Here is a 57,671-nt window from a genome sequence, read left to right on the forward strand (position 1 = left end):
AATAGCCGCCATTACCGCAGCAACGGATATGTCCCCCAACCCAACCCAACAACCTGAACCCTCCCTGAAGAATCTTCCTATTCCCCCTGCAGAAACTTTCCTACGGTTTACTCTCCCCGCATCGGGGCGTAAGCTTCCCGCGTTTTCATCAATAGCGGAGACCCTCAGTGGGTACTTGTTCGAGTGACAGTCGTCGGCCGGTCTCGGTAACCGGCACATACTTGGCAAGATAACGCGCATTTTCCTGTGCCGTTGTCTCGCCGAAAAAGCGAGAAGCGGCATCCCGTCACGGCCAGTCCTGGCCCGTGTCCCGAAGTCCTCTCATCGACGCTGAACAGTACGTGATGCCTCACATCGCGGTACTACGGACGCGCCTGTCGTTTGCGACAGGCGGGCCTATCCTGTCGTGCCCGTGACCCGGCCACGGCCCCAGGACGGTCGTACCTGCCCGAAGGTTTCCTCGCGCAGGAGTTACACCATGAAACTTACTCTGTTGAAAGAGTTCTTCGCCGGCTTCCTGCGGACCCGGCATATCGCCCGGCACTTCCGGCGCCTGGCCCTGTTTGAATCGCTGACCGACGCGAGTGTCAGCCGTGACGTGCCGCCGACCCTGGCACAAACCCTGGTGACGGCCGCCAATAGCGAGGCCGCGCCGCTGCTGGTTCGCCTGGGCAGCCATGTCGATGGCTTGCGCGTCCAGGAAGCCGATGCACTGCGGGTCCAGTACGGTCTCAACGAAGTCGAGCACGAGCAGCCGCTACCGTGGTGGGTGCACCTGTGGCACTGCTACAAAAACCCGTTCAACTTGCTGCTGACCTTGCTGGCGTTGATCTCCTGGCTGACCGACGACATGAAGGCCGCCACGGTGATTTTTTCCATGGTGGTGTTGTCGACCTTGCTGCGGTTCTGGCAGGAGGCCAAGTCGAACAAGGCCGCTGATGCCCTCAAGGCCATGGTCAGCAACACCGCCACCGTATTGCGGCGGGACATGGGCAATGAGCCGGCGCATGGCTTGGGCCGTTTCCTCGGTGCTGCGGCGCTGGCGGCCGAAGGGGTGCAGCGTATCGAGTTGCCGATCAAGCAGTTGGTACCGGGTGACCTGATCGTGCTGTCGGCCGGGGACATGATCCCGGCCGATTGCCGCGTACTCAGCGCCAAGGATTTGTTCGTCAGTCAGGCGGCGATGACCGGTGAATCCATGCCGGTGGAGAAGTTCGCCCAGCAGCAGGACGCCAAAACCCTCAACCCCCTGGACCTGGACAACATCCTGTTCATGGGCACCAATGTGGTGTCCGGCGCGGCCACGGCAGTGGTTCTGGCCACCGGTAACAGCACCTATTTCGGCGCCCTGGCGCAGCGGGTCACTGCGACGGACCGGGCAACAACCTCGTTCCAGCACGGCGTCAACAAGGTCAGCTGGTTGTTGATCCGCTTCATGTTCGTGATGGCGCCGCTGGTGTTGTTCATCAACGGTTTCACCAAGGGCGACTGGACTGAGGCCCTGCTGTTTGCGCTGTCGATTGCTGTGGGCCTGACCCCGGAAATGCTGCCGATGATCGTCACCTCGACCTTGGCCAAGGGCGCGGTGTTCCTGTCGCGCAAAAAGGTCATCGTCAAGCGGCTGGACGCGATCCAGAACTTCGGTGCCATGGACGTGCTGTGCACCGACAAGACCGGCACCCTGACCCAGGACAAGATCTTCCTCGCACGCCATGTGGACGTGTGGGGCGAAGAGTCCGATGACGTGCTGGAAATGGCTTACCTCAACAGCTACTACCAGACCGGCCTGAAGAACCTGCTGGACGTGGCGGTGCTGGAACACGTTGAAGTGCACCGCGAGTTGAAAGTCGGTACGGCGTTTCAGAAAATCGACGAGATCCCGTTCGACTTCAACCGGCGGCGCATGTCGGTGGTGGTGGCCGAGCAGGGCCAACCGCACCTGTTGATCTGCAAGGGCGCCGTGGAAGAAATCCTCGCGGTGTGCAACAACGTGCGCCACGGTGATATCAACGAGCCGTTGACGGATGAGTTGTTGGCACGGATTCGCCAGGTGACGGCAGCGTTCAACGAAGAAGGCCTGCGGGTGGTCGCGGTCGCGGCGCAACCCATGGCGGGCGGGCGCGATACCTATAGCCTGGCCGATGAGCGCGACCTGACGCTGATCGGTTATGTAGCGTTCCTCGATCCACCGAAAGAAAGCACTGCTCCCGCGCTCAAGGCCCTTAAGGCTCATGGCGTGGCGGTGAAAGTCCTCACGGGTGACAACGAATTGGTGACGGCGAAGATCTGCCGCGAAGTCGGCCTGGAGCAGCAAGGCCTGCTGATGGGCAACGACATCGAGCGCATGAGCGACACGCAACTGGCCAAGGCGGTGGAAACCACCAACGTGTTTGCCAAGCTGACGCCGTCCCACAAGGAGCGCATCGTGCGCCTGCTCAAGGCCAATGGTCATGTGGTGGGGTTCATGGGCGACGGCATCAACGATGCGCCGGCCCTGCGCACTGCGGACATCGGTATTTCGGTGGACAGTGCAGTGGACATCGCCAAGGAAGCGGCCGACATCATCCTGCTGGAAAAGAGCCTGATGATCCTCGAGGAAGGTGTGCTGGAAGGCCGTCGCACCTTCGCGAACATGCTCAAGTACATCAAGATGACCGCCAGTTCCAACTTCGGCAACGTGTTCTCGGTACTGGTAGCCAGTGCTTTTATCCCGTTCCTGCCGATGCTGCCGATGCACCTGCTGGTGCAGAACCTGTTGTATGACATTTCGCAGATCGCCATTCCGTTCGACAACGTCGACGAGGAGATGCTGAGCAAGCCACAACGCTGGCAGCCGGGGGACGTGGGACGCTTCATGCTGTTCTTCGGGCCCATCAGTTCGATCTTTGACATCACCACGTTCGCCTTGATGTGGTATGTCTTCGACGCCAACACGCCGGACCATCAAACCCTGTTCCAGTCGGGGTGGTTCGTGGTGGGACTGCTGACCCAGACGCTGATCGTGCACATGATCCGCACCCCGAAAATCCCGTTCCTGCAGAGCCGAGCGGCAATGCCGTTGATGGTGATGACCGGCGTGATCATGGCGGTGGGGATTTTCCTGCCAATGGGACCGTTGGCGCATTACTTCAAATTGCAGGCGCTGCCATCGCTGTATTTCGTGTTCCTGCCGGTGATCCTGCTGGCGTATATGGCGCTGACTCAGGCGGTGAAAGGTTTCTATATCCGTAAGTTTGGCTGGCAATAACGGCTTGGGGGCTGGTTTGCCAGCCCCTGCGTTCGCCAGTGTTCACATGGACAGGCAGTGAAAAGGAGCGTTTTTCATGCAAGCAATCAACAACATCAACCTCAATTCCCTGGTCGACACCCTGGTCAGTCTCAGTGCGGCCTTCATCCTCGGCGGGTTGATCGGGTTTGAACGGCAGTACCGCCAGCGCACCGCCGGTTTGCGCACCAACGTGTTGGTGGCGGTGGGGGCGGCGATTTTCGTCGACATGGCCAACCGTCTGGGCGGGGCGGAAGGGGCGGTGAGAGTGGTCGCGTATGTGGTTTCGGGCATCGGTTTTCTCGGGGCTGGCGTCATCATGCGCGAGGAGGGCAATGTGCGCGGCCTGAACACGGCGGCCACCCTGTGGGCTTCGGCGGCTGTGGGCGCCTGCGCCGGTGCCGACCTGATCCTGGAAGCGCTGCTGGGGACACTGTTTATCCTGGCGGCCAATACCTTGTTGCGACCGATTGTCAACAACATCAACCGTCAGCCACTGGACGTGGTGTCGGCCGAGGTGACGAACATCCTCTACGTGATCGCGCGCCGTACTCAGCAAAAGGCCGTGCTGGCCTTGCTGGAAGCGGAGCTGGCGCGTTGCAACTATCCGGCCAGTGATGTCGACGTGCGCCCCTTCGGCAGTGAGGAAGTGGAAATCGAGGCCACCCTGGCGGTGACGTCGGTGGACGGCGACGAACTGGACGCCCTGGTCTCGCGTATCTCCACATCGACCCTGGTGGTGCAGGCTTTCTGGAGCCCGAGTACTACCGAGTAATCCACGCTTCTTGTCCGCATGCCCGGTGGCCGTCCTTCGCAGGGAGAAAGGACGGCATGGCCGGCCTCCTTCGATGATTTTTACTATGCTTCTTATGAGGATAAATCCTACATGTGCGTAGGAGTTCCCCTTCATATGAATAGTGCTTCCATTGCTAATGTTGCGCCCTTGCGACTAGCCAGCAACGAACTGGAAGTATGCAGCGCCGTTCGTCGGAACTGTTATTTCTCACAGGTAGCCAAGTTCAGTGCGCAATGTAAGGGTATTGGCGCTTTGATGAGTTCATCAAGCTGCCAGTGAGGGAATCAATGAGGTGTGGTGTCTTTCCAAGGGAGTCGCATGAGTAAAGCGTTAATAGTGGACGATCATCCGTTTATTCGGGCAACTGTCAGGTATTTGCTGAGGCAGGAAGGCTTTGACAAGATTTTTGAGGCAGGCAACGGGGCTGACGCCATGCAGATTGCCAGGGAAGAACGACCGGACCTGATCATCCTCGATCTGGCCATGCCGAAGTTGGGTGGGTTGGAGGTGATCAGTCGGGTGAAGGCCTTGGGCCTGCCGTGCAGGATCCTGGTGCTGACCTCGTACCTGGCGGTGTTCTTTTCCGCGCGCTGCATGCGTGCCGGCGCGATGGGGTTTGTTGCCAAGACCGGTGAGTTGGATGAGCTGCAAAAAGCCATCAAGGCAGTCATGTCCAACTACAGTTGTTTCCCCAGCCTGCCCACCAGTTCTGTACGCCGGGATGATTTGCAGTCCACTGAGCTGGAGATGGTGGCTGAGCTCTCGGATCGCGAGCTGACGGTCTTGCAGAAGCTCGCCCTGGGCTTGGGTAACAAGGAAATTTCCGAAGATATGCTGCTCAGCCACAAGACCATCAGCACCTATAAAACCCGATTGAAGGAGAAGTTGAAGATGTCGTCGGTGGTGCATTTGTCCAAATTCGCCCAGCGTAATCATCTGATTTGACATGAGCGTATTGCAACGCGGGTGGCTGCACAGTGTGGCCTGGGCGGCCGTCCTATGCTGCGCGTGCACAACAGCCTTGGCCGAGCCCACGGAGTTGACGCTTCAGGGACGCTCCCGTGTCGAGGACTATCAGGTCAAGCTGGCCGAGGGCGATTGGCGCTGGTTAAGAGAGAAGGGCCATTTGCAATTGGGCATTTCCTCGCCTGATTATGCGCCGTTTGACATTACCGTAGAGGGCCGCCATGGCCTTGAACTGGAGGGACTCACCGCCGATTATGCCGCCCTGGTGGGGCAGTTGTTGCACGTTGAGATTGTGGTTCGTTGCTATGACTCTCGTACCAGGCTGCTGCAAGCCTTGAAGAACGGCGAGGTCGATCTGGTGGGGACTGCCAACGGTTTTGAGGCGGCGGACCCGGAGCTGACCATGACCCGGCCTTATGCTCAGGATCAACCAGTGTTGGCTGATCGTAATCTCGGCCCTCATACGGTGACACCTGACTTGGCCGGAAAACGGGTAGCGATGCTCTATCACTATCTGCCGCCCGAGCAGGTGCGGGCGTTTTATCCCAAGGCGGACGTGCAACTTTATCCTTCGACACTCAGTGCGCTGGGCGCAGTGGCCTTTGGCCAAGCGGACGTCTACCTGGGGGACTCATTCAGCGCCAACTATCTGATCAACAAGAACTATCTGAACAACGTGAAGATGGTTGACTTCTCTGAAATGGAGGTCAACAGCTTTGGCTTTGCCGTGGCGGCAGGTAATCGCTCGTTGTTGCGTATCGTCAACAGTGCGCTGGCCTCCGTTCCGGAAAGCGAAAAAGCTGCCATTTTGCGGCGTTGGAGTGCGGGTGGAGTCAGTATGGTCGCTACTCAATCACTGCACTTCAGCAAGGCTGAACAGCACTGGCTCCAGACCCATCGCCAGTTGAAAGTGGTGGTCAACGAACATTTTTTGCCCTTGTCATTTTTTGATGACGAAGGTCGCTTCAGCGGCATCAGCGCCGATGTACTGGCCAGGATCAGTTTGCGCACCGGCCTGAAGTTTGATGTCCAGCAAATGGAGTCGGTGGATGACTTGATTCAGGCGGTGGCGACAGGCAAGGCGGACCTTGTGGCTGCCATCACCCCCAGCATGGAGCGCGAAGGACGACTGCGCTTTACCCGTCCTTACCTGACCAGCCCTTATGTGCTGATCAGCCGTAATACCCACAACAGTCCGAATACGCTGGATGATATGGCTGGCAAGCGCCTGGCATTGATTCGTGGCAACCAGTTGGCTGACTACATCACCGATCATGCCCCCTCTATTCAACAAGTCCCTGCACAGAATGCGGCCCACGCGATGGCGCTGGTTGCCAGCGGTGCTGTGGACGCCGCCGTCAATCCGTTGATCAGTGCGCGTTACATTATCTCTCGCGAGTATCGGGACCGGTTGCGGATCACCAGTACGGTGGGTACGGAGCCGGCGGGTATTTCCTTTGGTGTCGGACGTGGGGCCCTGGAGCTGTATTCGATCCTGGACAAGGCCCTGCTGAGCATCTCACCGGAGGAGATGGATGAGTTGACCAATCGCTGGCGCAGTGAGGTGGTGCTTGAAGACAGTTATTGGCGGCGTCACCGGAGTACGATTATCCAGGGCTTCGCTTTGTCCGGACTGCTATTGATGGTGACCCTCGGCTGGGCCATTTATCTACGTCACCAGATCCGTAGGCGAGCCCAGGCCGAACGTGCCTTGAGTGATCAGATGCGTTTTATGAGCGTACTGATCGACGGGACGCCCCATCCGATTTATGTCCGTGATCGCATGGGAAGGTTAATGGCGTGCAACAACGCTTATCTCGATGTCTTCGGTTACACGCTCGAAGAGGTGATCGGCACAACGGTGATCGAAGTCGATCCCGGTAATCGCTATCAGGCTCGGTTGTTCCATGCTGATTTCCTGCGGCTGATGGAAAGAGGTGAGCCGCAGATACGTGATCGCCTGCTCAAGGTGCCCGGTGGCGCAACCCTCACCATCTACCACTGGATGCTGCCGTACCGTGACGGTGATGAAAAAGTGGTGGGTATGATCGGCGGCTGGGTGGATGTCAGTGAACGGCAGCAGTTACTGGGCCAATTGCAAGAGGCCAAGGAAGGCGCCGATGCCGCTAACCGCGCCAAGACGACCTTTCTGGCGACCATGAGTCATGAAATCCGCACGCCCATGAACGCGGTGATCGGCATGATTGAATTGGCCCTGAAAAACGCCGAACAGGGCCGGGTCGACCGTGATGCGCTGGAAGTGGCCTCCGATGCATCACGGGGGATGCTGGAGTTGATCGGCGATATTCTTGATATCGCTCGTATCGAATCCGGTCATCTGTCGTTGACCTTGGAGACTTCAAACCTGCGGGAGCTGCTGGAGTCCGTGAGTCGGATTTTCGAGGGGCTGGCCCGGGCCAAGGGCTTGTCACTGCGGGTGGACATCGCCCCGCAGATTGATCGTCATGTGCTGATTGATCCTTTGCGCTTCAAACAAGTGGTTTCCAACCTGTTGAGCAATGCCATCAAGTTCACGGACACCGGCGAGGTGCACCTCACTGCTGACGCGACACCGGCTGTTGACCAGGGCTATCTGACCCTGACCCTGAGTGTCGAAGACACGGGCATTGGTATCGGCACTGAGGACCAGGCTCGTCTGTTTCACCCCTTTATCCAGGGGCGTAATACTGAACAATCGGCACGCAGTGGTTCCGGCCTGGGGCTGGTGATCAGTCGCAGCTTGTGCCAGATGATGGGCGGGCAATTGCAACTGGACAGTGTGGTCGGCCAAGGCACCCGGGTTGATGTCAGGCTGCCCCTGGCGATTGCGACAGCCGCTCCAGCGTCCACGGCGCCTGTGGAGTTGGAAACGCCGCCGGCTCATGTGTTGAACATCCTGGTGGTGGACGACTATCTGGCCAACCGAATATTGCTGTCCCGGCAATTGAGTTTTCTGGGGCACCGGATCAGTACTGCCGAGGATGGCGTCCAGGGGCTTGCCCGTTGGCATGCAGCGTCTTTTGATGTGGTCATCACCGATTGCAATATGCCGCTTATGGACGGTTACGAGCTGGCCCGGGAAATCCGCGCGCAAGAGCAGCAAAGCGGGCGAGCGGCGTGTCTGTTGCTGGGATTTACGGCCAACGCCCAGCCAGAGGAAACGGAGCGGTGCCGGCAGGCCGGGATGGACAGTTGCCTGTTCAAACCCACCGGGCTTGAAGACCTGCATGCGGCATTGGTTTCGCGTACGGCCAGTCCCTCTGTAGCCGAGGTGCTCGTGCCCGAGGTGGCCCCGGACATTGATTTGAGCCATCTGAAGAAGCTGACCGGTGGTGATGTTGAAGCGATTAAAGAGCTACTGGCGCCGTTGCTCGACAGCCTTGAGGCAGACCTTGAGCAATTGGCAGCGCTACGCGGTAAGAGCGACTTTGCCAGGTCACATGACCTGGCCCATAGAACCAAGGGTGGGGCCCGTATGGTCAAGGCCCAGGCACTGATCAGCTGTTGTGAAATATTGGAAGGCGTATGTGAACGACAGGACCGTGATGCCCTGGCGCCGGCATTAGAGCGTATGGACGAAGCTATCGGTCTTTTGCATCACACCCTGACCGCTTATTGCAATCAGCGTTGACTGGCCTGTCGCATTGTTTGCAGCCGTTTGAGGTATTTGGGAGAACTCCTACGTCAAGGTGGAACAAGGCTGATTTTGTCTTCGGATTATGTCTGGAGAATGGGCCGCTCTTTTCTTCAATGAGCGATGCATGCTCAGGGGTTCACCATGCCAAACAAAGCACTGACCATCCTGATCGCCGATGAACAGCATCTACCACGGCTGTACATTGAAAAAATGCTCAACCAACTGGGCTACTTCCGCATTGTTCCGGTGCAGACCTTCGAAGAAGTGCTGATACTCACGGCCCTACCGGCCGAGCCATTCGACGTGCTGATTTTCAACGCGGGCATGGCCAGGGGGGATGACGAAATCGCAGTCTTCCAGCAACAACACCATGTATTGGTCTACGAGGATCAGGCGCGGGGTACGGACGCCGTGGCGGCATCTTCGCTCGTTATGCGATTGCCGGGAGCGCCGGACAGCATCAACCTTGAGCATTTCATGGACATCATCGACCCGTCATCGCCGGTGACCGGCTTACGGGTACTGCCGTGGCTGAGGGAGTTGTCCCGCAGCCGGGCCCATTAATCCCGGTTTGGTGCGATCCCGCCAGCGGCTACGGAAGGCGCGAGAATTCCTTGAATTTTTGTGCCAGGCCTAATACCACACGTCCACTGCCCATCGTTGGCACCAGGTGGGTAAAAGGGATATCGATCATGCGGTTTTCCCTCACCGCCCGCAGCTGTGACAGTACCGGATCCTGAGTCAGTAACTGGCGCTTGCGCCGGGCCGGGGACCATACGGCGTCGGCCAGCAGGATCACGTCCGGGTCGCTCATCAACAGGGTTTCCCTGCTCACCGTCACCCGGTATTGATTGATCCCGGCGAACAGGTTGCGGGCGCCCGCAGCCGCGAGCAAGGCGGTGACAAAACCGCGCTGGCCCTCGCTGTCCAGGCCGTTGACTTCACTGTCCAGGTAGAACACCGAGAGCGGTTTACCCGGGCCGATCAGCGCTTGGGCGCTGGCCAGGTCGGCGTCCATGGCATCGCTCAGGTCTTGGGCCAGCTGCTGTTTATGCACCAGGGTGCCGAGGGTGAACAGGTCGTTGCGGATGTGATTGAAGTAATCCAGGGAATGGCCGTCACAGGCTGACTCCAGCAGATACGAGCCAACACCGTTGCCGGCCAGCCCGGTTCGGGACGTGACGCTATTGCCGAACGCCGTGGCGAAACCGCCGACCACAAAGTCTGGCTTTTGCGCGTACAGCACTTCGCTGGAGGGATACCGGGGGGCAATCACGGGCACGCCGAAATACGTACTTTGGCGCTGGGCGATGCCGTCGTCGTCCAGGTACGCCACACCCACCAGCGCCGGGCCGGCATCCAGGGCCAACAGCAGGTCGGCGGCATGCTGGTTCAGGGCCACAATACGTGAGGGCGGCGAGTGGCCAAGGGGCCAGGCCTGGCCGCAATTGCGGTAACTGTCGGCCAACACTGGGGCTGTCCAGAGCAGGGTACTCAAGAGTAGCCAACGCTTTCTCATGAGCGGGCCTTGATCAACAGGTCGTCGACGACTTCACCACCCACCAGGTGCACGTCTACCAGCCGTTGCACGTCTGCTTTCGTGCGCACGCCGTACCAGCAGGTGTCTGGATAGACCGTCACAATCGGCCCCAGGTTGCAGGGGAACTGGCAGTGGGTGCGGGTCAGCAGCACGCCCCTCGGGGTTTCGATGCATGCGTGCTCGAGCAACTGGCGGCGCAGCGCCTTCCACAACTGCAAAGCGCCACGCTGGGTACAGCGCGGGCCGGTGCACAGGAACACGTGGCGGGCGTGGTCGGGGACGTGCGACCAGTCCGGGTGGGTTTCTACAGTGTCGTTTTGCACGGGCTTATTCATCAGAAGCGATACGTATAACGCACCTCGGAGGTGAAGGGCCGGCCGAGGTTGTCGACGTTGGCGGAGCGACTGGTGACGTAGTCTCGGTCGAACAGATTCTCCACCAGCAGGCTTACGCGGTGCTGGTGGGCATTGTCGAGATAGCGATAGGCGTCGGCGTCCACCACTGAGTAGTGGCCGTATTCGACCTTTTTCGAACTGATGACATCGCGGATATAACGGATGGCGCTGCCCGCGCCCCACATCCGGTCTACCGATTCGTAGCCGACCCGCGAGCGCGCAAAGAAACTCGGGATATCGTTGAGGGTCACACCCGCGCGGGACTCGGTGAGGTTGCGGGTCATGTCCGCCTGAAGGCTCCATTGATCGTTGAGCGCCAGCCTGGCGTCGGCTTCGAAGCCGCGCATCTGGATCTGGCCCTGGCCGTTGACCCACTGTTCGCCGTCCAGGGTAATCAGGTCGGTGATCTTGCGTTTGAACACGGTCAGGCTGGCGCTGAAGTCGCGGTTGAACAGGTTGCCTTTGTAGTCGACACCCAACTCGGCGTTGCGACTTTTCTCCGGTTTCAGGTTGCGGTTGCCCCTCTCGTCGCCCGGTTCGTTGACGAACAATTGCTCGGCGTTCGGCAGTTTGTAGGCGGTGCCGTACTGGCCGCGCAATGCCCAGTTATCGTTGAGGTCGTAGAGCGAAGTGAGCATGCCGACCGTGGCACTGTCGCCGCCGCTCATGGCTTCGTGGCGGATGCCGATGCTGGGATGCCAGTCGGGCAGGGCGTCGATTTTCGGTCGCAGCTGGGTGTACAGCGCGTGGGCCTGGGCTTTGTTGTTGTCGATGATCAGTACATCGTCCTGGCCCTTGAACCACTGGTTGTCGGAGCCAAATACCAGCACATGATCACCCGGCAACAGCGCCTTGCCTTCGGCTTGTATGCCCCAGTCGGTGAAGCCCCAATAGTCGTTGTGATTTTTGACCGTGGTGCCACCGCCTTCGGTGTTGAGGATCCTGGTGTAGCGCGTATCCCAGTCGTTGATATGGCCCTTGATGAAGTAGCTCAACCGCTCGCTGAGGCTTTGCTCGAAGGTCGCCGTGGCGATTTGTTGCACTCGGTCGTTGGTAGTTTTGTGGTTGTTTGTGGCACCGGCGAAATCCAGGTTGGCATCGGCGTATTGGTAGAACAGCTCCAGCCGTGAGTCATCGCTGAAAGACTGAATGGCCTTGCCGCCGAAGGTGCTGACTTCGTAGGAGCGCTTCTTGTCGGTGACGTTTTTCATATCACGGTTGCGAAACGGCTGGTAACCCTCGGAGACATTACGGCTGACATAGGCCAGCAAGCCCAGGTCGCCGAAGCCATTGTTGAAAATCTTCTCTGCCCGTGCATCGCCGGTGGTTCCGCCGAACGTATCCACGCCCAGGTTCACCTCACCGGAAACCTCGCGTGACTGTGGGCTGCGGGTGACGATATTGATCACGCCGGACACCGCCTGGGTGCCGAACAACAGGCTCTGCCCACCCTTGAGTACTTCAATGCGTTCGATGGCGTTGGCTGGCAGGGTATCCAGGTACAGGCCGCCATACAGGCGATTATTCAGGCGCACACCGTCCAGCAGGATCAACGTATCGTCGTTGCGCCCGCCCAGCAGGGAATAGGTGCCGTAGTCGAACGGACCGTTTTTCGGCGCGACGTAAAGGCCGGGGATAAACATTTGCATGACCCGCGAGACATCGGCGCTGGGGCCGGCGCGTTCGATCTGTTCGCGGGTGACGATCTCCACCTTGCTGCCGTACTGAGCCATATCGGCAACAGTGGTGGACTCCACCGAGGGCGCAGAAACGATCTGCTGCTTGAGCACCAGGGCTGTTTCATCGGCGAGCAGGAGCGGGCTGAACAGGCAGCCCAACAGGGAAGTACAGGAACGTCGAATCATAGTCTTCTCGAAAAGTTTCTTTCGCAGAAGCACGCAGGAGAAGGCATCGAGCACACGCCAATACCGGCCCATGCCCGCCCACCGCAGGATTTTGCCAAACAGAAATTCCAGGCCGGTCTCCGGGCTCACGAGGCTCGATCCCTTCACCTTCCCATGGCGGTTTGGCCACAGTGGTGTGTCGAAGGGGTCACTCGTATACCGTTGCGGGGGCAGCACCGGACTGGCTCGGAAAGAGCGTACCGGTTTCCCGTTTCACCCCATGCACGGCGGCATGAGGCACCTGAAACTGGGCGGCATCTGAACATTCGCAAGACCGTTCGTCAACTTGGGTAGGAAATTTTTCAGGCACCTGAGGTGCAGGCGCAACGACGGTGAGGTGTTCAAGTGGCCTTAGCGTTCCAGAACGCCTCTGAACGTCGCACTCAACGCCCGTAACGTTTCCCTGGAGCGTCCGTCGCTGATCCGGCTGTACAGCACGACTTCGCTGACGGGCAGCGCGGGTAATCCCCACTGTGCGCTCACGTCCACCGCACCCGCTGGTGCCACGCGACGGGCGAGGGCGGCCACGCCCAAACCGGCACTGACCGCTGCACCCACGGCCATGACGCCGCCGCCGACAAACACCTCGGTCCAGTCGATTCGCGCCTCATCCAGCGCCCGCACTGCCAGGTGTCGTACACCGCAGGGCGGGGCCATGGTCGCCATGCGCAATGGCGTTCCGGGCGTGTGCTGCCAGGTGGGCGCGGCGAACCAGCCAAAGCGCTCCACCACCAGCACTTCACCGTCCTGACGGTCGCCCTCGTTGCGTACGATCACGGCGTCCAGTTCGTTGCGGTCGAAGGCCGCCACCAGGTCACGGGAGGAGGCAATCCGTACTTCCAGGATCACCAGCGGGTCGTAGGCGGCCAGGCGGCTGAGCCATACCGGCAGGTCAGGCCCGGCGACGTGGTCGCTGATGCCGATCACCAAACGTCGCGTTGCGCTGGCGCTCATATCACCCAAAGCCCGTTCGTGGGCATTGAGCAAAGCGCGGGCGGCGACGATGAACTGCTCACCTTGAGGCGACAGGCGCACATGCCGGGGCGTGCGCTCCAGCAGGCGATAACCGAGGCGTTCTTCCAGGCGCTTGAGCTTGAGGCTGATGGCGGCCTGGGAGGTATCGAGAGCCTGGGCTGCGCGAGTGAAACTGGCGAAATCCGCCACCAGTACGAACGCTTGCACGGTGTCGATATCCAGAGGTTTGAGTGTGTCGGTCATTTCCATTCCTTATCACACCTATATTTAGCGATATCTTGATAAAATCATTGAGCCTGCGCAAGCTCAACACTCATCTTGCACAGGAGCGCCAGCATGTTCGCCAAACAGTATTCACACCGCCTGCCCGCCGATTACGACATGGGCGTCATTCGTCAACGCGCGGCGCAACTGGGGCCGTTGTGGGATGACACTGAGGGGTTGTTGTTCAAGGCCTTTATTGCCCAAACGCGAGGGCAGGGTGCAGGCGTGGGAAACCTGTATGCCTCGGTGTACCTGTGGTCCGATCCCTTGGCTGCGGCAGACTTTTTACTGGGCGAGCGCTTTCAAAAAGTCCTCGACAGTTTTGGCCAACCACACATCGAATCCTGGCTACCGTTGGACCTGCGACGGGGCCCGGCGCAAAACGCCTTGAGTTTGTATCGGGAGGAGTGGGCGCTGGCGCCGGGGGCGGATCGTGCGCAGGTGCTGGCAGCTGAAAAGGCGCGCAATCAACAGGTGGCTGACGGCAGCGATAATGTTGCGGTGTTCCTGGCACTGGATGTCCAGGCGTGGAAGCTGGTGCGGATTACCTTGTCGGCCAAGGCACGGGAGGACAACCATTCCGGCAGGGGGTATGAGGTGCTCTACCTGGCGCGTCCGGGGTTGTAAGGACGGCTACAGAGAAGGGTGTTCCTGTGTCAGGATGCGTCCTTTACCTTGATGCCAGGGCGATTTTCGATGCAGGCCACCCGCTTGACCCTCATTTGCCATGCCAGTACGCCGGCTCAAAAACGCGCCCGCTTCGCGTTGGACGAACCCTTGGAGATGGCGTGGCAGTCGGCGGCGTTGTCATTGGCCGGCCGCTTCAAGCGCGCGCCCCGTTTACTCTGTGGCCCCGAGGTACGAACCCGGCAAACGGCGATGTTGTTTGGCGAGTCCCCGCAAGTTGACGCGGCCCTGCGCGATTGTGATTTCGGGCGTTGGCAAGGGATGGGTCTCGACGAAATCCAGCGGGCCGAACCCGACGCCTTGCAGGCCTGGCTGACGGACTGCACCGCCAAGCCCCATGGCGGTGAATCCGTGGCGCAACTGTGCGAGCGGGTAGGGCGGTGGCTGCAATCGCTGGAGCAGACACCGGGCCATGTGCTGGCGGTGACGCATCCCTTTGTGATTCGCGCCGCGTTGCTGCATGTCATGCAAGGCCCGCTGGCGATGTTCAATCGGATTGATGTGGAGCCATTGTCATCCACCGAGCTGCGTTTCAACGGCGTCTGGCGCCTGCGCCTGGAAACTCACGCCACCTAGGGCTACGAACATGGCAAAATCGGCCTCCCGCACTGAGAACACCCCATGAAGACTTTCCCATGAAGAGCATCCTGATCATCGGCATTGGCGCCGGCAACCCCGACTACATCACCATGCAGGCGGTCAAGGCGCTCAACCGTACCGACGTGTTTTTCCTGATGGACAAGGGCCAGAGCAAGGACAAGCTGATCGACCTGCGCCGGGAAATCTGCGAGACCTATATCAACGCCGGCCACGCTTACCGCTTCGTCGAGGCCGATTGCCCCGAGCGGGTGCGTGGCGAAATCGACTACACCACTGCCGTCCAGGACCTCAACCGCGACAAGCAACAGACCTTCGAGCGGATGATCAACGAGCAAATGGCCGACGGTGAGTGCGGCGCATTCCTGGCTTGGGGCGACCCGGCGTTGTACGACAGCACCCTCCGTATCTTGCAGGCGATCCTGGCCAGTGGCGCCTGTGAATTTGAATTCGAAGTGATCCCCGGCATCACCAGTGTCCAGGCCCTGGCGGCCCAGCATAAAGTACCGTTGAACCGTATCGGTCGCTCCATCGAGATCACCACCGGCCGCCGGTTGGCGGCAGGACAGGCCAGCGATGCCGACACCCTGGTGGTGATGCTCGATGCCGAGGACTCCTACCGTACCGTGGCCGATCAGGGTCTGGATATCTATTGGGGCGCTTACCTCGGTACGCCGGATGAGATTTTGATCAGCGGCAAGGTGGCTGAGGTGGCCGATGAAATCGAGCGCGTACGCAAGGCGGCGCGACAGGCCAACGGCTGGATCATGGACACTTATTTATTGCGCAAGCCCTAGAGGTTCACTTCCATGCTCAGATCGATCGCCCTCGCACTGGCCCTGTTTGCCGGCATGGCTCAGGCTGACGATACGCTGCACACCGACTTGCCGCTGCTTTATCTGGAGCAGACCCAGAATGACGCACGCAACCAGCCGCTGGTGATTTTCCTGCACGGCTATGGCAGCAATGAGCAGGACTTGTTCGGCCTGCGGGATCGGCTGCCATCGACCTGGACCTATTTGTCGGCGCGTGCACCGCTGCCAGTGGAGCCCCATGGCTATCGCTGGTTTACCAAGACGCCGGGGGATGGCGATTACGACGGCGAGACCGCCGACTTGCAGAGCAGCGCCAAATTGATTGGTGATTTTGTCGCCCAGGCCACGCGTAAATATCACACCGAAAGCGATCGGGTGTTTCTGGTGGGGTTCAGCCAGGGGGCGATCATGTCCTACGAGGTGGGGTTGCGACATCCTGAGACGTTGCGGGGAATTGCAGCGCTCAGCGGCAGTTTGCTGCCGGTGCTCAAGGCTGAGTTGAAGCCTGATGCGCGGCTTGAAAAGCTGGCGATTTTTATAGGTCATGGGACGCTGGATCAGGCGCTGCCGTATGTGTCGGCGACCCGGGCCAATGAGGTGCTGCAAGGGCTTTCCTTGAAGCCTGAGTTTCACGGTTATCCGGGGATGATCCACACCATAGGCGAGGCGGAACTGCAGGACCTGAAGAACTGGCTGGAAAACAGTCTTCGGTAATGGCGGTATTGGCTGTGTGAATGCAGAACTAATGTGGGAGCGAGCAAGCCCGCTCCCACATTTGATCGGTGTTGTTGATAAAACTGGATTACTTACCGCCGGTAATCTGCTTCACCAACACCTCATGGCCTTTCACATCATCCGCCCGTGAAATAGCCTGGATCACCAGCAGATGATTGCCGGAGCCGGCGAGGAAGGTCGAGTTCAACGTCTTGCCACCGCCCATGGTCGCGGTGCTGTCCACTTGGCGCAGGCCCAGGCCCTTGACGGTCAGTTTCTTCTCGGCCTGTTTCTTGAAGTCCGGCAGGGCCGCGCTTTGGTCCTTGACGAAACCGGCGACGGCACCGTCGAGGAACTGCGGGTCGTTGTCCTTGATGATCACACCATCGTTACGCGCGGTCTCGGCCACGATCACTACGCTTTTCGTGGCCTGGTTCGCGTACATCGTGCCGCTGGTGCCGGCGGTGCCGTCAGCTTCATTGCCCGTTGGCAACGCATCACCGACGTAGTCCTTGGGCAAGTTGAAGGTGAACTTGCCGCCCAGGGTCGAGATGCTTTGTGTGGCCGCTTTCTGGGCGGCCGGTTTGCTGGCGGCAAACACTTGGCTGGCGCTGAACCCGACGGTCAACGCGAGGGCCAAGAGGGCTGCGGTCTTGCTGAGGGTGGCCATGAAGCTCTCCAGGAAAGAACGAAATTGCGCTGCATTCTGTCAGAAAATTCGCAAAATCGTTCAAATCCATCCTCAGGCCTTGTCGGATTCTTCTTCCAGTCGATCCATCTCAAACAACCGCGCCAGTTCCGTGCGGGCTTCCTGGGCGCTCTGCATGACCTTGGCGGCGTCGTCATACACCGCATGTTGGGCGGCCAGCAGTTGCAGGTCGTGGTTTTTGAAACGGGTGATCCGCGCATCTGCCTGGGCCTGGCTCAAGCCCAGGCCCAACAGGGTACGGCGGCTCATTTCCAGGCTGGAGTAGAAGGTTTCGCGCACGGGTTGCGCATCCAGGTCCACCAGGCGATGAACGTGTTGGCGGTTACGGGCCCGGGCAATGATCTTCATGTGCGGGTAGAGCTTGCGTACCAGTTCGGCGGTCTTGATGTTGATCTCGGGGTCATCCATGGCGATCACGAAGAATTCCGCCTGGTCGACCTTCGCCGCGTGGAGGATTTCCGGGCGCTGCGGGTCACCGTAGAACACCGGCATGCCGCCGAAACTACGGGTCAGTTCGATGGTTTCCACCGAGGTGTCGAGGGCGATAAACGAGATATTTTGCGCCCGCAGGATCCGCGCCACGATCTGTCCCATCCGGCCCATACCGGCGATCACCACGCGAGGCGTATCGCCTTCGATGGCGCGGTATTCTTCCGGTACGTCCACGGGTTTGCTCTTGGGCTTGAACAGCTTCGGGCACAGCAACAGCAGCAGCGGTGTCACGGCCATCGACAGGGTAATGGTCAGTACCAGGATGTCGTACAGGTGAGGTTCGAACAGGCCCTGGTCTCGGCCAATCTTGAACACCACGAAGGCAAATTCACCGCCTGCCGCCAACACCACACCCAGGCGCAGCGCGCTTTCGCGGTTGAGGTCACCGGCCAGGCGGCCCACGCAAAACAACAGCGGCAGTTTGATGCCGATCAGCAGTAGCGTCAGCCCGAGCACAATCACGGGCGCACTGAACAGCAGGCTGATATTGGCGCCCATGCCCACGCTGATAAAAAACAGCCCCAACAGCAGGCCCTTGAACGGCTCGATCTGTGATTCGAGTTCATGCCGGTATTCGGAGTCCGCCAGCAGCAAGCCGGCAAGGAACGCGCCCAAGGCCATGGACACGCCCACCAACTCCATCAACCACGCGGTGCCGATCACTACGAGCAACGCGGTGGCAGTGGACACTTCCCGCAGGCCGGTCTTGGCGACGATGCGAAACACCGGCCGCAACAGGTAACGTCCGCCGATGATCACCACGACGATGCTGCCCAATACCTGCAAGCCGTGGTTGAGGTCCTGGGCCGCAGTGGTGGTGTGGTCGCCGCCGGCGAGCAGCGGCACCATGGCGATCAGCGGGATCGCCGCGATGTCCTGGAACAGCAGGATGGCAAACGCCAGTCGCCCGTGAGGCTGGTTCAGCTCCTTGCGCTCGGCCAGGCTTTGCAGGCCGAAAGCGGTGGACGACAACGCGAGGCCGAGGCCGAGCACAATCGCGCTGTTCCATGACTGGCCAAAGCCCCACAGCGCTACCACGCCAATCACCGTGCCGGTGAGCAACACTTGAGCCAGGCCGACGCCAAACACCGATTTGCGCATCACCCATAACCGTTTGGGCGACAGTTCCAGGCCGATGATAAACAGCAGCAAAACCACCCCCAGTTCGGAGAACTGCGCGACGCTTTGTGGGTTGCCCACCAAGCCCAACACCGATGGGCCGATGATCACGCCGGCCAGCAGATAGCCCAGCACCGCGCCCAGTTGCAGGCGCTTGGCCAACGGCACGGTCAGCACGGCGGCGAAGAGGAACACCACGGCTGCTTGTAACAGGTTGCCTTCATGGGGCATTGCGTACTCCAGGATCTTTTACCGAATCAACAGGGCGCTATTAGAGCGCTTTTTTACGTTTTGAAATCTGAATTTTTGCCGAAGGATAGCCCTTTGCCACCCGTATTCATTGGATATCAGGCGTTTCTGACGGAAACAGGACGAAAGTATTAATACCATTTATTTCAATGACTTTTGTGCGGACGGCTACCGTTTTGACAAATCAGATCAGTTGTCACCATGGCCGGGCTGTTCGAATTTGATGCGTACCTGGATGGGTTATCGGGGCTTCTGCGCACTCATGGACGAAAGGTTTGGACCACCAAGGAGCTAAACGTGGAAAGAAGACTTGCTACTGCCGTTGCACCTCGTATTTCTCCTCTCTATCTTGCTATTCGTCTCGGTGTTGCTGGTCTGGTGATCGGCCTGGCAAGCCCGCAAGCGTTGGCGGCGTGCACGCCGGCCAGCCCGTCGGTAGGCGATACCGTGAGCTGTTCGGGCACTGCGACAATCTTTCAGGACAATACCTTTGCAAGCGCCGTGGATAACCTGACGGTCGGTGTGACCGTTGGCTCCACCATCAATGCGCTGTTGGGTGGGACCGCGATGGCGCTGTCGGGTAACAACATCACGTTGAATAACTCGGGCACCATCGACCCGTCGATACTGGGGCTGGTCACCCTGCTGAGCAACGGTACGGTGATTGGCAGCGGCGCGTCGGGTACGGTGAATGTCACGAACCTTGCAACCGGTGTCATGAAAGGGACCTCGGGCCTTCTGAGTGGCTCCCTGGGTACCCTCAGCGGCATGGCGCTGAATATCAATAACGGCGCCACGGGCACCACCACCATCACCAACAACGGTAGCATCGGCTCCACCGCACTGCTCGGCCTGAGCCTGTTTTCTTCCGACGCGCCGGTGATAGCAGTACAGGGTGGCTCCCAGGTGAACATGACCAACACCGGTACGGTAACCGGGCGTATGGCGTTCGAGGCCTCGGCAGGCGGCAACACCTTCCTTAACAGCGGCAACATCGCCGGCGGTTTGTCGATGGGCGCTGCTAGCACCAACACCTTTACGGCGGTCACAGGTTCCACTGTGTCTGCTGCTGGTGGCATCGGGCTCAATCTTGGCGGCCTGATAGGCATCAATCTGGGGTTCGCCCCGACCGGCCAGATTGATGGCGGGTTGGGCGGTAGCAACTCGTTGATCCTGCAAAACCCACTCGGCGTTGGCGGGGGCACGTCGGGCGCCTCTACGGCCTCGAGCGCCAACTACGTCAACTTCAACAACCTGACCGTCAATAGCGGTACCTGGACCCTGCAAGGGCCGCTGGTGAGCGGCAGTTCGACCCTCAATGGCGGTGTTGCACAGTTCAACGACAACGGCACATTCGGCAGCGGCGTCCTGACCTCCAATGGCGGGGCGATTCAAGCCAGTAATGCGGGCCTGACGCTCAGTAACTTGATGAGCCTGGGCACGGGCGGCTTGAGTATCCTGGGCGCCAACGGGATGACGCTGGGCGGCGTGCTTTCGGGCACTGGCCCACTGATCAAGTCCGGCACTGGCCAACTGATCCTCAATGGCGCCAACACCTACAGCGGCGGAACCACGCTGAACTCCGGCAGTGTGCAAGTGGGCAACGCCCTGGCGCTTGGCTCGGGTGGTGTGACGGTCGCCGGGGCGTCAACCCTGGCCGCACCCGGTACCGTTAGCCTGGCCAACGCGTTCACCCTCAACAGTGGCTTGACCACCAGCGGCACTGGAGCGTTGACCCTCAGCGGCGACCTCACCGGTGCCGGTGGCCTCAACGTCAATGGCAGCGGCGGCCTGACCTTGAGTGGCAACAACGCCGGTTACACCGGCCCTACCGGTTTGAACGCCGGTGTGTTGACCCTCGGCAGTGTCAATGCCCTGGGCTCGGGTGCCTTGACTGTCAACGGTGCTGCTGGCTTGGACACCGCCGCCGCGACCACGCTGAACAACAACGTGACCCTGAACGCCAACTTGACCACCGTCGGCAGCAATCCGCTGACCTTCGGCGGGGTGATCTCCGGGACTGCCGGGATCATCAAGAACGGCACAGCGACTCTGACCCTGACCGGCAACAACAGCCAGCAAGGCCCTACTGCACTCAACGGCGGCACTTTGTTGGTAGGCTCCAACACCGCATTGGGTACGGGCGCCTTGAATGCGGCGGCAGGCACCACCCTGGATGCCACCACCGGTGTCACGCTGGCCAACGCCGTCAACCTGGCGGGCAACCTGACGCTCGGCGGCAGCCAGGCAATGACCCTCGCAGGTACCCTTGGCGGCATCGGTGGCTTGATCAAAAACGGCACCGGCGCCTTGACCCTCAGCGGCAACAACGTCTTTCTGGGCAATACGGCGCTCAACGCAGGCTCTTTGATCCTGGGCAGCAATAACGCCCTGGGCCTGGTTGGCACCTTGAATACCGCCGACAACACCACCCTGGACACCAGTGGGGCGGTGACGTTGGGCAATGCCGTGAATGTCACGGGTAACCTGAACCTAGGCGGCAGCAACAACCTGACCTTGGGCGGTGCAATCGGTGGCACAGGCGGCCTGACCAAAAACGGCACGGCCAACCTGATTATCAATGGCGCCAACAGCTTCCTCGCAGGTACCGTCCTCAATGGCGGGACCTTGACCGTCAACAATAACAACGCACTGGGCACCGGCAACTTGACCGTCAGTGGTGCAGGCACCCTGGATAATGCGGCCGGCATTACCCTGGCCAACGGTATCGATCTCAACGCGGACCTGACCCTGGCCGGTACCAACGGCCTGACCCTGGGCGGCGTGATCGGTGGTACCAACCAGTTGATCAAGAACGGCGCGGGCCTGCTGACCCTCAATGGCGCCAACACCTTCCAGGGCGGCCTTACCCTGAACGCCGGTGGCCTGAACCTGGGTAACGGCGCGGCGCTGGGTACTGGCACGTTGACCGTGGCCGGCGCCAGCAGCCTGGACACCAGCGCTGCGCTGACCGCCAACAACGCCATCAACCTCAACGCCAACTTGACGCTCAACGGCACCAATCCCCTGACGTTGGGTGGCGTGATCGCCGGCGTGGGCGGGTTGATCAAAAACGGCGCGTCGAGCCTGAACCTCAACGGTGCCAACACCTACAGCGGCCCTACTGCGTTGAACGGTGGATCACTGATTGTCGGTTCCAATACGGCCTTGGGTTCCGGCGCATTGAATACATCGGCCGGCACCACACTGGATGCCAGCGCTGCCGTTGTCCTGGGCAATAGCGTCAACCTGGGCGGCCTGCTGAACCTGGGCGGCAGCAACGCCATGACCCTCAACGGCGCTATAAATGGCGTCGGTGGCCTGAGTAAAAACGGTACTGGCGACCTGACCCTCAATGGCAATAACGGTTACCTGGGCAACACCGCGCTGAACGGCGGCAAACTGGTCGTGGGCTCCAATACCGCCCTGGGCCTTGGCGCGTTGAACGCGGCAGCCAACACCACGCTGGACGCCAATACCGCCGTTAGCCTGAACAACCTGTTCAATCTGGGCGGGGCCTTGAACATTGGCGGCGGCGCCGACTTGACCTTGAACGGCGTGGTCAATGGTCTCGGTGGCAGCCTGGTCAAGAACGGCACCGCCAACCTGGTGCTCAATGGCAACAACGGCTACCTCGGCGGCACCACCCTCAATGCGGGTACCCTGACGGCAGGCAGCAACGCCGCACTGGGTCTGGGCGGCCTGACCGTTGGTGGCGCGGCCACCCTGGACAGCAACACAGCGGTCACCTTGGGCAACAACGTGGCCTTGAACGCTAACCTGACCCTTGGCGGCAGCAACGCCCTGACCTTGGGTGGTTTGATCAGCGGCGCTGGCGGCCTGATCAAGAATGGCGCGGGCAACCTGACCCTCAATAACACCAACACTTACCAGGGCGGGACCAGCCTCAACGCCGGTACCCTGACCCTGGGCAGTGGGGGCGCACTGGGCGGCGGTGCCTTGACCGTCGGCGGTGCGGCGACCCTGGACAACAGCGGGCCCTTCGTCCTGGGCAATAACATCGCCCTCAATGGCGACTTGACGCTGGCGGGTAATAACAACCTCACGCTGGGCGGGGTGATCAGCGGCGCCAGCGGCTTGATCAAAAACGGCCTTGCCGACCTGACCTTGAGTGGCAACAACACCTTTACCGGACCGTTGAATGTGCTCTCCGGCAGCCTCACCACCGTCGGCACCGGCGCCTTGGGCAACACCTCCGGCGCTAACATCGGCGCCGGTGCCAGCCTCAATCTAGGTTCCGACAGCAGCCTGGCGACCCTGGGCGGCAGCGGTGGTTTGCAGATTGGCGCAGGCACCACGTTGAGTGTGGGCGGCGTCAACAGCGACAGCACCTTTGCCGGCAGCCTTTCCGGCACCGGCGGGCTGACCAAAGTCGGTACCGGCACCCTCAACCTTACCGGTATCAGTGGCCTCACCGGCAACACTGCCGTCAACGGCGGTACCGTGAACCTCACCGGCTCCCTGGGCAGTGCCCTGGTCGACGTCAACAGCGGCGGCACCTTTACCGGCACCGGCTCGGTACTGGGCACACTGAATATCAACAACGGCGGCCACCTGGCCTTGAGCAGCGGCAATACCTTGTCCGCTGGCGTGCTGAACATGGGCGCGGGCGGCAACCTCGATGTCGCCCTGGGTGCGCCGTCTCTCACGTCCTTGCTCAATGTCGGCGGTAACGTGAACCTTGCCGGCAACCTGAACGTGACCGATGCCGGTGGTTTTGGCGCAGGCACGTATCGCTTGATCAACTACACCGGTGGCCTGACCGGTGGGCTGACGGTGGCCGGTGTTCCCGTGGGCTACGGCCTTGGCGATCTGCTGGTACAAACCTCCGTCGGCAACCAGGTCAACCTGGTGGTATCGGCGCCCAATACTCGGTTCTGGGACGGCAGCCAGTCCGCCGCCAACGGCGTAGTGGATGGCGGCATCGGCACCTGGACCGCCGGCGGCACCAACTGGACATCGGCCGATGGCCTGACCAACTCACCATGGGCCAGCGGTTTTGCGGTGTTCACCGGTGCGGCGGGGACCGTCACCGTACAAGGTCCGCAAGCCTTTACCGGCCTGCAGTTTGTCACCGATGGCTACAACCTGGTCAGTGGTGCAGGCGGGCAGTTGACTGCGATCAATGGCGGTACCGGCAATGTGTCGATGCGGGTTGATCCAGGCGCTACCGCGACTATCGGCGTGAATATCGATGGCGCCGGCACCCTGAATAAACTCGACACCGGCACCCTGGTGCTCGGTGGTGCCAACACCTACACCGGCGGCACCTTGCTCAATGGCGGCACCTTGGTGGTCGGTAGTAACACTGCGCTGGGCACCGGCCAGTTGACCGCCGTGCTGGGCACGACACTGGACAGCAATGCTGCAGTGACTCTGGGTAATGACGTTGCCCTTGCCGGTAACTTGACCGTCGGCGGCAGCAACGCGCTGACCTTGAATGGCGTGGTCAATGGCGTTGGCGGCCTGATCAAAAATGGCGCTGCGAACCTGACCCTGGGCGGTGCCAACACCTACCTCGGCGTCACCGCGCTGAATGCCGGCGGGCTGATCCTGGCGTCTAATACCGCGCTGGGCACCAGCGTACTGAATGCTGCGGGCGGCACCACCCTGGATGCCAGTACCGCTGTCACCGTCGCCAACGCGATCAACCTGGCAGGCAACCTGGGCATTGGCGGTACGGCCGACTTGACCCTGAACGGTCCCGTCGCGGGTATCGGCAGCCTGACCAAGAACGGTACGGCCAACCTGACCCTCAATTCAGCCAACGGCTTCCTCGGTGGCACCACCCTCAACGCGGGCACCTTGACCGTAGGCAATACCTTGGGCCTCGGGCTGGGCAGTCTGACTGTCGGCGGCGCTTCGACCCTGGACAACAACACGGCGCTGGCCCTCGGCAATAATGTGGCGCTGAACGCCAACCTGGCAGTGGCCGGCAGCAATGACCTGACCCTGGGCGGCGTGCTCAGCGGCACGGGCGGCCTGACCAAAAACGGCGCAGCCGACCTGACCCTTAATGGCGTCAACACCTACCAGGGCGGGACTACCCTCAATACGGGCACCCTGACGCTGGGGGGTGCAGCGGCACTCGGTACGGGTGCCTTGACTGTCGGCGGTGCATCAACCCTGGCCACCACGGCACCGCTGGTGCTGGCTAATGACCTCAATGTGAACGCGGGCCTGACCGTCGGCGGTACCAACAACCTGACCCTGGCCGGCGTACTGGCCGGCACCGGCAGCCTGATCAAAACCGGTGCTTCCGACCTGACGGTCAGTGGCGCCAACACATTTGGCGGTCTGTTCGATGTGCAGGCGGGCAGCTTGACCACCATTGGCACCGCGGCACTGGGTAACAACGCGGGGGTTAACCTTGCGACGGGCGCGTCTCTGAACCTCGGTGCTTCGACCAGCCTGGGTAGTCTCACCGGCAGTGGCACCGCCGCAATTGGTGGCGGCAATACCCTGAGCATCGGCGGTGGCAACCTGAGCAGCACCTTCGGTGGCAGCTTGAATGGCGCCGGCGGCCTGGACAAGGTCGGCACCGGTACGCTGACCCTTGGCGGCATCAATGGCTTGACCGGCAACACCCAGGTCAGCGGCGGCACTCTGAACGTCAACGGCTCCCTGGCCAGCGGCAACGTGGGCGTCGGCAGCGGCGCTACCCTGGGCGGCACTGGCACCTTGGCGGGGGCGGTGAACATCGCCGATGGCGGCCACCTGGCGGTCAACTCCGGCAACACCCTGACGGTAGGCGGCCTGGTACTGGGGGCCAACGCCAATCTGGACGTGGGCCTCGGTGCTCCATCCACTGGCGGCACGGCGTTGGTGCATGTCGGCGGCAACCTGACCCTCGACGGTACCCTCAATGTCAGCGACATCGGCGGTTTCGGCGCGGGGATTTACCGGTTGTTTGACTACACCGGCGCCCTGACCAACAACGGTCTGCAATTGGGCAGCCTGCCGGTTAACACTTCTGCGGGCAGCCTCGATTTACAAACGGCTGTCGGCAGCCAGATCAACCTGCTGGTCAGCGGCAACACCAACGTGCAGTTCTGGGACGGCAGCCAGACCTCCGGCAACGGCGCAGTGGACGGTGGCACGGGCACCTGGAATGGCGCCGGCACCGACTGGACCGGCGTCAACGGTTCGTTCAACTCGGCGTGGGCACCCAATAGCTTTGCGGTGTTCCAAGGCACGGCCGGTACTGTCACCGTGGACGGTCCGCAAGCCATCACGGGCCTGCAATTTGTCACTGACGGCTACAACGTAGTGGGCGGCACGGCAGGGGCCTTGACCCTGTTCAACGGCACAGGCGGCAACACAGCCGTGCGGGTCGACCCCAACGCGACTGCGACTCTGGGCGTAACCCTCAATGGTGGCGGCACCCTGGCCAAACTCGACGCCGGTACCTTGGTGCTCAACGGCGCCAACACCTACACCGGCGGCACGGCCCTCAATGGCGGTACGCTGATTGTGGGTAACAACAGCGCCCTGGGTACGGGCCTGCTGACCACATCCAACGGCACCACCCTGGACAGCAACGCAGCGGTCACCCTGGCCAATGGCGTCACCGTCAACGGTGCGCTGACCGTGGGTGGCACTAACGCCCTGACCCTGGCGGGTACCGTGGCCGGCACCGGCAGCTTGATCAAGAACGGCATTGCCGCCTTGACCCTGAACGGCGCCAACACTTACACCGGACCCACTGCGCTGAACGCCGGCGGCCTGGTCCTCGGCTCCAACACCGCACTTGGCGCAGGCGCGCTGAATGCCGCAGCGGGTACTACCCTGGATACCAACACCGCTGTGACCCTGGCCAATAACGTGAGTGTGGCTGGTAACCTGGGCATTCTCGGTACCGCCGACCTGACCCTCAACGGTCTGGTCACCGGCGCTGGCGGCCTGACCAAAGGCGGGGCGGGCAACCTGACCCTCAACGGTGCCAACGGCTATGTCGGCGGTACCCAACTGAATGCAGGTTCCCTGACCCTTGGCAACAACACCGCCATCGGTACCGGTGCCTTGCAAGTCAACGGGCCTGCCACGCTGGACAACAGTGCGGCGCTGGTGCTGGCCAACAACGCCACGCTTAACGGCAACCTGACGGTGGCCGGCAGCAATGGCCTGACGCTCGACGGTGTAGTTGACGGCACTGCGCAGTTGATCAAAAACGGTGGCGCCAACCTGACGCTTAACGGCGCCAACACCTACAGCGGCGGTACCGCGCTGAATGCCGGTTCGTTGACATTGGGCAACACCACGGCGCTGGGTTCCGGCGCCTTGACGGTTGGCGGTGCGGCGACCCTGGATAACAGCGCGCCACTGGTGCTGGCCAACTCGGTCAATCTCAACGGCGATCTGACAGTGGCAGGCAGTAATAACCTGACCTTGACGGGTACCCTGGCTGGCAACGCTGCACTGATCAAAAATGGCGCGGCCGACCTGACCCTGACCGGCAACAACACCTTCACCGGGCCATTGAGTGTCCTCGGTGGCAACCTGACCACGGTCGGCAATGGTGCCCTGGGCAACACCTCCGGCGTGACCGTCGGCACCGGCGCGGGCCTCAACCTGGGCGGCAATGCCAACCTCAACACCCTGGCCGGTAACGGTGCGGTGCAAGTGGCGGGCGGCAGCACCCTGGCGGTGGGCGGGAGTAACCTGGACAACACCTTCGGCGGCTCACTGGGCGGCGCCGGCAACCTCGACAAGAACGGCACGGGTACGCTCAACCTGACCGGCACCAATGGCATCAGCGGTGCGGCCAACGTCAACGGCGGCACCTTGAATGTTGGCGGAACCCTGGCCAGCAGCACGGTCGGCGTCAACAACGGCGCGACCCTGACCGGTACCGGTTCGCTGGCAGGCGCGGTGACGGTGGCCGATGGCGGCCATATTGGCCTGACTTCCGGCAGCACCTTGTCGGTAGGCTCGCTGGCACTTGGCGCCAACGCCAACCTCGACGTCGGCCTGGGTACTCCGACCGTGGGAGGTGGCAGCAGTCTGCTGAATGTCGGCGGCAACCTGACGTTGGACGGTAATCTCAACGTCACCGATATCGGCGGCTTTGGTAGCGGCGTCTACAACCTCATCAACTACGGCGGCGCCCTGACCGATAATGGCCTGACCGTTGGTACGGTCCCAGGCAGCGTGGCACCGGGCGATCTGCAAGTGCAGACCGCGATCAACAACAAGGTCAACTTGCTGGTGACCGCGCCGAATACCACCGTGCAGTTCTGGGACGGTGGCCAATTGGCCGGCAACGGTACCATCGCCGGCGGCAACGGCACTTGGGGCACGGGCACCACCAACTGGACCAACGTTGATGGCACCGTCAATCAAGGTTGGGGCAACAGCTTTGCAGTGTTCCAGGGCGCGGCGGGTAATGTGACGGTCAACGGTGCGCAAGCCATCACCGGCATGCAGTTCGTCACCGATGGCTACAACCTGTCCTCCGGCGCTGGCGGTTCGCTGACCCTGGTCAACGGCGGCACGGGCAACACGGCGATCCGCGTTGACCCGAATGCCACCGCGACCCTCGGCGTGACCCTCACCGGCGGCGGTACCCTGGCCAAGCTCGACACGGGCACCCTGGTGCTCAACGGCACCAACACCTACACCGGCGGCACCGCGCTCAATGGCGGCAAGCTGGTGGTGGGCAACAACAGCGCCCTGGGGACTGGCGCACTGACGGCCGCCAACGGCACCACGCTTGACAGCAACACCGCCGTGACCCTGGCCAACACCACGGTACTCAACGGTGCGCTGGCAGTCGGCGGTTCCAATGCGTTGACCCTCAACGGTGTGGTCAGCGGCAGCGGCAGTCTGGTGAAAAACGGTGCTTCAAGCCTGACCCTCAACGGCGTGAATACCTACAGCGGTGGCACCGGCTTGAACGCCGGCCAGTTGGTCCTCGGCAACAACGGCGCTCTGGGCAGTGGTGCCCTGAGTGTCGGCGGTGCTGCGCAACTGGACGGCGCTTCGGCCCTGCAACTGGCCAACGCCATCAACCTCGGCGGCCCGCTGACCCTGGCCGGCAGCAACGACCTGACCTTGAACGGCGTGGTCAGCGGTACCGGCAGCCTGGTGAAAAACGGCAACGGTTCGCTGCTGCTGGCCGGTGTTAACACCTACAGTGGCGGCACGACGTTGAACGCAGGCATCACCAGTGGTACCACCAGCAGCCTGCAAGGGGCGATCGTCAACAATGCGACCCTGAACTTTGAGCAAGGCAGCAACGGTACCTACGCCGGTAACCTTACCGGCACCGGTGTGCTGAACAAAAACGGCACAGGCAACCTGCTGCTGACCGGCAACAACACCTTCACCGGCAACACCCATGTTGCGGCCGGCGGTTTGCTGGTCAACGGCACCCTGAACAGCGGGGCGGTGCAAGTCGCCAGCGGCGCGTCTCTGGGCGGCAGCGGTTCACTGGCAGGTGCGGTGACCATGGAGAATGGTTCGACCCTGGCCGGTGGCGGCGGTACCGCACCATTGTCCGTGGGCTCCCTGGCGCTGTCTTCGGGGACCAACCTGAACTTCGCCCTGGGCGCTCCGGGTGCGTCCACCACGGCGGTCAACGTCGGCAGCAACCTGACCCTGGACGGCACGCTTAACGTCACGGACGCGGGCGGCTTCGGCGTCGGTGTCTATCAACTGTTCCGCTACGGCGGCACGCTGACCGACAACGGCCTGGCTTACGGCACGCTGCCCACCGGCATCGTTCCGGGGGCTCTGACCTTGCAAACGGCGCTGGCCAATCAGGTCAACCTGCTGGTGCAAACCACACCCGGGCAAATCCAGTTCTGGAACGGCGGCACCACCAACCCTAACGGGACCATCACCGGCGGTAGCGGTACGTGGGGCCCAGGCACCAACTGGACCGATCCGAACGGCACCCAGGGCCAGGCGTCCACTAACCAGTTCGCCGTGTTTGGCGGGCAGGGCGGGACCGTCACCGTGGCGGGCAACCAAGCCTTTACCGGCCTGCAAGTGCTCGACCCGGGTTACACGCTGGTGGCCGGCACAGGCGGCAGCCTGAGCCCGACCAATGCGCCGGATGGCAGCCTGGCAGCCGTGCGAGTTAACGCGGGTGTCACCGCGCAAATCGATGCGCCATTGGTGGGCACCGGCGGTATCAACAAACTGGATGCCGGCACCTTGCTGTTGACCGGTGCCAACACCTACACCGGCGGCACCACCGTCAGTGGCGGTACCTTGGCGGGTAACACCACCAGCCTGCGGGGCAACATCCGCAACAACGCCCGCCTGCTGTTTGCACAAAACAGCAATGGTCGCTTCAACGGTGTACTGACGGGTACCGGTGCCGTGGTCAAGCAAGGCACAGGCGCGTTGCTGTTGACTGGCAACCAGCCGTTCAGCGGGACCGTGGTGGTGGATCAAGGCGTGTTGCAAGTCGGTGATGCGGCCAACCCTGGCACTGTGCTGGGTGGGCAGGTCACGGTGGCCAACGGTGCGGGCCTGACCGGTAATGGCAGCGTCGGCTCTCTGGTCAACCACGGCTCGGTCACGCCTGACAGCGGCAAGCTGACGGTGGCGGGCAACTTCACCAACGCTGCTGATGGTGCACTGAACCTGGTCATTACCCCATCGGTTGCAGGCTCCCTGGCGGTCGGCGGCACGGCCAACCTGGCGGGCACCTTGAATGTGGTCAACCTGGCACCGTATGCCGGGCCTACCACCTACACCTTGTTGACCGCCAGCGGTGGGGTCAACGGCACCTTCAACACCACTAACCTGGATAACCTGGCGTTCCTCAACACCGCACTCAACTACAGCCCGAACCAGGTTGCGCTGGCCGTCAGTCGTAATAACGTCAGCTACGCCAGCGTGGCGGCAACCGGTAACCAGCGGGCCGTAGCGGCTGCGTTGGGCAGCGGCCCGGCAGTGGGCGGTGCAGCGGTGCAAAACGCGTTGCTCAGCGGCAACGCCGCGAGTGCGCGTGCGGCCTTCGACAGCCTCTCGGGTGAAATCCACGCCAGTACCGCCAGCGCCATGCTTGAGGATTCGCGTTACATTCGTGACGCGGCCAACGAGCGTATGCGTCAGCAGGGTTGCTTGCGTGAGGACGATCCACGTAACAGCCTGGCACCTAGCGAAAACCGCCTGAGCAGTGCCGGTTGCCACGATGAGATCGTTGGCTGGATACGTGCTCTTGGCGCCTGGGGCCATATGGGTGGCGACGACGGCACAGCCAAGCTGAATCGCAACCTCGGTGGTTTCCTGTTGGGTGCCGACAAACAACTGGATGACGCCTGGCGTGCCGGTGTGGCTGCCGGTTACACCCGCAGCGACCTTGACGTTAATCGCCGTAGCTCCAGTGCCAAAGTGGATAGCTACCACCTGATGGCCTACACCGTGTACCAGCAAGAAGCCTTCGCCGCTCGCATGGGTGTGGCTTACAGCTGGAACGACGTCGACAGCAAACGTGATGTCGCCATCGGTTCTGTCAGCCAGCGCCTGAAGGCTGACTACAAGGCCCGTACGGCACAGGTGTTCGGTGAAGTCGGTTACACCTTCGAGCAAGGCGGTGTGGCCCTGGAACCGTTCGCAGGCCTGGCCTACGTCAACTACGACACCGACACCATCAAGGAAAAAGGCGGCTCCGCAGCCCTCAAGGGCGACGCCGATCAGGACGTCACGTTCTCTACCCTGGGCCTGCGTATCGGCAAGACCATCAGCTTGGGCAACGGCACGAAAATCACCCCACGGGGCAGCATCGGCTGGCGTCACGCCTTTGGTGACACCAAACCGGATGCCGACCTGAGCTTCATCAATGGTGGTGGTTCGTTCAGTACCCAAGGCGTGCCGATTGCCAAAGACAGCGCGGTGCTGGAAGCCGGTATCGATTACCAGATCACCCCCAACGGCAAGCTGGGCCTGGGCTACTCCGGTCAGCTCTCACGCAACGACAAGGACCACGCGATGACCATCAGTTTCTCCCTCGGTTTCTGATCAAGGCCGAGTTTTTCAAACCGCCCGAAAGGGCGGTTTTTTTGGCTTGCGTTCAGCAACGGACTATCAAACACCCGCATCTGGGGAGAGCAAGGCTTGACGCAGAAGGTCGTTGATCACCGTCTGATAGCCCGTCCCGGCGCTTTCAGCCTGTTCGTGTGCTGATGTGATCACCGCGTCATCCAGCATGAGGGTGATACGTGTTTTGCCTTTGCTGCTGGCAATGGGTCCACGTTTGGCGTTATTGAAATCGTATTCGTCTTTCATTGTTCAAGCCTCTTCATACTGACGACGTTCATTTCTGCAGACGAGCCTTGCACTGTCAACTGAGTGGTGCAGGCTATCAAGCAAACACAATGCTCAACGTTGCGAAGATCAAATGTGGGAGATGTCGAGCTTTAGCGAGGCTGCGATGACGTCGGCACAGCCAACATTGAGGGTGCCTGACCCACCGCTATCGCAGACTCGCTAAAGCTCGAGAGCTCCCACACAGGACTCGTTTCGCCGGGCTTTTTACGGCCGTCAGAAAGCTCGGCGCTCGATCACTGCAAATACATCACTGGCATCTTGCAGCAACACCCGGGCGACGTTGGCCAGGGTGTTGAGATCTCGTTCGTCGGTGTCATTGAGCGTGGTGCAGGCCAGGGTGGTGATCAGGCCAAGCGCGGCGCGCAGGCGTTCACTGACGCAGGCGTGCAGGTCGAGCAAGGGCGCTTGGTTGTCGATTAAAAGGACGGGCGTGTCAGTGGCGATGCGGGTGAGGGGGGTGTAGCGGTCGGGCGATGTATCTAGCGTCATGGTGTAGCTCCTCGTATCGAAAGAACAACCACCATTCACTGCGAAATGAAATGGGTGGCAGCTGTGTGCGGGTTCGCAGACCGAGGATACGAGGAACCCGGCAGACCCGAAGGTCTCCCACACACAGCCGCCATAAAACATACCGGCGGCGCAGACGCGACCGCTGTGGTTTCATGATGCCGGGGTATTACACGTATCTGTTAGGGCTGCGAAACCCTGCTGCCGACCGAAGCCTGCAAGCGCACGAACTATAAGCGCGAGGGCTGTTGGCTGCAACTGGAAGGCGGTGTGGGGCTGGTCTGATTGGCCTGGCGCTGGGATATGGGAACCTAGAGGATCTTCGCCCAGATGGCCCACGCGAACATGCCGACTACGTTTAGGACTCCCTGGTAATGTGCTTTTTTTCATTTCTTTATTGATATATCACAAATAACTGCAAAGAACTTAACCTGACGATTATAGCCAGGGACTCTGGTAATCGTCAGATCAAGATCACCTTCGCTTATTCAAACTTCTTGTGCGTTGCATGCATTTAAAAAGGCACCAACATAATATCAACTTTAACATGCAGTGTACTTTTTCTACTATTAACAAACTCTACTTCCTGCTTAAATGAACCGGTTAATGCAGCTGAAAAAATCTTATCTATCATTTCCTCGGGAGACATTGTCGGGTTTCCATCTCCTCCTCCGTTGATTAAAAAACCTAGCTTGTATCTTGCCCCGTCAGGAATAAAGAGACCTGCAATAGGTTGCCCATCCAGCCTGTACGCTAAATCTTCAATCATTTCACGCAACTTCGCCGCCGCGTTATCCTTGTTAATGTTTATTACGCCTGCGTCCCAATAAACTGGGGGTTTTTCATTGAATTCAGGATGGCCAAGCTGCCATGATCCCTCATAATTGTTTATGCAGTACTTGCAACTACATCCTCGTGGGTGCCAGTACTTAACTTTGTTTGCATCATAGGGGGCTCCTTGCTTATCAGCGCCGCCATCTTTATTTACTGGCCCCTCGTACCACTTTGTCCCTGGGAGGTGAAAATCCGCTCCTCCTCCCCATAGAGAAGTTACGCTGGCTGCTGTATAGCCACCTTGCTTGTAATTGATCATGATATGAGTTTCCTTTTAATATGGATGAGGTATCCCAGTCAATACACACGTCTTGAGTTTTATCAGTCGCGTAAATAATGATTTTTATACGAGGTCTGAATAGATCTTACAATTAAATCGAACAAATATTTACACCCGCGCCCCGACCCATCAAGCTCCAAAATAACTACTCCAACAGAAGTGGTCAGTTTTACCTTACTCATGGTGGTGCTCCTGTTGTGCACGCTGGGCACTTGAAATAATCCCATGCTGTCGGAACAGCAGCGTTATCGTTGAAGCGATTTCTCAACGTGTTTACGACGTTATTATTCACCCTCTCGAAATCTGGGAAACCTGTGAAAAATACCAGTTCCGACGAGCGGAGACTGGGATTTGACAGGCCAATTTTTCACAATTTCCGCGCGTGCCCTTTGCTACTATCGCCTCCCCACCGCCACCCGGAGTCACCGCCCCATGCAACACCAGTGGGATGAAATGCACCGCACCCGCAAGCCCACGTTCGTGCGGTGTGGCGAGCCTCAAGGGGAAGTGCTCAATCTCTACGTTCACGGCTACTCGGCGTTCTTCAATCAGCAACAGCTGGGCAACTTCACCGAACAACTGGCGAGCATCGACGGTTCGACCAACCTGATGCTGTTCTGGCCGGCGGGGCATTTTCTGGAGAACCTGTTTGCACCGTTCAAGGATGTGATCGCCTCGATGCTCGGCGGCGGCACCCTGGGCGCGGCGACGATCGGGTTGGGCAAGGCGATTGCCTATTTCCTCGACCACTACAAAAGTGTCGAGGCTCGAGTCGATGAGGTGGCGAAAAGTCTGCTGCCCGAGTTGGCCAACTACCTGCATCGCGAATCCATCAACGTTCGACGGATCAACCTGATCGGCCATTCCCTGGGTGCCCGGATTCTGGTCAAGAGCCTGTTGGCGAACCCCGAAACAGCCCGTGAGCTGCCATTGAATAATCTGCTGCTGATGGGCGGCGCGATTTGTACCTCCAGCCCGTGGGATCAAGTCTCGGCGCCCCTCAAGGGCCGGTTGATCAACTGCCATTCCAGCAAGGACTGGGCGCTGGCGCTCAAACCGGATACCGAACGCTGCATCGGGCGTTACGCAATCCCTGTGACGCCGGCGCTCAAGGCCAAGGTGGCGAATGTGCACCTGGCCACGTTCGACCACGCCGCCTACTGGCCGCAGTTGAAGACGGTGGTGCAATACACCGACCTGTTGCAGGAGCGCCGCGGCATGATCCGCGCTGATCAGCGCAGCAGTGAGGTGCGCTTTGCCGAGGACGATGTCGACCTGTTCCCGTTGCTGGTGCAGGCACGGCCGGAAGAGTTGAAGTTTCTCGCTGAGTTGATGGCGCAAAAACGCAGCGCGACGATCGACGCCACGGTACGCGAGCCGTTGAAACTGGCCGTGGAACTACAGCGCATGGGCGGCGACACCTTCATGAACCTGGCACGCGGCCATGGCGTCAGCTACCGCGAAATGGCCCAGGATGTGGCGCAGCGGGCGGGGATCAAGTTTGATGAACCTATCGAAAAGGTCGCACTGGCAGACATCGAAGCCCAGGTCGCCGAGACGCTGATTGAGCAGTACAAGGACAAACTCAGCCAGGCCGACCGGCAAGTGTTCGAGGCGCAGCTCAAGGCCGCTGCGCAAAAGGAGCAGGGTTTTTTCAATCGCTTCGATGTGGGTCGCTCCGCCACAACGGCACTGAGCGGCACTGCACTGGCCGGGTTGACCGGCTTTATCCTGCGCCGTGGTGCCGCGACCGCAATCCCGGTGGTGGGCCAGGCACTGGCGGCGGCGATGTTGCTGGTCACCGGTGTACGGGCTTTTTCCGGGCCGGCATATTCCATCACCACCTTGGCGGTGCTGGTGATCGGGGTGATTCGCGAGCGCATGGAGCGCGAGGCGCTGAATCAGGAAATGGACCTGGTGGTGAAAGTCGTCGAGGCGTTTGATTTACCTCGGGAGACGGTGATGCGCACGGTCGCGTCCGACTGATAAGCTGCGCCCTTGTCTTGTGTGTTTGCCGGGTACCCGCGTGAAATTCAGCCTGCCGAAAGTCGCTACTGCCCCGTTCTGCCCACCGGAAGTGGCCGGCACTATTGTCGTCGACCCCAGGGCTTCGTTTTTCAAGCGAATCTTTGCCTTTGCCGGGCCCGGCCTGCTGGTTTCCATCGGTTACATGGACCCGGGCAACTGGGCCACGGCCATCGAGGCCGGCTCACGCTACGGCTACAACCTGTTGTTCGTGGTGTTGCTGGCGAGCCTCGCGGGGATGGCGGTGCAGTGCCTGTGCTCGCGATTGGGAATCGCCACCGGCAAAGACCTGGCGCAACTGAGCCGCGAGCGCTACAGCAAGCGCGCCTCGTTCACCCAATGGATCTTGGCGGAAATCTCGATCATTGCCACCGACCTCGCTGAAGTCCTCGGTTGCGCCCTGGCGTTCCACTTGCTGCTGGGCGTGTCGCTGACCTCCGGGATTGTCATTACCGCCTTCGATACGCTGCTGATTCTGGCCCTGCAAAATCGCGGTTTCCGTCGTCTGGAGGCGATCATGCTGGCGCTGGTGGCGACCATCGGCGTGTGTTTTTTTGTCGAACTGGTGTTGATCAAACCTTACTGGCCGGATGTGTTCCGGGGTTTCACGCCGTCGTTGTCGGCCATCAGTGACGCTGCGCCGTTGTACCTGGCCATCGGGATTCTCGGTGCCACGGTGATGCCGCATAACCTGTACCTGCACACGTCTATCGTGCAAACCCGGCTGTTCGGCAAGGACCTGGCCAGCCGTCAGGATGCGGTCAAGCTGGCGCGGATCGACACCATTGGCTCCCTGGCCCTGGCGCTGCTGGTCAACGCGGCGATCCTGATCCTGGCTGCCGCAGCCTTCCACCAGACCGGGCATACCGAGGTGGTGGAAATCCAGGACGCCTACCACCTGTTGGACCCGCTGGTGGGTGGCGCCTTCGCCAGTGTGCTGTTCGGCGTAGCGCTGCTGGCGTCCGGACAGAGTTCCACGTTCACCGGCACCATTGCCGGGCAGGTGATCATGGAGGGCTATCTCAACCTGCGGATTCCCTGCTGGCAACGGCGCCTGATCACCCGTGGCCTGGCGCTGATCCCGGCGTTTCTCGGGGTGTGGCTGATGGGGGACAGTGCCATCGGCAAATTGCTGATCCTCAGCCAGGTGGTACTCAGCCTGCAATTGCCGTTTGCGTTGTATCCCTTGATTCGCATGACCGGTGATAAACAACTCATGGGGCCGTTCGTCAATCGCCTGCCGACGCGGCTATTGGCCTGGAGCCTGTTTGCCGTGATCAGCGGGGCGAACGCGTGGTTGATCGGGCAGTGGTTGTTCTGAGTCAGCCACCCGAGCGGCGCCATTGCACATTGTCGATGCCGAACTGTTGGGCCTGGAGCTGGCTGGTCTTCTTCACCTGCTCCCGGGCAAACCGGCCGATTCGGCCCACACCGGCATCGCAGCTTGCCCAATGCCAGGCTTCGGGCGTGTCGAGTTTCTCCAGGCGGATGATGAAAGACTTGGGCTGGCCGTGCAGCGTGTAGTCGATGACGAAAAGCTTTGCGTTGTTCATGGATCCGTTGACCCTCCTTGTGTCTTCAAGTGATCCCGTGGCGTTGTAAAAATTCACTCGGATTGTCGGCCGTTGATCATTAACATGGCGGTTCCAGCCTTGAGTGATGTGCCGTCCATGGCCCTTGCCGCACCTCCCGACCTCAGCGATCACGGCGTCCCCGTTCAGCCTTTGGCCCGCACCTACCCGCGTGGGCTGTATGTGGAACCCCATCAGCACGACTGGGGCCAGTTGCTCTACGCCATGAGCGGGGTGATGTGGGTCGAGACACCCCGGGAAGCGTTGGTGGTGCCGCCGCAGCGGGCGGTGTGGCTGCCGCCGGGCGTTACGCACGCCATTCGCGTGGTCTCGGACTTGCAGATGCGTAATATCTATTTGCGCCCGGCCCTGGCGGTGACGTTGGACAGTCAGGTACAGGTGATTGAGGTCGGTGGCCTGTTGCGCGAGTTGATCGTGACGCTGGTAGAGCAGGGCGACCGCTTTGATGCCTACTACGACGCCGTCGTGGGCCTGGCCCTGCTGGAGTTGCAGCGCGCCCGGCGCTCGGCCATCCGCATCGCCTTGCCTGAAGGTGCCGACCGGCGTTTGCTGAATGCTTGTCAGGCGGTGATGGCGGCGCCCTCCCTGGACATTCCCTTCGAGCAGCACGCCGAAATGGCCGGCGCCAGCGTGCGCACCCTGGCCCGCCTGTTCCAGAACAGCCTGGGCATGGGCTTTGCCGAATGGCGCCGACAGGTGCAACTGGCCACCGCCGTGGCCGAGTTGATCCAGGGCCAATCAGTCAGCAGTATCGCCCGATCCCTGGGTTATTCCCCCAGCAGTTTCAGCGACATGTTTCGCCGGGAACTGGGCGTGGCGCCGTCGCAATACGGAACCTGAGGGTTGGCCGAAATCCAGAAGCACCTGGCCGATTGCACCAGGCTACGCTCCTTACACTGACCGCATCGACCACCGCTGCGGAGTGCCCCATGAGTTACCTGATTTCCCTGGCCATCGGCCTGTTTGTCGGCGTGCTTTACGGTGCCCTGGACTTTCGCTCGCCTGCGCCTCCGGCCATTGCCCTGGTAGGGCTGATGGGCATGCTCATGGGCGAAAAGCTCTGGCCCATGGGCCGTCAATTGATCAGCGGCTGGTTGTCCTGAATTTTTCTGACCTTCAAGGGATATTCGCCACATGAAAGCACTGCAGTTTTGCGCCACCGGCGATCTCGCTGCCCTGGACTATGTTGAGGTGGCCACACCGGTACCGGCTGCCGGTGAGGTTTTGGTACAGGTCAAAGCGGCCGGGTTGAACCCCAGCGATGTCAAGAACGTGCTCGGGCGTTTCCCCTACACCACGTTGCCGCGTATTCCCGGTCGTGACTTTGCCGGCGTTGTGGTGGACGGCCCGCGGGCGCTTTTGGGCCGGGAAGTCTGGGGCACCGGTCGTGACCTGGGTTTCTTCGCCGACGGCTCCCACAGCCAGTACCTCACAGTGTCGGCCAAGGGGGTGGCCCACAAGCCCAGCCATTTGAGTTTTGCCCAGGCGGCCAGCCTCGGTGTGCCCTACACCACGGCTTGGGATGCCCTGGAGCGTAGCGGGGTAGGCAAAGGCACGCGATTGCTGGTGATCGGTGCTAATGGTGCGGTGGGCAGCGCGGCCTTGGCCCTGGCGAAAATTCGTGGAGCGCAGGTGTTGGCAGCGGTACGGCGGCCCGAGCAGGTCGAGGCGTTGAAGGCCCAGGGCTTTGAAGCGATTGCCTTGGACAAACCTGAGGATTTGTCGGCACAGGTGAACGCGGTATTGGGCGGCGCCGATGTGATCTTCGACACCACGGGGTTCTGGCTACCGGCGGCGGTTTCGGCCCTGGCACCCTTTGGTCGCATCGCGATCATTGCGGCTCCGGTGGACGGTCATGTGCAACTGCCCGCCCTGGCGTTGTACCGCAAGGGTGGCTCGGTGGTGGGGATCAATTCGTTGCTCTACAACAGCGAGGCCTGCGCGCTGATGCTGGAGCAGTTCGGGCGATTCTTCGATGAAGGGTTGTTGCCGTTGCCGACGGGGTTGCGAGAGGTGCCGCTGGCGGAGGGCGTGCGGTGCTACGAGGAAGTGAATCGGGGCAGTACGGACAAGATTATCTTCCTGCCCTGACGCTGTCAGTGTGGGAGCGAGCAAGCCCGCTCCCACATTTGATCTCTGGTGTCCGGGAGGTTAGGCTTCAGGAACCCCTTTCTCCCACGCCGACCAGTTCTTCAGAATCGTCTGCACCAACGGGTTACCTGTGCGATACAGGTTTTCCAGCGCCGGCACAAACCCGCCCTGGTCCGCATATTTCAGCAGGTTGTCCACTTCGCTGTAACCCGGGTACGGCCGGTCGAAATCAGACCCGGCACGCACCACCGCCAGGCGCTGGATATCCACCAGGCCTTCACGGCTGGCCCGCAGCAGCGCTTCATAGGTGGAGTTGTCTTCCTGCTGGGTGGTGCAGTACTCGCCTTTGTTGTCCGTCAACAACTTGGTCCAGACTTCGGCGCGCTCGCTCAGGCGTGTCCCGGAGAACCAGGTGTTGCCCGCCACGGTGTCGCACTGGGTGACCTGGGGTGGCTGGTTGGCCGGCGCATTCGGGTAATGCTTGCGCCACGCCGTGGACTCTTTGCTTTCACTGAGTTCGACCTTGTGCGACAGGGCAAAGGCCTTGGCCTGCAGTTTCGGGTTCAGCTCGAAAACTTCGGTCTTGTAGTCCAGCGGCGGTTTTTCATTCGGGCCCTTGGTGTTGATGCCGATATAACCGGTCGGCCAATCCTTGGGTGCGTCACGGGAATCCAGCTCCCATTGCGTACCGAACTCCACCAGGTAGTGGGCCCATGCGGCTGTGCCAATGGTGCCGTGTTTCGGGCTGATCCCGGCAATCCCGGCAATCAGGAAGTAGCTCTGGCGCAGGTCGAACTTGGGCGACAACGCCAGGGCCAGCGTGGAGGCGGCGGCGTTGGTCTGGCCCATGCCGGTCACCAGCAGGCACACGTCCTGGGTGTTGCAGCGGATCACTGGGTATTCGGCGGACAAGCCCGGCACGCGGACTTCCTGCTTGAGCTCCAGGCGATCAATCCAGTTCTGCGCCTCGGGGGCGAACATGGTGATCAGCACCACTTTGGGCTTGATCGGCGCCGGGGTATTGGCCAGCACTGCCTGGGGCAACAAGGAACCCACGGCCAGGCCGATGGCGATTGAAAGGCGGGCAAACGTAGTCATCCATTTCTCCTTTATCAAGTAAACGCGCACTCAGAATTGATAACCCACACCGGCGTAATAACCCCAGCCATTGGACCGGGCGCGGAAATTGCCGTCGCCGAAATTCAGCTCACTGCCGTCTTCCCAGTTGCCGCCGTTGTGGAAGTAGCGACCCACCAGGGTAAAACGCAGGTGAGTGAACGAATACAACAGCACGTTGGTTGCAACCAGGGAGTTGGCGGTACGCGCCGGGTTGTCCTTGTGCAAGTCCGAACCGAAATCGTAGTTGGTAAAACCGATATAGGTGAGCGACGCGCCGTTATCAAAGCTGCTGATGGGCACGATGTACTTCATTTGTGCGCGGTAGCCGTCCCAGGAATATTCATTGCTGGCGCCGTAGTTTTCCCACTGGTAGCGCCCATAGAAGTTGGCCGACAGGTTGACCCGTGAATGGGTCTCGATGTCGGTGCCCAGACCACTGTAGAGGGTGTTGGCGCGGTTGGCCTTGTTGCTGCCGTGGTCGTAGATCCAGTCGAAGGCGACGTACCATTCCTTGAACGGCCCGATGGCCAGGCTGCGGCCGGCCAGGTAGTCGATGGAGATACGTGGCTCGTGCTCCATGAACACCGGGGAACCGTGGTCCCAGGCGCCTTTGTCATTGGCGTTACCGATGCCGAAGATCTTCGGGATGTCGATGTAGCCATAGAGCTCGAAGGGCCCTTTGCGGCCGAAGTATTCGTACTCCAGATACACGTCGTCAGCAGGTTTTGGGCCGAAGCTGATGTCTTTGCTGCCAATGACCGTCAGGTCCTGGTTGAACCAGTCCGACAGGTAAACGCCTTTTTTCGATGGGCTGGCTTCCGGGGCCAGGGTTTCGCCCTGTGCTGAGTCATCAGCGGGCGCTTGCTGCCCGAAAGTGGGCGCGCTGAGTACTCCCGTAACGGCAGCCAGTAGCAAGGAAACACCCAAAGTGGTGGCCGACGCGGGGCGTCTGGAGGTTGATTGCATTGAAAATCCCTGTTCGTACGCGGTTTGGACCCGATTCACCGGGTGTGAGGTGAACATGTCGCCAGTTGGCGGTCAAGTTCGATTCGCAAACGTTTGCACAGGCTGTACCAACTTTTGTCAATTGCTTGAAGTGGATAGAAAAATGTCGAATTAGCCGACCTTTTGGTCAGAAACCTGGCTTCTGGTTTGTGGCATCCTGCCGAGCAATGAACAGGGAGCCCTGAGATGTTTGATCACTATGTACAACGCTGGAAGTTGACCCCGGACGGCGACGCCATCATCACTCCCGGCAGTCATCTGCTGCCGGTACGCTGGCAAGGTATGCCTGCGATGCTGAAAATCGCCCATACGCCCGAAGAAAAACTCGGCGGCCTGTTGATGAATTGGTGGGCGGGTGAGGGCGCGGCGCGGGTCTTCGCCCATGACGCCAATGCACTGGTGATGGAGCGCGCCACCGGCCCAGGTTCCTTGATGCAGATGGCCCTCAATGGCCAGGACGACGAAGCCAGCCGCATCGCTTGTGCCACCGTCGCCCGGTTGCACGCGCCGAGGCCGTCACCGCCGCCGGGGTTGTTTTCCCTGGAACGATGGTTTGAGTCGCTATGGACTGCTGCCGAGCACGAAGGCGGGCCGTTGCTCGACTGCGCAGCGACGGCGCGCACGTTATTGGCTTCACAGCAGGACATCGTGGTGCTGCACGGTGATGTACACCACGACAACATCCTCGACTTCGGCCCACGGGGCTGGCTGGCCATCGACCCGAAGCGGGTGATGGGCGAGCGGGGCTACGACTACGCCAACCTGATCTGCAATCCGGACTTGCCGACCTGCGCTGATCCGGTGCGTTTCAACCGGCAGGTCGAGGTCATTGCCCACGCTGCCGGGCTGACCCGCCAGCGCCTGCTGCAATGGGTTGTGGCTCATGCCGGGTTGTCGGCGGCCTGGTTTCTGGAGGATGGCGAACGGGAACGGGCAGATGTCGACCTGGACGTGGTACGCCTGGCTCAATGCGCTTTGGTAAACGGCAACGCTTGATCGCCATTACGATGAAACAGGTACCGCGCGGTTTCACGCCGATACTCGCTGGGCGTCTGGTTCATTTCGATACGAAAGTGCCGGTTGAAGTTGGAGAGGTTGGCGTAGCCCACTTCAAAGCAGATATCGGCCACCGACATCTTGGTCTGCAATAACAGCCGGCAGGCGCGCTGGACCCTGAACTTGCGCATCAGATCAATAAAACCGTGGCCGGTGACCCGCTTGAAGAAGCGCGAAAAGCCAGGCTCGCTCATCTTCAAACGCTGGGCGATCACCGACAGGCGCACATCGCCGGTCAGCTCTGTCATCAGGTAGTCGAAGGCCTTGTGGATCCGCGCGGAACTGCGGGCATCCAGCGTCGGCGTGTAGCAAGCGCTGGCCAGTGGGTGAGACTCCAGTGACGGCGCCACCGCCAGCGCTTGCAGCAACTGCATAAACAAAATCAGGCGGTTGAGCCCTTGCGCCGGCCCGATGGCCTCAAGCAGGGCTGCCGCACGAGTAGCGGTCTCACCGGTAAATTCCAGGCCACGTCGAGCCCGTTCAAACAGCCCTTGCAGATCCCCCAACTCTGGCAGCGTGCCACGTAACGCCAGCAACGCTGCGCCATCGAATTGCAGCACCACATCGCGCCCCGTCAGATACTCGCCGGGCGCCAGGTCGCCAATCCAGTCGTGGGGCAGGTCGGGGCCGATCAGTGCCACATGGCCGGCGCCAAACGCACCAATATAGTCACCCGCCACCAACTTGCCGCTGCCTTGGCGGATCAGGTGGATCTCGAATTCGGGGTGGTGATTCCAGCGGGCGAGATCGTACGGATAGTCGTGTTCGTACCAGCGAAAGGCATGATCGGGTTCAGGAACAATCACTTCCAGCTCGGCAGGACGTTGCTCGAACAGGGCGGCGTGGCCGTCAGGCATGGGTTTGGCCCTTATGGGGTCTTGGAATAGCACCAAAGTACGCTCTTTCGGCCAGTGGTAGCTACTCTTGGTTTTGCCTGTGACTGATACTTTTTTGATCCTGGATGCTCGGTTAAAAAAGTACCGGAACAGTGTCCGTCACGCGTTTGTCCGACCCCTTCCAAGCTGCTGTAATCGAGTCGTCAAAAACAAAAATAATAGCTCCCGTCGTCTACGGCACGGGGCGGAGGGCAGCATGATCAATACCCCGAAAGCGCTTTTGCTGATCACAGGCCTGTCAGTGGTCATCGCCGGCCACGCAGCAGACACCGTCACCATCGCCACGGTCAACAACAGCGACATGATCCGCATGCAGCGGCTCTCCAAGGTGTTCGAACAGCAGCATCCCGAGGTAAAGCTCAACTGGGTGGTGCTGGAAGAGAACGTCCTGCGCCAACGCCTGACCACCGACATCGCGACCCAGGGCGGTCAGTTCGATGTGCTGACCATTGGCACTTATGAAACCCCGCTATGGGCCGCCAAGCACTGGCTGGAGCCGCTGACCCAATTGCCTCCCGAGTACGACGTTGACGATATCTTCCCCTCGGTGCGCCAGGGGCTGTCGCTCAATAACACGCTCTATGCCTTGCCGTTCTATGGCGAAAGCACGCTCACTTACTACCGCACCGACCTGTTCCAACAGGCGGGCCTGAACATGCCGGAACACCCCACCTGGACCCAGCTCGGCGAGTTCGCCGCCAAACTGCACGCCCCGGCAAAAGACCAGTACGGCATGTGCCTGCGGGGCAAGGCCGGGTGGGGCGAGAACACGGCCTTGCTGAGCACCATGGCCAATGCTTTCGGCGCGCGCTGGTTCGACGAACAATGGACACCGCAGCTCACCAGCCCTGAGTGGGCGGCGGCGGCGAATTTCTACGTCGATACCCTCAAGAAGTACGGTCCGCCCGGCGTATCGAGCAACGGTTTCAACGAAACCCTGGCGCTGTTCAACAGCGGCAAGTGTGCGATCTGGGTGGATGCCAGCGTTGCCGGCTCCTTCACCACCGACACCAGCCAAAGCAAGGTGGCCGACCGCGTGGGCTTTGTCGCAGCACCCACCGAAGTCACCGACAAGGGTTCGTCCTGGCTGTACGCATGGTCCTTGGCGATACCCGCGACTTCCAAGCATAAGGACGCGGCCAAGGCCTTTATCACCTGGGCCACGTCCAAGGACTACATCCAGTTGGTGGCGGACAAGGAGGGCATCACCAACGTACCGCCGGGCACCCGCCAGTCCACTTACAACGAGGCGTACTTGAAGGCTGCACCGTTTGCCAACGTCACCTTGCAGATGATGCAGCATGCCGACCCGGCGCATCCCTCCGCGCAGCCGGTGCCGTACGTGGGCATCCAGTACGTGACCATTCCCGAGTTCCAGGCCATTGGCACCTCCGTGGGCAAGTTGTTCTCGGCCGCGCTCACCGGCGGGATGAGCGTCGACCAGGCGCTGGCCCAGGCGCAGTCCACCACCGAGCGCGAGATGAAACGCGCCGGATATCCGAAGTAATCACTTTTCAAGACGGATGAATATTCAATGAAACGACTGGACGGTAAAAGCGCACTGATCACTGGGTCCGCCCGTGGCATCGGCCGAACCTTTGCCCAGGCCTACATCGCCGAGGGCGCGACCGTAGCCATTGCCGACATCAACCTGCAGCGTGCCCAGACCACGGCGGCGGAGCTGGGCCCGATGGCTTACGCGGTAGAGATGGACGTGACTGACCAAGCCTCCATCGACGCTGCGATTGCGGCAGTGGTGGCCCAGGCCGGCAAGCTCGACATCCTGGTCAACAACGCCGCGCTGTTCGACCTGGCACCTATCGTCGACATCACCCGGGAAAGCTTCGACCGCCTGTTTTCCATCAACGTCGCCGGCACGCTGTTCACCCTGCAGTCCGCCGCGCGGCAGATGATCCAACAGGGCCACGGCGGCAAGATCATCAACATGGCCAGCCAGGCCGGGCGCCGGGGTGAGGCGCTGGTGGCGGTGTACTGCGCGAGCAAGGCGGCGGTGATCAGCCTGACCCAATCCGCCGGGCTGAACCTGATCAAGCAGGGGATCAATGTGAACGCCATCGCCCCCGGCGTGGTGGATGGTGAACATTGGGACGGGGTGGATGCGCTGTTCGCCAGGCATGAAGGTTTACCGTTGGGCGAGAAGAAAAAGCGCGTAGGCGCCGAGGTGCCGTTTGGGCGGATGGGCACGGCGGAAGACCTCACCGGCATGGCGATTTTCCTTGCCTCCCAGGACGCTGATTACGTGGTGGCGCAGACCTATAACGTGGACGGTGGAAACTGGATGAGCTGAGTCAGCGCCCACTCATTCGGAAAAGCTGCGATCAAAGAAATAAACCTCCCCAGGCTTCAGGTTCTCCACCGTTGCCTGGGGCCTGCCTCCGTCGCCCTGCTTCTTGCGCCCCGTTTCCCGCAAATACCCCGCCTCAGTCAATTTCAGCAAGCGCTGACGGATGCTGGTCTTGAGCACTGGCCGTGCCAGCACCAGCGAGAAAATCGTGGTGGCTTCCGGCGCACTGAATTCACGCCCCAAAAACAGCAGCGGCACATTGCTGTACAGCGACTTGGAAAACAGCCGCTCCAGTACCGCGGCGACGATGACGTTGTGATCGAAGGGCAGCTTGATGCTGCCATCGGCCACGGCCTTGAGGGAGAACCAGGCCTGATGTGCGCCCAGCGGCCATTCTTGATCAACAATCGCCAGGTAGTAGGTGGATGACGACCAGCAGCGTGGGTCGCGGAAGGCATCGCCGACGGTGCCCACTTGCTCGCTCCAGGCCAGGGGTAGGCCGACCTTGTCGCTGGCGCGCAAGCGCTCCACCGCATCCTTGAGGCTTAGATCTTGCACGCCGCCGTTCACCACCACCCCCGGCAGCGCCCAATGCCCGACGAAGGGATCGGCTTCACGCTGGTTCAGCAGCAGCTTCAATTCCCCCGAGGCACGGCAATAAAACAGCACGCACAGGTCGACGGTGTGAAGGTAGGCACTAAGGGGCATGTGAGGTCCTTGTAAACGGGATAGGGCACAGTCTAACGGATCAGGCGGATATGTCATGTACTTGACTCAGCATAGATTAATAAATGTTTCTTGCATTGAAAGTACATGACATGTACTTTAATTTCCATGCCAGAGGAGAAATCGAAAATGACCATCTCGAAAAACACCATCGCCTCATTCGACGTCGACCCACAAAAGAGCTTCACGCCCCTGTGCCCCACTGAGTTGCCGGTGGCGGGCGGTGACCAGATTGGCGCCGAGCTCAACTACATGGCCAGCCTCGCCAGCCGCCGGGTCGGCAGCAAGGATGCCCACACTCCGCAGGCGCCCTGGGTGGTCAAGCAACACAGCGAGATGCTGCAACCTACCGGCCTGGCACACGCCGATGTGACGTGGGTCAGCCACTGTGTGCCGGGTACCGAGGGCTTCACCTTGCTCGACGAATTGCCCACGCCCTATGACTACGACTACTTCATCTGGAAAGGCGTCGAGCCCGACCTGCACCCCTACGGCGCCTGCTACCACGACCTGCACGACAAGCTGTCCACTGGCGTCATCGAATACCTGAACGCCCAGGGTATCACCCGTGTACTGGTCGGCGGCCTGGCCCTGGACTACTGCGTCAAGACCACTGCGCTGCAACTGCTCAAGGCCGGCTTTGAAGTGATTCTGCACTTGCCCGCCTGCCGAGGCATCAGCGAGGAGGGTGGAGTGCAGGCCGTCAATGACCTGCTGCAAGCCGGCGCTGCCATCAGCAGCACCCGGGAAGAACTGGCCGCATTGGCCACGCGTTAAGGAGAAGCCCATGGAAAGTGCATTCGACTATGAAAACGGGGTGATTCAGGGCCTGCTGGACACCGACTACTACACCTTCACCATGATGCAGGCTGTACTGCATCAGCACCCCAATGTGGATGTGGAATACCAGTTCATCGTGCGTTCCAGGGAGAAACTCGGGCACCTGATTCCCGAACTGCGCATCGAGCTTGAGAAGCTCGCCGGCCTGCACATGCGCGAAGGTGAGTTGCGCTTTCTGTTCAACAAGCGTTTTCGCGAATACCTGACCCCGGATTTCGAGCAATTCCTTGGCCTGTTCCGTTTCAACCTGCGTTATATCCACGTCAGTGAGGTCGACGGCCAACTGAGCATCCGCGTGATCGGTCCGATGCTGCACTGCATCATGTTCGAACAGCCGGTATTGGCCCTGGTCAGCGAGTTGCGCAACCGCGACAAGTACCCGGACGTGACCCTGGAAGACGTGACTCGCAAGCTCTATCAGAAGTTTGACTGGCTGGAGAAAAACCTCAGTCAGGAGGAGTTGGCCGATCTGCGGGTCTCGGATTTCTCCACTCGGCGCCGGCTGTCGTTCAAGGCCCAGCGCGAAGTGGTCAACATCATGGCCCGCGACTTCCCCGGTACGTTTATCGGCACCAGCAACGCCCACCTGGCCTACGAATTCGACCTGCCGCTGATTGGCACCATGGCCCACCAATGGCTGATGGTGCACCAGCAACTGGGGCGGTTGCGCGAGAGCCAGAATGCGGCGCTGGAAAACTGGGTGCGCGAATACCGTGGGCGCCTGGGGATTGCCTTGACCGATTGCATCAGCACTGACTTCTTCCTCAAGGATTTCGACCTGTACTTCGCCAAGCTGTATGACGGCCTGCGCCAGGATTCCGGTGACCCCATCGTCTGGGCCGACAAGGTCCTGGCCCGCTACAAGGCACTGGGCATCGACCCGATGACCAAGGACCTGATGTTCTCCGACGGCCTGAACTTCGAGAAATGCTTGCCAATCCTGCGGCACGTGCGTGGCAAGGCCAAGTTCGGGTTCGGCATGGGCACCAGCCTGGCGTGTGATGTCGAGGGTGTGGAGCCGTTGAGCATCGTCATGAAGCTGGTGCGGGTGCATGGCGAACCGGTGGTGAAATTCTCCGATGACCCGATCAAGAACGTCTGTGAAGACGCCTCGTTTTTGCAGTACGCGGCGCAGGTGTTCAATGTCGGCAACGTCAATCCGAAACTGGGGGTGTGACATGGGAACTCAGGCACGTATTGCCCGGGAACTGAATATCAACCGGATGTTGGTCAACGGGGGCGAGGCCCAAGAGCTGCAACGGCGCATCGACTTCATCAAGCACACCTTGCGCCAGTCAGGCTGCCAGGCCCTGGTGCTGGGGATCAGCGGCGGTGTTGATTCACTGACAGCCGGGCGCTTGTGCCAACGGGCGGTGGAGCAGTTGCGCAACGAAGACTACGACGCCTGTTTTATCGCCATGCGCCTGCCTTACAAGACCCAGGCCGATGAGCGCGATGCCCAGGCGTCACTGGACTTTATCGCGCCGGACGTGATTGAAACCCTGAACATCGCGGCCTGTGTCGATGGGCTGATGGGCAACCTGGCTGCCGCCAATGCCAGCGCCGAACATATCGACTTTATCAAGGGCAACGTCAAGGCCCGGGCGCGGATGATGGCGCAGTATGCGGTGGCCAATTTGCACAATGGGCTGGTGGTTGGGACTGATCATGGTGCTGAGGCGTTGATGGGTTTTTTTACCAAGTTTGGTGATGGTGCTTGTGATCTGGCGCCGTTGTCGGGGCTGACTAAAACTCAGGTTCGGTTGCTGGCGGCGGCGCTCGGAGGGCCTGAGCATCTGGTGGCCAAGCCACCGACGGCTGATCTTGAAGAACTGGCGCCAGGCAAGCTGGATGAGCTGGCGTATGGGTGCAGTTATGACGAGATTGATGCATACCTGATGGGTGAGGCGGTGAGTGAGCGGGTGAGGGGGATTGTTGAAAGTGCCTACCTGAAGACGGCCCACAAGCGAGCGTTGCCCTTCACTCCGACTTGAAGTGATACAGACCTGGCAATGAGGTCAAATGTGGGAGCGGGCTTGCCTGCGATAGCGGTTTTCCAGTCAAGGTTTCTGGTGGCTGATACACCGCCATCGCAGGCAAGCCAGCTCCCACATTGGATTGATATTGGTTTATAGACCGTGTCCAGGACCCGTCAACACCTGCCTGAACGTCTCCACCAACGGCCTTAAATTGATCCGATGCCACGCTGCCCACAACGGCGTGGTGTAGGTCAACCAAGGCAGTTCCCGCAAAACCACCCCCGGCGGTGCGTTCCGACTCAACCCCTTCTGCACCATCGCCACTCCCAACCCCGACGCTACCAACCCCAACGCGGTAAACGGCTCACTCGCCTCCATCGGCATCTGCGGTGTGAAGCCGGCGCGGATGCAGGCGGCGACGAAATCGTCAGCGGTCCCGGGTTTACGCTGTACGCCAATCCATTGCTGGTCGGCCAGGTGTTCCGGCAGCAGTTCGGCCTGGCTGGCCAAAGGGTGATGTTCCGGCAAGGCCAGCAGCATCGGGTCATCGAGCACCTGGAAGGACAGCAAGTCCGGATCGTCGGCCGCTGGCGGCTCACCGACCAGGGCGATATCCAGGCTGCGTTGACGCAGGCCTTCCAGTTGCTCGCCGGAGGGCAGGTTGTACAACGCGATATGTACGTTAGGCCGTGCTTCACGCAGTACTTTCAAGGCATTGGGCAGTACGCCTGCATGCATGGCGTTTTCGATGTAGCCAATGCACAAGCCACCTTCTTCACCCCGACCCAACCGACGACCCAGAGATTCCAGCCGGTTGGCGTGGGTCAGCAGCGCCTTGGTCTCGGCGAGAAAAGTCTGGCCATCCCGTGTCAGGCGAATGCGTTGCTGGCTACGCTCGAACAGGGTCAGGCCCAGGCGCTCTTCCAGCTGGGCAATCTGCCGGCTCAACGGCGACTGAGAGATGTGCAACCGTTCGGCGGCGCGGCCCACGTGTTCTTCTTCAGCGACTACAACGAAGTAGCGCAATTGGCGGAAATCGATCATGTAAGACCTAAAGGGACTCAAGTTGGTCGCAGTATGTCTTGGACGGTCCGATCTTCGCAATCTAGGATCTGCTCAACGGTCACACAACGACCTTGAACCTTTTGAGGATCCAACCATGAGTTTGAAAGACAAACTGCCTGGCGTGCTGGGTTTTGGTACCGCCCCGTTGGGCAACATGTTCCGCGCCATTCCCGAGGAAGAGGCCCAGGCCACCGTCGAGGCTGCCTGGAACCAGGGCGTGCGTTATTTCGACACCGCACCGTTCTACGGTTCCGGCCTGTCGGAACTGCGCTTGGGCCACGCCCTGTCGAAGTACAACCGTGATGACTACGTGCTCAGCACCAAGGTCGGTCGGCTGATTCTCGACGAAGTGGAAGACAGCGCCCGGGACCTGGGTGAGAAAAGCGGCGTGTTCGAACACGGCCGCCCCAACAAAATGCTCAATGACTACAGTGCCGATGCGACCTTGCGCTCCATCGAAGACAGCCTAAAGCGCCTGCAAACCGACCGTCTGGACATCGTCTGGGTCCACGACATCGCCCAGGACTTCTACGGCGACCAATGGCTGGAGTACTTCAACCAGGCCCGTACCGGCGCATTCAAAGTGCTGACCCGGCTGCGTGAAGAAGGTGTCATCAAGGCCTGGGGCCTTGGGGTCAACCGTGTTGAGCCCTGCGAACTGACCCTGGACTTGACCGAAGCCCGGCCCGACGGCTTCCTGCTGGCGGGTCGCTACACGTTGCTGGACCATGAACGCGCCCTGCAACGCCTGATGGATGCAGCACTGGCCCAGAACGTCGAGATCGTGGTCGGTGGCCCCTACAGCTCAGGGATCCTGGCCGGTGGTGCGCACTTCGAATACCAGAAAGCCAGCCCGGCGATCATCAGCAAAGTCGAGCAGATCAAGGCTATCGCCCAGGCTCACGGCGTGGATGTGAAAGCGGCCGCGCTGCAATTCTCCCTGGCCCATCCGGCCGTGGCCGCAGTGATTCCGGGTGCCAGTCGTCCGGGACGTATTGCCGAAGACGTCGTGGCGTTGTCAGTCAAGATTCCAGCCGCCTTTTGGCAGGCCCTGCGTGACGCCCGATTGATTTCGGCGCGTGCGCCATTGCCCCTCTAATCACAGGCGTTCAATCATGAAAATCGATGTAAGCGGCAAGTTGGCAATTGTCAGTGGCAGTACCGCCGGAATCGGCCTGGGCATCAGCCAGGCCCTGGCTGAATCCGGTGCCACGGTGGTGGTGATCGGGCGTGAATCGAGCAAGGTCGATGCGGCCCTGGCGAGTATTCGCCAGGCGGTCCCCGGTGCCCAACTGCGTGGATTGGTCGCTGACCTGGGTACTGCCGAAGGTGCAGCAACGCTGTTCGCCGCCGAACCGCGGGCGGACATCCTGGTGAACAACCTGGGAATCTTCAACGACGTGGATTTCTTCGACGCCCCGGACAGCGAGTGGACGCGCTTCTATGAAGTCAACGTGATCTCCGGCGTGCGCCTGGCGCGGCATTATGTGCCGGGCATGGTCAAGCAGGGCTGGGGCCGGGTGATTTTCCTGTCTTCGGAGTCCGGTGTGGCGACGCCGGCGGACATGATCAACTACGGCGTCACCAAAAGCGCCAACCTGGCGGTGTCTCACGGTTTGGCCAAGCGTCTGGCGGGCACGGGTGTGACGGTGAATGCGATCCTGCCGGGGCCGACCTTTACCGACGGCCTGGAAGAGATGCTCAAGGACGCCACGGCGAAATCCGGGCGCAGTGCGCGGGAGGAGGCTGATGTGTTTGTGCGTGAGGCCCGGCCGACCTCGATCATTCAACGTGCGGCGAATGTGGATGAAGTGGCGAATCTGGTGGCGTACATTGCTTCACCGCTGTCTTCGGCCACCACCGGCGCAGCTTTGCGGGTTGACGGCGGCGTCGTCGACAGCCTGGCGATTTAACTATTTTTTTGGAGTCTTATCGTGGCAAAAGCATCTGCGGTTATTGAAATTTCGGCGTCGGCCGAACAGGTCTGGCAATTGGTCGGTGGCTTTAATTCGCTGCCGGATTGGCTGCCCTTTATCGCCAAGAGCGAGCCCAGCGACGGCGGTCGTGTGCGTCACCTGCAAACCGCTGACGGTGGCGTGGTGGTTGAGCGTCTGCAGACCTTTGATGAAGCGGCGCGTACCTACAGCTACTCCATCAGTGAGTCGCCGTTTCCGGTGAGCGAGTACCTGGCGACCCTGAAGGTTGAGGCGTTGACCGACAGCACGGCGAAAGTAACGTGGTCCGGAGTGTTCACGCCGGTGGCCGGTGTGACGGACGTGGCGGTGGAGGAATTGTTCACGGGTGTGTACAGCGGTGGGCTTGAGGCGTTGCGCGGCAACTTCCGGGCTTAAGCACACCGATACCTAATGTGGGAGCTCTCGAGCCCCAGCGAGGCAGCGATGGGATCGGTGCGGTCTGACAGCCACACCGCGTTGACCCCATCGCTGCCTCGCTGGGGCTCGAGAGCACCCACAAGGGTTTGGGCTGTATTCAGGCTTCCGGCATCAACTGCTGCCGGCACTCCAGCACCAGCCGCGCACCGCCCAGCTCGCTGGTGCCCACTTCCAGCTTGAAACCGTGCAGGTTGATGATCGCCGCGACAATCGACAATCCCAATCCAAACCCGCCGTGTTGGTTGCCTTCTTCCGCTCGATAGAAGCGCTGGAACACAGAATCCCGCTCCGCCACCGGAATGCCGGGCCCCGAATCCAGGACTTCAATCCGTGTACTGCCGGCATCGTTGACCGCCCGCAGAATCACCGAGCCGCCCGGTGGGGTGAATTTGATCGAGTTGCTCAGCAGGTTGGCCAGGGCTTCGAACAGCAAGGCCCGGTCACCGGTAATCCACGGTAGCGACTCCGGGGTTTCCAGCAGCAGCTGCATTTCGCCTTCTTCCGCCAGGGGCAGGTAGAAGTCGTGCAGTTCGCGCAGCAAGGGCAGGGGATCGAGCACCAGGAAACCGGAGCGGCGTTGGTGATCTTCCAACTCGGAAATCCGCAGCAAGCCGCGAAAGCGCGCCATCAGCGTATCGGTCTCACTGATCACTTCATCCAGTTGCAGCGCGTGAGGCGAGTCTTCATCGGCCTGCTGCTTGATCCGGTACAACTGCGCCCGCAGGCGGGTCAACGGGGTGCGCAGGTCGTGGGCAATGTTGTCGCACACGCCCTTGACCTCGTTCATCAGTTTCTCGATACGATCGAGCATGGCGTTGACGATCGCCGCCAGCATGTCCAGCTCATCACGCCGATTGGACAGCGGCAGGCGATGGGTCAGGTCGCCGGCGACGATGGCCTCGGCGCTGGCCTGGATTCCGCGAATCCGGCGCAGTGGTCGCCGGCGCAACAGATGCCAGCCGGCGGCACCGGGGATGATGGTCAGGGAAATCGCCCATAACAAGGCATGCAGGATGATCCGGGTCACGCCGAACAGCGAGCCGTTTTCCCGCACCAGGATCAGCCAGCGGCCGTCGCCGGTATGGGTGGCCACGGCATCACAACTGTCTCGGGGCAGTTTCGGGTCGTCGGAGTCGATGCAGTTGGCGAGGGCATGGATGTGCCCGTCCAGAGGCAGGTCCGGAGGCACCACACGGATGGGACCACTCAGGGGATTGAACTGCTCGTCGAACAGGCCGTAGGCGTCTACGCCTTTCATGTCGAAGGTCATGCTGGTGGTCAGCGCTTCCACCAGCTCTTCGCCATCGAAGCGTTGGAACAGGTGTTGACGCTGCATCAGGGAGTGGCGCGACAGATCACTCAGGTAACCCGACACCTCGTAATACAGCACCCCCATGAGGATGCAGCTCCAGGCCACGAACAACGAACTGTACAGCGCCAGCAAGCGGCTGCTGGAAGAGCGCCAGCCTTTAGAGGGGTTCAGCAATGACATAACCCGAACCTCGTACCGTACGGATCAGCGGCGTGAGGCCCGGTGGATCGATTTTCTTGCGCAGGCGACCGATGTGCACGTCGATCAGGTTGGTGCCCGGGTCGAAGTGATAACCCCAGACTTCCTCGAAGATCATCATCCGCGACAGGATCTGCCCGGTGTTGCGCATCAGGAATTCCAGCAGTTTGTATTCGGTGGGCAACAGGCTCAGGGGCTGATCGGCGCGGCTGGCTTCGCGGCTGATCAGGTTCAGCTCCAGGTCGGCCACTCGCAGCGCGGTTTCGAATTCCTTGACCGTGCTTTTGCGTCGCAACAGCACCTCGACCCGCGCCGCCATTTCATCGGAGGCGAAGGGTTTGGTCAGGTAATCATCGCCCCCGGCCCGCAGGCCGCGCACCCGTTCGTCGACATCGGAGAGGGCGCTGATCATCAGGATCGGCGTCGACACACCGATGGTGCGCAGGGTAGTGACGATGGCCAGGCCATCCAGTTCGGGGAGCATCCGATCGAGGGTGATCAGGTCGTAATCGCCACTGACAGCGCGGACCAGGCCTTCGCGGCCGTTGTCCACCCAATCGACGTCCAGTCCATGACTACTCAGTTCAGCGACGATCTCGCGGGCCGTTACGGCGTCGTCTTCGATGGTCAAAATGCGGGTCATAAGGAGTACCTGGTGAGCAATTCACACTGAAGTAGGGGCATTTTGCCAAGAAATGATAGCCAGCTTCCTAAAAAAATATTCATGTAGGTGCAAATGACACCATAAACCTGTTCTCCAGGCTTTTCTGGAGGGGGGCATTCTGCGCTTTGTTAATTGTCGCTTAACCGTCCTTTAGCTAGACTCCGGCCCCATGAGCCGCTATCTGCGTTTATTCCTGGTCCTGTTGTTGAGTCTCGCGCTTCCCCTGACCGGGATGGCGGGCGTGCCGTCGAGCACCGAACCGTGCCCGATGCAGATGCCCGATATGCCGATGATGAGCGACATGTCCCCGGACTGCTGCCAGGACGGTGCGGCCCCGGCCGATCACAGCAAGTCCTGCAAACCCGGCCAGGAATGCAAGACCGGCGGCATGCTGCAACTGTCGATGCCGGTGCTCAAGGCCCCGGTGATGTACGCCAATGCGCTGATCGCCAGCCTCTCCTCTGATTTCATCCCCGACCGCACGCCATCCGGCGTCTGGCGTCCACCTCGCAGCTGATTCCTGTTGCACCGAAAGACTCATCCCGCTGAGCCGGGATGGCCTTGCTGTGGGCCGTATTAAGCGACACACAGTGGAACAGAACAGGAATCTTCAACATGAATTCCCTATGTGCGCGCATTGGGCGGCCTTTGGCGGTTGCCCTGGCGAGCGTGCTGGTGTGGCCGGCACTGGCGTCGGCGCTGACCCTGGATGAAGCCCTGCGCCTGGCGCAGAACAACGCACCCTCGCTGACCGCCGAGTCGGCCAAGCTGCAAGCGGCGACTCAGGCGGCGATCCCTGCAGGTGAGCTGCCCGACCCGAAACTGGTGCTGGGTTTGCAAAATTTCCCGGTGGGCGGGCCCAATCGCGGGACCCTCTACGGCGATTTCATGACCATGCAAATGGTCGGTATCCAACAACAAGTGCCCAGCCGTGACAAGCGCAAGGCCCGGGTTGAATTGGCCGAGGCCTCGGTAGAGAGGGCCGCGGCCGAAGGGCGGATCGAACGCCTGAACGTGCGCCAGGCCACGGCCCAGGCGTGGATCCGCGCCTATGCGGTGGAGCGCAAAAACGCCTTGTTCAAGGACTTCTACCAGCAGAACCGCCTGCTGCAAGACACCGTGCGGGCGCAACTTGCCGGTGGGCGCGGCCAGCCCTCCGACGCGGTAATCCCCCGGCAGGAAGCTGCTGAACTGGCCGGGCGCGAGGACGAGTTGACTCAACAACGCGCCCAGGCCCGTGCCGCCCTCAAGCGCTGGATCGGCCCCGCCGCCAGCGAAGCCCCCAGCGGGCAGTTGCCCAACTGGTCCCTCGATACCCAAGGCCTGTCCCATAACCTGCATCAGCACCCGGTGCTGCAAGCGTTTGTGCCGCGCACCCGCGAAGCTGAAGCCCGAGTGCGTGAAGCCAAGGCGCAAAAGACCTCGGACTGGAACTGGGAGGTGGATTACCAGCACCGTGGCCGAGAATACGGCGACATGGTCAGCCTGCAACTGACGTTTGATCTGCCGGTCTTCCCGGGCCGTCGGCAAAACCCCGGCATCGCCGCCAAACAGGCCGAACTCGATCAATTGGAAGCCGAACGCGAAGCCACCACCCGTGAACACACCCAGGCGCTGGACGACGACCTGGCCGACTACCAGCGTCTGGACCGCGCCGTGCAGCGTAGCCAGGACAGCCTGGTGCCGTTGGCCGAAGAAAAGGTCGCGCTGAGCCTGGCCGGTTATCGCGCCGGCAAAGGTGACTTGATGAGTGTGGTCAGCGCGCGCCGTGAGCTGGTGCAAGCGCGTTTCAAACAGATCGACGCTCTGGAGCAACGGGCACTGACCGGTGCACAGCTGTATTTCGCGTATGGGGAACCTGCCAATGAATAATCGAATCGCCAACGTCGCCGTGCTGGGCGGCATCTTGCTGCTGGGCCTGGGCGGAGGCTACTGGCTGGCGGACATGCGTGCGGCGCAACCGGCAGCCGTTGCACCGACCCCGGAAAAAAAGGCGCTGTACTGGTACGACCCGATGTACCCGCAACAGAAATTCGACAAGCCAGGCAAGTCACCCTTCATGGACATGCAACTGGTGCCGCGTTACGCCGAGGCTGACCAGACGCCGGACAGCGCGGCCCTGCGCATCGACCCGAGCCTGACCCAGAACATCGGCATGCGCCTGACCCCTGTTACCCGGGGTGTGTTGGCGTCCAGCCTGGAACTGCCTGCCACTCTGGCATTCAACGATCGCGACGTGGCGGTGGTGCAGGCGCGTGCGGCGGGGTTTGTCGAGCGGGTGTATGCCCGTGCGCCCGGCGATGTGCTCAAGGCCAATGCGCCATTGGCGGACATTCTGGTGCCGGAATGGGCGGC

At 60.8% G+C, this 57,671-nt stretch carries 43 protein-coding genes, 1 pseudogene and 1 riboswitch (1 of these 45 running past the window's edge); of the genes and pseudogenes, 27 read left to right on the top strand and 17 right to left on the bottom strand.

Annotated features, from left to right (window positions below):
- Positions 1-478: 478 nt before the first annotated feature.
- The 5 genes from mgtA to GNF76_RS25575 all read left to right on the top strand — a co-directional run bounded on the left by mgtA (position 479) and on the right by GNF76_RS25575 (position 9,228).
- Positions 479-3,247 carry a magnesium-translocating P-type ATPase gene (mgtA, locus tag GNF76_RS25555; protein WP_155585853.1) on the top strand — a complete coding sequence of 923 codons (2,769 nt, stop codon included), beginning with the start codon at positions 479-481 and terminating at the stop codon, positions 3,245-3,247.
- A gap of 76 nt (positions 3,248-3,323) precedes the next feature.
- Positions 3,324-4,040, top strand: coding sequence for an MgtC/SapB family protein (locus tag GNF76_RS25560; RefSeq protein WP_155585854.1), 717 nt, complete (start codon positions 3,324-3,326; stop codon positions 4,038-4,040).
- 339 nt (positions 4,041-4,379) lie between these two features.
- Entirely contained in the window at positions 4,380-5,006 is a 627-nt protein-coding gene (locus tag GNF76_RS25565; protein WP_155585855.1) for a response regulator transcription factor, read from the top strand.
- A 1-nt stretch (position 5,007) separates the two neighbouring features.
- The gene (locus GNF76_RS25570) at positions 5,008-8,658 is read left to right on the top strand and encodes a transporter substrate-binding domain-containing protein (protein ID WP_155585856.1); all 3,651 of its coding nucleotides are present in this window, start codon (positions 5,008-5,010) and stop codon (positions 8,656-8,658) included.
- 147 nt (positions 8,659-8,805) lie between these two features.
- Entirely contained in the window at positions 8,806-9,228 is a 423-nt protein-coding gene (locus GNF76_RS25575; protein ID WP_155585857.1) for an ANTAR domain-containing protein, read from the top strand.
- Between the two features lie 28 nt (positions 9,229-9,256).
- Here the strand turns inward: GNF76_RS25575 and GNF76_RS25580 are convergent, their stop codons facing one another.
- From GNF76_RS25580 to GNF76_RS25595, 4 genes are all read right to left on the bottom strand, one after another.
- Positions 9,257-10,183: an ABC transporter substrate-binding protein gene (locus GNF76_RS25580; protein WP_155585858.1), complete on the bottom strand. Its 927-nt coding sequence runs from the start codon at positions 10,181-10,183 to the stop codon at positions 9,257-9,259.
- Positions 10,180-10,527, bottom strand: coding sequence for a (2Fe-2S) ferredoxin domain-containing protein (locus tag GNF76_RS25585; protein WP_379652600.1), 348 nt, complete (start codon positions 10,525-10,527; stop codon positions 10,180-10,182). The genes GNF76_RS25580 and GNF76_RS25585 overlap by 4 nt, the downstream gene beginning before the upstream one ends.
- An 11-nt stretch (positions 10,528-10,538) precedes the next feature.
- Complete coding sequence (locus GNF76_RS25590; protein ID WP_155585860.1) at positions 10,539-12,464, bottom strand: TonB-dependent receptor plug domain-containing protein; 1,926 nt, start codon at positions 12,462-12,464, stop codon at positions 10,539-10,541.
- A 93-nt stretch (positions 12,465-12,557) separates the two neighbouring features.
- A riboswitch (cobalamin riboswitch) is annotated at positions 12,558-12,763 on the bottom strand.
- Between the two features lie 91 nt (positions 12,764-12,854).
- Complete coding sequence (locus tag GNF76_RS25595) at positions 12,855-13,721, bottom strand: LysR family transcriptional regulator (protein WP_155585861.1); 867 nt, start codon at positions 13,719-13,721, stop codon at positions 12,855-12,857.
- 93 nt (positions 13,722-13,814) lie between these two features.
- Here GNF76_RS25595 and GNF76_RS25600 point away from each other — a divergent pair, with 93 nt between their 5' ends.
- From GNF76_RS25600 to GNF76_RS25615, 4 genes are all read left to right on the top strand, one after another.
- Entirely contained in the window at positions 13,815-14,369 is a 555-nt protein-coding gene (locus GNF76_RS25600) for a DUF4865 family protein (protein ID WP_155585862.1), read from the top strand.
- A gap of 69 nt (positions 14,370-14,438) precedes the next feature.
- Positions 14,439-15,005, top strand: coding sequence for a histidine phosphatase family protein (locus GNF76_RS25605; RefSeq protein ID WP_155585863.1), 567 nt, complete (start codon positions 14,439-14,441; stop codon positions 15,003-15,005).
- Positions 15,006-15,064: 59 nt separating this feature from the next.
- The gene (gene cobF / locus GNF76_RS25610; protein ID WP_155585864.1) at positions 15,065-15,823 is read left to right on the top strand and encodes a precorrin-6A synthase (deacetylating); all 759 of its coding nucleotides are present in this window, start codon (positions 15,065-15,067) and stop codon (positions 15,821-15,823) included.
- A gap of 12 nt (positions 15,824-15,835) precedes the next feature.
- Positions 15,836-16,555 (top strand): alpha/beta hydrolase, encoded by a 720-nt coding sequence (locus GNF76_RS25615; protein ID WP_155585865.1) that lies wholly within the window; start codon positions 15,836-15,838, stop codon positions 16,553-16,555.
- An 88-nt stretch (positions 16,556-16,643) separates the two neighbouring features.
- Here GNF76_RS25615 and GNF76_RS25620 read toward each other — a convergent pair whose 3' ends face one another.
- A complete protein-coding gene (locus GNF76_RS25620; RefSeq protein WP_155585866.1) occupies positions 16,644-17,225 on the bottom strand; it encodes a DcrB/PsbP domain-containing protein in 582 nt (193 codons plus the stop codon).
- A gap of 72 nt (positions 17,226-17,297) precedes the next feature.
- On the bottom strand, positions 17,298-19,106 hold the full coding sequence (locus GNF76_RS25625) for a monovalent cation:proton antiporter-2 (CPA2) family protein (protein WP_155585867.1): 1,809 nt from the start codon (positions 19,104-19,106) through the stop codon (positions 17,298-17,300).
- 315 nt (positions 19,107-19,421) lie between these two features.
- Here GNF76_RS25625 and GNF76_RS25630 point away from each other — a divergent pair, with 315 nt between their 5' ends.
- The gene (locus tag GNF76_RS25630; protein ID WP_343037850.1) at positions 19,422-32,120 is read left to right on the top strand and encodes an autotransporter-associated beta strand repeat-containing protein; all 12,699 of its coding nucleotides are present in this window, start codon (positions 19,422-19,424) and stop codon (positions 32,118-32,120) included.
- A gap of 84 nt (positions 32,121-32,204) precedes the next feature.
- Here the strand turns inward: GNF76_RS25630 and GNF76_RS25635 are convergent.
- The 3 genes and pseudogenes from GNF76_RS25635 to GNF76_RS25645 all read right to left on the bottom strand — a co-directional run.
- Positions 32,205-32,387: pseudogene (locus tag GNF76_RS25635) on the bottom strand (BrnA antitoxin family protein); the annotation flags it as partial.
- A 255-nt stretch (positions 32,388-32,642) separates the two neighbouring features.
- The gene (locus GNF76_RS25640) at positions 32,643-32,918 is read right to left on the bottom strand and encodes a fructose-bisphosphate aldolase (protein ID WP_155585870.1); all 276 of its coding nucleotides are present in this window, start codon (positions 32,916-32,918) and stop codon (positions 32,643-32,645) included.
- Positions 32,919-33,450: 532 nt separating this feature from the next.
- A complete protein-coding gene (locus GNF76_RS25645; RefSeq protein WP_155585871.1) occupies positions 33,451-34,029 on the bottom strand; it encodes a hypothetical protein in 579 nt (192 codons plus the stop codon).
- A 453-nt stretch (positions 34,030-34,482) separates the two neighbouring features.
- On the opposite strand from GNF76_RS25645, the gene GNF76_RS25650 reads away from it, so the two are divergent.
- The gene (locus tag GNF76_RS25650) at positions 34,483-36,036 is read left to right on the top strand and encodes a DUF726 domain-containing protein (RefSeq protein ID WP_155585872.1); all 1,554 of its coding nucleotides are present in this window, start codon (positions 34,483-34,485) and stop codon (positions 36,034-36,036) included.
- Between the two features lie 40 nt (positions 36,037-36,076).
- The gene (locus tag GNF76_RS25655; RefSeq protein ID WP_178123586.1) at positions 36,077-37,396 is read left to right on the top strand and encodes an Nramp family divalent metal transporter; all 1,320 of its coding nucleotides are present in this window, start codon (positions 36,077-36,079) and stop codon (positions 37,394-37,396) included.
- Between the two features lies 1 nt (position 37,397).
- Here GNF76_RS25655 and GNF76_RS25660 read toward each other — a convergent pair whose 3' ends face one another.
- On the bottom strand, positions 37,398-37,628 hold the full coding sequence (locus tag GNF76_RS25660) for a DUF6555 family protein (RefSeq protein ID WP_155585874.1): 231 nt from the start codon (positions 37,626-37,628) through the stop codon (positions 37,398-37,400).
- A gap of 117 nt (positions 37,629-37,745) precedes the next feature.
- Between GNF76_RS25660 and GNF76_RS25665 the strand changes: the two genes are divergently transcribed.
- The 3 genes from GNF76_RS25665 (at position 37,746) to GNF76_RS25675 (ending at position 39,758) form a co-directional block, all read left to right on the top strand.
- Positions 37,746-38,507 carry an AraC family transcriptional regulator gene (locus tag GNF76_RS25665; protein ID WP_155585895.1) on the top strand — a complete coding sequence of 254 codons (762 nt, stop codon included), beginning with the start codon at positions 37,746-37,748 and terminating at the stop codon, positions 38,505-38,507.
- An 89-nt stretch (positions 38,508-38,596) separates the two neighbouring features.
- Positions 38,597-38,770, top strand: coding sequence for a DUF1427 family protein (locus GNF76_RS25670; RefSeq protein WP_155585875.1), 174 nt, complete (start codon positions 38,597-38,599; stop codon positions 38,768-38,770).
- 31 nt (positions 38,771-38,801) lie between these two features.
- Positions 38,802-39,758 carry a quinone oxidoreductase family protein gene (locus GNF76_RS25675; protein WP_155585876.1) on the top strand — a complete coding sequence of 319 codons (957 nt, stop codon included), beginning with the start codon at positions 38,802-38,804 and terminating at the stop codon, positions 39,756-39,758.
- Between the two features lie 60 nt (positions 39,759-39,818).
- Here the strand turns inward: GNF76_RS25675 and GNF76_RS25680 are convergent, their stop codons facing one another.
- Entirely contained in the window at positions 39,819-40,856 is a 1,038-nt protein-coding gene (locus GNF76_RS25680) for a purine-nucleoside phosphorylase (RefSeq protein ID WP_155585877.1), read from the bottom strand.
- Positions 40,857-40,886: 30 nt separating this feature from the next.
- Positions 40,887-41,843: a nucleoside-specific channel-forming protein Tsx gene (locus GNF76_RS25685; protein WP_155585878.1), complete on the bottom strand. Its 957-nt coding sequence runs from the start codon at positions 41,841-41,843 to the stop codon at positions 40,887-40,889.
- A gap of 225 nt (positions 41,844-42,068) precedes the next feature.
- On the opposite strand from GNF76_RS25685, the gene GNF76_RS25690 reads away from it, so the two are divergent.
- Entirely contained in the window at positions 42,069-42,878 is an 810-nt protein-coding gene (locus GNF76_RS25690) for an aminoglycoside phosphotransferase family protein (RefSeq protein WP_155585879.1), read from the top strand.
- On the opposite strand, the gene GNF76_RS25695 is transcribed toward GNF76_RS25690, so the two are convergent.
- Positions 42,848-43,795 (bottom strand): AraC family transcriptional regulator, encoded by a 948-nt coding sequence (locus tag GNF76_RS25695; RefSeq protein WP_155585880.1) that lies wholly within the window; start codon positions 43,793-43,795, stop codon positions 42,848-42,850. The genes GNF76_RS25690 and GNF76_RS25695 overlap by 31 nt on opposite strands.
- Before the next feature lie 235 nt (positions 43,796-44,030).
- On the opposite strand from GNF76_RS25695, the gene GNF76_RS25700 reads away from it, so the two are divergent.
- Both GNF76_RS25700 and GNF76_RS25705 read left to right on the top strand, forming a co-directional pair.
- Positions 44,031-45,341, top strand: coding sequence for an ABC transporter substrate-binding protein (locus GNF76_RS25700; RefSeq protein WP_155585881.1), 1,311 nt, complete (start codon positions 44,031-44,033; stop codon positions 45,339-45,341).
- A 27-nt stretch (positions 45,342-45,368) separates the two neighbouring features.
- Positions 45,369-46,142: an L-iditol 2-dehydrogenase gene (locus GNF76_RS25705; RefSeq protein WP_155585882.1), complete on the top strand. Its 774-nt coding sequence runs from the start codon at positions 45,369-45,371 to the stop codon at positions 46,140-46,142.
- A gap of 12 nt (positions 46,143-46,154) precedes the next feature.
- On the opposite strand, the gene GNF76_RS25710 is transcribed toward GNF76_RS25705, so the two are convergent.
- Positions 46,155-46,847, bottom strand: coding sequence for an NUDIX hydrolase (locus GNF76_RS25710; protein WP_155585883.1), 693 nt, complete (start codon positions 46,845-46,847; stop codon positions 46,155-46,157).
- A gap of 147 nt (positions 46,848-46,994) precedes the next feature.
- On the opposite strand from GNF76_RS25710, the gene GNF76_RS25715 reads away from it, so the two are divergent.
- From GNF76_RS25715 to nadE, 3 genes are read left to right on the top strand one after another with little or no spacing between them, the layout of a single operon-like run.
- Positions 46,995-47,642, top strand: coding sequence for a nicotinamidase (locus GNF76_RS25715; RefSeq protein WP_155585884.1), 648 nt, complete (start codon positions 46,995-46,997; stop codon positions 47,640-47,642).
- Between the two features lie 10 nt (positions 47,643-47,652).
- Complete coding sequence (gene pncB / locus GNF76_RS25720) at positions 47,653-48,882, top strand: nicotinate phosphoribosyltransferase (RefSeq protein ID WP_155585885.1); 1,230 nt, start codon at positions 47,653-47,655, stop codon at positions 48,880-48,882.
- A gap of 1 nt (position 48,883) precedes the next feature.
- Complete coding sequence (nadE, locus tag GNF76_RS25725) at positions 48,884-49,699, top strand: ammonia-dependent NAD(+) synthetase (RefSeq protein WP_155585886.1); 816 nt, start codon at positions 48,884-48,886, stop codon at positions 49,697-49,699.
- Between the two features lie 135 nt (positions 49,700-49,834).
- Here the strand turns inward: nadE and GNF76_RS25730 are convergent, their stop codons facing one another.
- Positions 49,835-50,728: a LysR substrate-binding domain-containing protein gene (locus tag GNF76_RS25730; protein WP_155585887.1), complete on the bottom strand. Its 894-nt coding sequence runs from the start codon at positions 50,726-50,728 to the stop codon at positions 49,835-49,837.
- A gap of 115 nt (positions 50,729-50,843) precedes the next feature.
- Here GNF76_RS25730 and GNF76_RS25735 point away from each other — a divergent pair, with 115 nt between their 5' ends.
- Genes GNF76_RS25735 through GNF76_RS25745 form a run of 3 tightly spaced genes read left to right on the top strand, consistent with a single transcriptional unit; the run spans position 50,844 to position 53,100 of the window.
- Complete coding sequence (locus tag GNF76_RS25735) at positions 50,844-51,848, top strand: aldo/keto reductase (RefSeq protein ID WP_155585888.1); 1,005 nt, start codon at positions 50,844-50,846, stop codon at positions 51,846-51,848.
- Positions 51,849-51,864: 16 nt separating this feature from the next.
- Positions 51,865-52,662: an SDR family NAD(P)-dependent oxidoreductase gene (locus GNF76_RS25740; RefSeq protein ID WP_155585889.1), complete on the top strand. Its 798-nt coding sequence runs from the start codon at positions 51,865-51,867 to the stop codon at positions 52,660-52,662.
- A gap of 21 nt (positions 52,663-52,683) precedes the next feature.
- Positions 52,684-53,100, top strand: a complete 417-nt coding sequence (locus GNF76_RS25745) for an SRPBCC family protein (RefSeq protein ID WP_178123588.1) — start codon at positions 52,684-52,686, stop codon at positions 53,098-53,100.
- Positions 53,101-53,239: 139 nt separating this feature from the next.
- On the opposite strand, the gene GNF76_RS25750 is transcribed toward GNF76_RS25745, so the two are convergent.
- Positions 53,240-54,634 (bottom strand): sensor histidine kinase, encoded by a 1,395-nt coding sequence (locus GNF76_RS25750; protein ID WP_155585890.1) that lies wholly within the window; start codon positions 54,632-54,634, stop codon positions 53,240-53,242.
- Complete coding sequence (locus tag GNF76_RS25755; protein WP_010564812.1) at positions 54,612-55,295, bottom strand: response regulator transcription factor; 684 nt, start codon at positions 55,293-55,295, stop codon at positions 54,612-54,614. Before GNF76_RS25755 ends, GNF76_RS25750 begins: the two co-directional genes overlap by 23 nt.
- A gap of 190 nt (positions 55,296-55,485) precedes the next feature.
- Between GNF76_RS25755 and GNF76_RS25760 the strand changes: the two genes are divergently transcribed.
- The 3 genes from GNF76_RS25760 to GNF76_RS25770 all read left to right on the top strand — a co-directional run.
- On the top strand, positions 55,486-55,833 hold the full coding sequence (locus GNF76_RS25760; RefSeq protein ID WP_155585891.1) for a hypothetical protein: 348 nt from the start codon (positions 55,486-55,488) through the stop codon (positions 55,831-55,833).
- Positions 55,834-55,931: 98 nt separating this feature from the next.
- Positions 55,932-57,188 (top strand): TolC family protein, encoded by a 1,257-nt coding sequence (locus GNF76_RS25765; protein ID WP_155585892.1) that lies wholly within the window; start codon positions 55,932-55,934, stop codon positions 57,186-57,188.
- A protein-coding gene (locus tag GNF76_RS25770; RefSeq protein WP_155585893.1) for an efflux RND transporter periplasmic adaptor subunit crosses the window boundary here: on the top strand, positions 57,181-57,671 show its start. Its footprint extends 760 nt past the window's final position; 491 of the gene's 1,251 nt are visible here — the first part of the coding sequence; its start codon is at positions 57,181-57,183; the stop codon falls past the right edge of the window. Before GNF76_RS25765 ends, GNF76_RS25770 begins: the two co-directional genes overlap by 8 nt.

Origin of the sequence: Pseudomonas spelaei (genome assembly GCF_009724245.1) — a bacterium.
GTDB classification, from domain to species: domain Bacteria; phylum Pseudomonadota; class Gammaproteobacteria; order Pseudomonadales; family Pseudomonadaceae; genus Aquipseudomonas; species Aquipseudomonas spelaei.

Bases quoted from the DNA above. Each gene is read 5' to 3' on its own strand.
- GNF76_RS25590 (WP_155585860.1), bottom strand. From the start codon at position 12,464: ATGATTCGACGTTCCTGTACTTCCCTGTTGGGCTGCCTGTTCAGCCCG.
- GNF76_RS25665 (WP_155585895.1), top strand. From the start codon at position 37,746: ATGGCCCTTGCCGCACCTCCCGACCTCAGCGATCACGGCGTCCCCGTT.
- GNF76_RS25660 (WP_155585874.1), bottom strand. From the start codon at position 37,628: ATGAACAACGCAAAGCTTTTCGTCATCGACTACACGCTGCACGGCCAG.
- GNF76_RS25595 (WP_155585861.1), bottom strand. From the start codon at position 13,721: ATGACCGACACACTCAAACCTCTGGATATCGACACCGTGCAAGCGTTC.
- GNF76_RS25565 (WP_155585855.1), top strand. From the start codon at position 4,380: ATGAGTAAAGCGTTAATAGTGGACGATCATCCGTTTATTCGGGCAACT.
- pncB (WP_155585885.1), top strand. From the start codon at position 47,653: ATGGAAAGTGCATTCGACTATGAAAACGGGGTGATTCAGGGCCTGCTG.
- GNF76_RS25615 (WP_155585865.1), top strand. From the start codon at position 15,836: ATGCTCAGATCGATCGCCCTCGCACTGGCCCTGTTTGCCGGCATGGCT.
- GNF76_RS25620 (WP_155585866.1), bottom strand. From the start codon at position 17,225: ATGGCCACCCTCAGCAAGACCGCAGCCCTCTTGGCCCTCGCGTTGACC.
- GNF76_RS25765 (WP_155585892.1), top strand. From the start codon at position 55,932: ATGAATTCCCTATGTGCGCGCATTGGGCGGCCTTTGGCGGTTGCCCTG.
- GNF76_RS25735 (WP_155585888.1), top strand. From the start codon at position 50,844: ATGAGTTTGAAAGACAAACTGCCTGGCGTGCTGGGTTTTGGTACCGCC.
- cobF (WP_155585864.1), top strand. From the start codon at position 15,065: ATGAAGAGCATCCTGATCATCGGCATTGGCGCCGGCAACCCCGACTAC.
- GNF76_RS25625 (WP_155585867.1), bottom strand. From the start codon at position 19,106: ATGCCCCATGAAGGCAACCTGTTACAAGCAGCCGTGGTGTTCCTCTTC.
- GNF76_RS25750 (WP_155585890.1), bottom strand. From the start codon at position 54,634: ATGTCATTGCTGAACCCCTCTAAAGGCTGGCGCTCTTCCAGCAGCCGC.
- GNF76_RS25730 (WP_155585887.1), bottom strand. From the start codon at position 50,728: ATGATCGATTTCCGCCAATTGCGCTACTTCGTTGTAGTCGCTGAAGAA.
- GNF76_RS25645 (WP_155585871.1), bottom strand. From the start codon at position 34,029: ATGATCAATTACAAGCAAGGTGGCTATACAGCAGCCAGCGTAACTTCT.
- GNF76_RS25675 (WP_155585876.1), top strand. From the start codon at position 38,802: ATGAAAGCACTGCAGTTTTGCGCCACCGGCGATCTCGCTGCCCTGGAC.
- nadE (WP_155585886.1), top strand. From the start codon at position 48,884: ATGGGAACTCAGGCACGTATTGCCCGGGAACTGAATATCAACCGGATG.
- GNF76_RS25575 (WP_155585857.1), top strand. From the start codon at position 8,806: ATGCCAAACAAAGCACTGACCATCCTGATCGCCGATGAACAGCATCTA.
- GNF76_RS25600 (WP_155585862.1), top strand. From the start codon at position 13,815: ATGTTCGCCAAACAGTATTCACACCGCCTGCCCGCCGATTACGACATG.
- GNF76_RS25670 (WP_155585875.1), top strand. From the start codon at position 38,597: ATGAGTTACCTGATTTCCCTGGCCATCGGCCTGTTTGTCGGCGTGCTT.
- GNF76_RS25710 (WP_155585883.1), bottom strand. From the start codon at position 46,847: ATGCCCCTTAGTGCCTACCTTCACACCGTCGACCTGTGCGTGCTGTTT.
- GNF76_RS25705 (WP_155585882.1), top strand. From the start codon at position 45,369: ATGAAACGACTGGACGGTAAAAGCGCACTGATCACTGGGTCCGCCCGT.
- GNF76_RS25650 (WP_155585872.1), top strand. From the start codon at position 34,483: ATGCAACACCAGTGGGATGAAATGCACCGCACCCGCAAGCCCACGTTC.
- GNF76_RS25695 (WP_155585880.1), bottom strand. From the start codon at position 43,795: ATGCCTGACGGCCACGCCGCCCTGTTCGAGCAACGTCCTGCCGAGCTG.
- GNF76_RS25640 (WP_155585870.1), bottom strand. From the start codon at position 32,918: ATGACGCTAGATACATCGCCCGACCGCTACACCCCCCTCACCCGCATC.
- GNF76_RS25760 (WP_155585891.1), top strand. From the start codon at position 55,486: ATGAGCCGCTATCTGCGTTTATTCCTGGTCCTGTTGTTGAGTCTCGCG.
- GNF76_RS25570 (WP_155585856.1), top strand. From the start codon at position 5,008: ATGAGCGTATTGCAACGCGGGTGGCTGCACAGTGTGGCCTGGGCGGCC.
- GNF76_RS25690 (WP_155585879.1), top strand. From the start codon at position 42,069: ATGTTTGATCACTATGTACAACGCTGGAAGTTGACCCCGGACGGCGAC.
- GNF76_RS25740 (WP_155585889.1), top strand. From the start codon at position 51,865: ATGAAAATCGATGTAAGCGGCAAGTTGGCAATTGTCAGTGGCAGTACC.
- GNF76_RS25580 (WP_155585858.1), bottom strand. From the start codon at position 10,183: ATGAGAAAGCGTTGGCTACTCTTGAGTACCCTGCTCTGGACAGCCCCA.
- mgtA (WP_155585853.1), top strand. From the start codon at position 479: ATGAAACTTACTCTGTTGAAAGAGTTCTTCGCCGGCTTCCTGCGGACC.
- GNF76_RS25700 (WP_155585881.1), top strand. From the start codon at position 44,031: ATGATCAATACCCCGAAAGCGCTTTTGCTGATCACAGGCCTGTCAGTG.
- GNF76_RS25605 (WP_155585863.1), top strand. From the start codon at position 14,439: ATGCAGGCCACCCGCTTGACCCTCATTTGCCATGCCAGTACGCCGGCT.
- GNF76_RS25755 (WP_010564812.1), bottom strand. From the start codon at position 55,295: ATGACCCGCATTTTGACCATCGAAGACGACGCCGTAACGGCCCGCGAG.
- GNF76_RS25560 (WP_155585854.1), top strand. From the start codon at position 3,324: ATGCAAGCAATCAACAACATCAACCTCAATTCCCTGGTCGACACCCTG.
- GNF76_RS25715 (WP_155585884.1), top strand. From the start codon at position 46,995: ATGACCATCTCGAAAAACACCATCGCCTCATTCGACGTCGACCCACAA.
- GNF76_RS25685 (WP_155585878.1), bottom strand. From the start codon at position 41,843: ATGCAATCAACCTCCAGACGCCCCGCGTCGGCCACCACTTTGGGTGTT.
- GNF76_RS25680 (WP_155585877.1), bottom strand. From the start codon at position 40,856: ATGACTACGTTTGCCCGCCTTTCAATCGCCATCGGCCTGGCCGTGGGT.